Genomic DNA, 55,169 nt, shown 5'->3' with positions numbered 1-55,169 from the left:
TGGAGGTCGTCGAGCCGATGGGCTCCGACACGCTGGTGTGGCTGAAGCTCGGCCGGCAGAACTTCACCGTGCGCGTCACCTCCGAACGCACGCCGAAGAACGGGGATGCGGTCGGCATCGGCTTCGATCCGCTGCGCGCCTCGCTCTTCGACGCTCAAACCGGCAACCGAATTTAACTCCCCAGGACCAACAGAACGGACAGGACAGATGAACTGGTCATTCCAACTCTACAGCGCCCGCAATTTCCAGCCATGGAACCGCGTGGTGAAAATGCTCGGCGAGCTCGGCTACAGCCAAGTCGAGGGCTTCGGCGGCGTCTATGACGACCCGAAAGCGTTCCGCGCCGAGCTCGACAGGAACGGGCTTGCGATGCCGACCGGGCATTTCTCGATCGACGCGCTGGAAAACGATTTCGACGGCGTGCGCAAAACCGCCGACGCGCTCGGCATCACGCTCCTGATCTGCCCCTATCTGATGCCCGATCAGCGCCCGTCCGATGCCGCCGGCTGGCGCGGCTTCGGCGAGCGTCTCGCCAAGGTCGGCGAGGTGGCAAAGAAGGCCGGCTACGGCTTTGCCTGGCACAACCATGATTTCGAGTTCAAGCCGCTTGCCGACGGCTCGCTGCCTCAGGACCATATCCTGTCCGCCGCGCCCGACATCGGCTGGGAGATGGACGTCGCCTGGGTGATCCGCGGCGGCGCCGATCCGCTGCCCTGGATTGAAAAGCACGGCAAGCGCATCGTCGCCGTGCACGTCAAGGACATGGCAAAGCCGGGCGAGGGGCTGGACGAGGACGGCTGGTCCGACGTCGGCCACGGCACGATCGACTGGGCGGGCCTGTTCAAGACATTGCGCGCCAAGAGCGCGGCGCAGTATTTCATCATGGAGCAGGACAACCCCAACGACATCGAGCGCTATGCCCGCCGCTCCATCGCGGCAGCCAAGAGCTGGCAGGAGTGATCGAAATGGCAGAAAAACTTGGCGTCGGCGTCGTCGGCTGCGGCAACATCTCGAAGGCGTATTTCTCGCTGTCGCCGCTGTTTCGCGGCATCAAGATGCGCGCCTGCGCGGATATCAACATGGATGCGGCGAAAGCGCGGGCAAAGGAGTTCAAGCTGCGTGCCGAGACGGTCAACGACCTGCTCAAGGACGACGAGATCGACATCATCGTCAACCTCACGGTTCCGGCGGTACACTACGAAGTCTCCAAAGCGGTGCTCGACGCCGGCAAGCATGTCTATTCGGAAAAGCCGTTCGTGCTGTCGATCGGGGAAGGGCTCGATCTCAAGAAACGGGCCGAGAAGAGGGGCCTGCGCATCGGTTCGGCGCCAGACACGTTCCTCGGCGGCGCGCACCAACTGGTCCGCGATCTGATCGACAGCGGCAAGCTCGGCGCGATCACCAGCGGCACCTGCCATGTGATGGGCCACGGCATGGAGCACTGGCACCCCAACCCGGATTTCTTCTTCCAGCCGGGCGCCGGTCCGGTGCTGGATATCGGGCCGTATTATGTCACCAACCTGGTCCAGCTGATCGGGCCGGTGAAACAGGTGGCGGCCTTCGCGACGACGCCGGCCAAGGAGCGTACGATTTCGTCGAAGCCGCGTGCGGGCGAAAAGATCCCGGTGAACACGCCGACCACCATCCATGCGCTGCTTGAATTCGCCAATGGCGCGGTGATCACGCTCAACACCAGCTGGGACGTCTGGAGCCATGGCCACGCGCCGATGGAGCTCTACGGTGAATTGGGCACCGTTTTCGTGCCGGACCCGAATTTCTTCGGCGGCGAGGTGCGCTTCACCGACTCGGCCAAGCCGGTGAAGAAACTGCCGAAATGGAACCATCCGTTCGGCGTGCCGAACGAGATGCATGGCCATGGCATGATGGCGAACTACCGCACCGCCGGCCTGGCCGACATGGCGGTCGCGATTGCCGAGGGACGGCCGCATCGCTGCTCGATGGAGCTGGCGCTGCACGCGGTCGATGTCATGACCGGCATCCTGCGTTCCGGCGAAAGCGGCAAGTACGTCGCCATGCAGACGACCTGCGAGCGGCCCGCCGCGCTCGGCGTCAAGAACGCCAAGGCGCTGCTGGCGAAGAAAAAGTAGGTGGCGACCCTCTCCCCGTCCCGGCGGGGAGAGGGTAATGGTGGGGGACAAGCATCGATTCAATCCGCTATGACGCCGCCCGCGGCGCCGCTTCGACCCCGAGGATTTCCCATGCCCTATGTCGCCGCCGAGAACCGCTACGAGAAGATGATCTATAACCGCTGCGGGCGGTCCGGCCTGAAGCTGCCGGCGATCTCGCTCGGGCTGTGGCACAATTTCGGCAACGACACGCCGCACAAGACCAAGCAGGCGCTCGTGCGCAAGGCCTTCGACCTCGGTATCACGCATTTCGACCTCGCCAACAATTACGGCCCGCCGCCCGGCTCGGCGGAAACCGCGTTCGGCGAGATCCTGCGCACCGATTTCGCTGCTTACCGCGACGAGATGATCATCTCGACCAAGGCCGGCTACGAGATGTGGGCCGGTCCCTACGGCGAATGGGGCAGCCGCAAATATGTGCTGGCCAGCCTCGACCAGAGCCTCAAGCGCATGGGGCTCGACTATGTCGACATCTTCTATTCGCACCGTTTCGATCCCGAGACGCCGCTCGAGGAAACGATGGGCGCGCTCGACCATGCGGTGCGCTCGGGCAAGGCGCTCTATGCCGGCATCTCCTCCTACAATTCGCAGCGCACGCGCGAGGCGGCCGACATATTGCGGCAGCTCGGCACGCCATGCCTGATCCACCAGCCGAGCTATTCGATGCTCAACCGCTGGGTCGAGGAGGACGGGCTGCTCGACACGCTCGAGGGGCTCGGCATCGGCTCGATTGTGTTCTCGCCGCTGGCGCAGGGCATGCTGACCGACAAATATCTCGGCGGCATCCCCGACGGCAGCCGCGCATCCCAAGGCAAATCGCTCAAGCCCGCCTTCATCAACGACCAGTCGATCGCCAACATCCAGGCGCTCAACGCCATTGCCGGCCGCCGCGGCCAGACGCTGGCGCAGATGGCGCTGGCCTGGGTGCTGCGCAAAGGCCGCGTGACCACGGCGCTGATCGGCGCCAGCCGGCCGGAACAGGTCGAGGATTGCGTCGGCGCGCTCAAGGCGCTCGAGTTCTCCGATGCCGAGTTGGCCGAGATCGACACTTACGCGCGCGAGTCCGACATCAACCTTTGGGCGGCTTCCCCCGAACGCAAGGGACCGCCGCGCAAGTAGAGATTAGCCGGCGAACCATCGCCATCGCGTCGTGTCAGAGGGGGCGCGCTTCGTAAACAGTGGCAAAATCACTCGTTCGTCGCTATCTCAGAGGAAATTGAAGTCGTTCGCATGCGAGATCTGCTGCGAGCGTCGATTGGGCGAACAAGATGACGGCAAGAGATGCGCTAACCAAGAACCAGCTCTGCGTGCTCGAAAAGCTCGAGGCGTCCAGCGGGCCGCTCAGCGCCTATACGCTGCTCGACCAGCTGCGCGAGCGCGGTTTCCGGGCGCCGCTGCAGGTCTATCGGGCGCTCGACACGCTGGTGAAGTCCGGTTTCGTGCATCGGCTCGAAAGCCTCAACTCCTTCGTCGCCTGCGCCGAGCCGCACGACCACAGCCATTCGATGACGGCCTTCGCCATCTGCGACAATTGCGGCCAGGTGACCGAAATGTCCGACCACGATGTCGATCACCGGCTTGACGAATGGGTGCGCTCGACGGGATTTGCGGCGAAAAAAGCGGTGATAGAGTTTCGCGGGGTGTGTGCCAAATGCAGGGCTGAAGCGGCGTAAGAACGCCGATATTCAGGTGAGGTCGGCCTGCAAATGGCGGCTCCCCGCGCTTCCGGTGCTCACGTACTTTAAGTACGCTCCGCTCCGGTTCTCGGGACCCACCATTTTCGACTCGACCTGACCTGAATCTCGACGCTCTTACAGCGTGGGGTAGCGCCTAATGCGCCTCGTCCCAGTTGTTCGCCGCTCGGGCGTCGACGTGCAGCGGCACCGACATCGAGACCGCCGGCATCGGCGCGTTCTCCATCACGCGGCGCACCACCGGGATGGTCGCCTCGACCTCCGAGTCCACCGTTTCGAAGATCAGTTCGTCATGCACCTGCAACAGCATGCGGGCGGAGAGTTTCGCCTTGTCCAGCGCCTCTTCCATATGCACCATCGCACGGCGGATGATGTCGGCCGCGGTGCCCTGGAGCCTGGCGTTGATCGAGGCGCGCTCGTTGAAGGCGCGGATCGATGGGTTGGACGACCTTATCTCCGGATAGTGGATGCGGCGGCCGAAGATGGTTTCGACGAAACCGTTTTCCCGCGCATAGGCCTTGGTTTCCTCGATATAGTCGCGAATGCCCGGGAAACGCTCGAAATAGCGCTTGATATAGGCGCTCGCCTCGTCGCGCGGGATCGACAGCTGGTTGGCGAGGCCGAAGGCCGAGATGCCGTAGATGATGCCGAAATTGATCGCCTTGGCGCGCCGGCGCACTTCCGAAGGCATGCCCTCGACCGGCACGTTGAACATCTCCGATGCGGTGATGGCATGGATGTCGGCGCCGTCGGCAAAGGCCTGCTTGAGCTGCGGGATCTCCGCGACATGGGCAAGCACGCGCAATTCGATCTGGCTGTAGTCGGCCGAGACCAGCTTGTGGCCTTTCTCCGCAATGAAGGCGGTCCTGATCTTGCGGCCCTCGGCGGTGCGCACCGGGATGTTCTGCAGATTGGGATCGGAGGACGACAGACGCCCCGTCGTCGTCGCGGCGAGCGCATAGGAGGTGTGGACGCGGTTGGTGCCGGGGTTGATGAAGCCCGGCAGCGCGTCGGTATAGGTCGATTTCAGCTTGGTGAGCTGGCGCCAGTCGACGATCTTGCGCGGCAGCTCGTGGCCTTCGGTGGCAAGGTCTTCCAGAAGCTGCGCCGAGGTCGACCACTGGCCGGTCTTGGTCTTGGAACCGCCCGGCAGGCCCATCTTGCCGAACAGGATATCGCCGAGCTGCTTCGGCGAGCCGATGTTGATGCGTTCGCCGACGATTCCGTAGATTTCCTCCTCGACGCGGGCGGCGCCCTGCGCCAATTCGCCCGACAGTCGCGACAGGATTTGGCGGTCGACCGAGATGCCGCGCTGTTCCATCCGGGCAAGCACCGGCACCAGCGGCCGCTCCAGTCGCTCGTAGACGGAAACGAGGCCCTTGGCGGCCAACCTCGGCTTCAGCACCAGCCAGAGCTGCAACGCAATGTCGGCCTGCTCGGCGGCGTATCTCGTCGCGCGCTCGATATCGATCTGGTCGAAGCCGATGGCGCTCTTGCCCGAGCCGGCGAGTTCCTTCTTCGAGGCCGGCGCGTGACCGAGCCACTTCTCCGACAGCGAGACGAGGTCGTGACCGCCGGAGGTGCCTGCGTCAAGCACGTAGGAGATCAACATCGTGTCGTCGAACGGCCCGACCTCGATGCCGTGCCGGCCCATCACGACGATGTCGTATTTCGTGTCCTGGACGATCTTGAGAACCGACCGGTCCTCGAGCAACGGCTTGAGCAGCGCCAGCGCCTCGCGGACCGGGATCTGGTTCTCCAGCATGCCGCCGCCGAGCAGGTCGCCATTGCCGCTCTTGTGGGCGAGCGGCACATAGACAGCCCGGCTCGGCGCAATCGCCATGGAAATGCCGATCAGGTCGGCCTGCATCGGATCGGACGAGCTGGTCTCGGCGTCGAGCGCAAGGACGCCGGCGTCGCGGGCTTCGGCTATCCAGGCCTTGAGCGCCGCCGCATCGCGGATGGCGGTATAGGCCGAGGGGTCGATCTTGCGGGCCGCCGCCTGTTCGAGCCGCAGCGCCGAGAGCAGCGAAGGGGTGTCGCCCTGCGGCGGCGCGTCCTCGCCCCTTGTGGCAGGTTTCGCGGTACCCTTCGATTCAGGTGCCGGCTGTCTCGATGGCGCGCCGGCGCCGACATCGGGGCCATGCGCGGTATCGGCGCGCTCGACGGTGACGGCGGAAGCCTGGACATCGCCGATCTCGGTGGCGGTCGCCTCGGCGACGCGCCGCGTCAGCGTGGTGAATTCCATCGTCTTCAGGAAGCCGATCAGCTTCGGCCCGTCCGGCTCATGCAGGACCAAATCGTCCAGTCCCTCCTTCAGGGGCACGTCGTTCCTCAGTGTCACCAGCTCGCGCGAGATGCGCGCCTTGTCGGTATTGGCGATGATGGTTTCGCGGCGCTTGTCCTGCTTGATCTCGGAAGCGCGCGCCAGCAGCCCGTCGAGGTCGCCGAACTGTTCCAGCAGCTGCGCCGCGGTCTTCGGGCCGATGCCGGGCACGCCCGGCACGTTGTCGACCGAGTCGCCGGTCAGCGCCTGCAGGTCGATCATCTTCTCCGGCGGCACGCCCCATTTCTCGATCACCTCGGGAATGCCGATTTGGCGGTCTTTCATCGGGTCGTACATGCCGACCGTCGGACCGACCAGTTGCATCAGGTCCTTGTCGGAGGAGATGATGGTGGTGTCGGCGCCGACCTCGCAGGCCAGCCGGCAATAGGTCGCGATGATGTCGTCGGCCTCGAACCCCTCCATCTCGATGCAGGGCAGGTTGAAGGCCACGGTCGCCTGGCGGATCAGCCCGAATTGCGGGATCAGGTCCTCCGGCGGCGCCGAGCGGTTCGCCTTGTATTCGGGATAGAGATCGCTGCGGAAGGTTTTCGAGGAATAGTCGAAGATGACGGCGAAATGCGTCGGCACGATGCCTACACTGGTGTTGCGGGCATCCTGCATCAGCTTCCACACCATGTTGCAGAAGCCGAGCACGGCGCTGGTCGGCAGGCCGTCGGATTTGCGGTTCAGCGGCGGCAGCGCGTGATAGGCGCGGAAAATGTAGCCGGAGCCGTCGACGAGGAAGAGGTGATCGCCTTTTTTCATGCCGGCAGGGATAGCGCGGCCAGCCTTCGCGGTCCATGCCAAAGGCTGTGCAACCTGCCAGTTCGGGCAACACCCCTGACAGATACTGTCCTGGCGGGAATCCACTGCTCACGGGCATGTTACAAAAGTGTAATTTTCGTGCCCTTGAATCGCCACGTTCACAGACCCAAATACGTCTCATCGGCAGTTTTCGCCGAAGTCCGGAGTAAGGCCCGTCCCCCGCCTATCCCGGGCAACTTGCGGCAGCCTATCCCCCCTCTCCGGGCTGCCGCATCGTTTCGAGTAAAGACCGCCGTGGTTCCCCCTCCACCACGGCGGTTCTTTTTTGCCTCCAGGCAAGCCTTTCCCGCTTGGTCCAACGATCGCGGCTTTTCGTTTTCCGCATCGCCCTTTAGGGTCTGCCGCAAAAATCGAAAGGCCCCCAAAATGTCCAAACTCTCCCCCGTCCTCGACCGTCTCGACCAGAACCTCGACCAGAGCCTGGAGCGGCTGTTCGGCCTGCTCGGCATCAAGTCAATCTCCACCGATCCCGCCTTTGCCGCCGACTGCCGCAAGGGGGCCGAATGGCTGGTGGCCGAACTCAAGCTGATCGGCTTCGACGCAAGCGTGCGCGACACGCCCGGACATCCGATGGTGGTGGCGCATCACGAGGGGCCGGCAGGCGCGCCGCATGTGCTGTTCTACGGCCACTACGACGTCCAGCCGGTCGATCCGATCGAATTGTGGGAAACCGATCCGTTCGCGCCGTCGATCAAGGAGATCGAGCCTGGACGCAAAGTGATCACCGGACGCGGCTCGGCCGACGACAAGGGGCAACTGATGACCTTTGTCGAGGCCTGCCGCGCCTGGAAGCAGGTGCACGGCAATCTGCCGTGCCGCGTCACCATCCTGTTCGAGGGCGAGGAAGAATCCGGCTCGCCGTCGCTGAAGCCGTTCCTGGAAGCCAACGCCGCCGAGTTGAAGGCGGATTTCGCGCTGGTCTGCGACACCAGCATGTGGAATCGCGAGACGCCGTCGATCTGCGTGTCGCTGCGCGGCATGGTCGGCGAGGAGATCACCGTCAAGGCGGCCAACCGCGACCTGCATTCGGGCCTCTATGGCGGGCCGGCCGCCAATCCGATCCGCATCCTGGCCAAGGTGCTGGCCGACGTCCACGACAAGGACGGCCATGTCACCATTCCGGGCTTCTATGACGGCGTCGAGGAGACGCCTTCGCAGGTGCTGAAATCCTGGGAAGGGCTCGGCGAAACGGCCGAGACCTTCCTTGGACCGGTCGGACTTTCCATTCCGGCCGGCGAAAAAGGGCGCTCGGTGCTCGAGCTCACCTGGGCGCGGCCGACCGCGGAATTCAACGGCATCATCGGCGGCTATACCGGCAGGGGCTTCAAGACGGTGATCGCGGCGGAAGCGTCGGCGAAAGTATCGTTCCGGCTCGTTCACAAGCAGGATCCGAAGAAGATCCGCGCCGCCTTCCAGGCCTTCGTGCGCGAGCGCATCCCCGGCGACTGCTCGGTAGAATTCCACCCGCATGGCGGCTCGCCGGCGATCCAGCTTTCCTATGACTCGCCGTTCCTGACCAAAGCCAAGGACGCGCTGTCGGACGAGTGGGAGAGGCAGGCCGTGACCACCGGCGGCGGCGGCTCGATCCCGGTGGTGGGCGATTTCCAGACCTATCTCGGCATGGAATCGCTGCTGGTCGGCTTCGGCCTCGACGACGACCGCATCCACTCGCCGAACGAGAAATACGAGCTGACCTCCTTCCACAAGGGGCAGCGGTCCTGGGCGCGAATCCTCGACGCGCTGACGCGTTGAAATTCAACTTTCTGTTGATTTTTCTCCGGATCGCGGCGAGGACGAATGACCAGCGCAACGCGCCGCCTGCTGGCGCATCCCAGGCGATGCGCGGTATTGCGGCCGCGATCCGGAGAAGAGAATGACTGATATCCGTTTCCACAAAAACGATCTGCCTGACCTGTCGCGCTACAATGTCGGGGCGGTGGCCATCGACACGGAAACTCTGGGGCTCAACCCGCATCGCGACCGGCTCTGCGTGGTGCAGATTTCGCCCGGCGACGGCAGCGCCGACGTCATCCAGATCGCTCCAGGCCAGAAAGAGGCGCCGAACCTCGCCAGCCTGTTGAGAAACAACACAATCACCAAGCTGTTTCACTACGGCCGCTTCGACATCGCCGTGCTCTACCACACCTTCGGTGTGATGGCCGAGCCGGTGTTCTGCACCAAGATCGCCTCGCGGCTCACCCGCACCTATACCGATCGTCACGGGCTGAAGGATCTCTGCAACGAACTGCTCGGCATCGGCCTTTCCAAGGCGCAGCAATCCTCCGACTGGGCGGCCGAAACGCTCTCGCCCGAACAGCTCGAATATGCCGCCTCGGACGTGCTCTACCTGCACAGGCTGCATGAGGTGCTGGGCGCGCGCCTGGCGCGCGAAAACCGCACCAAGGAGGCGGACGCCTGCTTCCGTTTCCTGCCGACCCGCGCCAAGCTCGACCTTATGGGCTGGGCGGAGGAAGACATCTTCGCGCATAGCTGACGGAACCCGGCGCGTCGAAAGGACGTTGGGGCCGGTTCGTGGAGGGAGTGAGATGGCAGAGCGCAAACCGATAGAAAGCGCGCCGAAGGACGGCTCGAAGGTCACCATCCTGTGGAAAGACAGCGACGGCGTCGTCAATGAATCCATCGGCCAGTATCGCGACGGCGGCTGGTGGGTCTACACCGACAGCGACACGCAAAAGAAGGTCGATCCGACGAGCTGGCGCCCAGCATCAAATGACGACGACTAGTAGGCTGCGTGCAGGCTTTAAGGCGGGCCTCGACCGAAACAAGGGGACGCAATGAGGCAGAACACGCTCTATCTTATCATCGGGGCGCTGGTCGCGGTGGTCATCGCGCTCGGCATCTATGTCTATCGCGAGCAGACCAGGCCGAAAGGCGTCGAGCTCAAGATCGACGACAAGGGCATTTCGATCCAGCAGAATTGACCATGGTGGCCAGCCGGGAGACCGGCGCCGTGAGGGGCTAGGCCGGCTTTGCGAGACGACATTGCGCCGGGGGGATTTCGGCCGGAGATACAGGGGCTGCGCGGGCTCGCCGTAGCCTTTGTGGTGGTCTTCCATATCTGGCCGGCAGCGCTTCCCGGCGGTTATGTCGGGGTCGACATCTTCTTCGTCATCTCCGGCTTCCTGATCACCGGCCTGCTTACGCGCATGGCTCTGAGCGATAGCGGCATCTCGCTTGTCGGCTTCTATACGCGCCGGGTCAGGCGGTTGCTGCCGGCGGCGATCGTCGCGCTCTTCGTCACGCTCGCGGGAACGCTGCTGTTCGTGTCGGACGCCTGGTGGGAAGAAACCGCCAGGCAGGTTATTGCAAGCGCGCTCTACGTGCAGAACTGGCGGCTTGCCGAGCAGGCCGTGGACTATCTCGGCGCCGAGAACGCCCCGAGCCCGGTGCAGCATTTCTGGTCGCTGTCGATCGAGGAGCAGTTCTACATCGTCTGGCCTGTGCTGATGATCGCTGCGCTTTGGTGGGCCAGGCGTCGCGGGCACTCGCCCGTGCAAACACTTACGTTCGTGCTCGGCGCGGTCCTGGTGGGCTCGCTCGCGGCTTCCGTCGCTCTCACCCGATCCGATCCGGCATGGGCCTATTTCGTCACCCACACCCGGGTCTGGGAACTGGCCCTTGGCGGGCTGCTGGCGCTGACCCTGGACCGGTTCCAGCCGAAAGCGCGTGTCCGGGCGGGGATGGCTGTCGCCGGCATGCTGGCGATGCTTGCGTCGGCGATGCTGTTTACAAGGGCGACCGATTTTCCAGGCTTCAAGGCGCTGCTGCCGACGCTCGGCGCGGCTCTGATCATCGCGGCCGGCAGCGTACGCATGGGCCGCTTCCGTGGCCTGGATATCGCGGCGCTGCGCTATATCGGCGATCGCTCCTATTCGATCTATCTGTGGCATTGGCCGCTGATCATTTTTTACGCCGCGCAGCGCGGCGCGATCGACCTTGCTGATGGTCTTCTGCTGATCGTCGCCACCCTGGTGATTTCCGAACTCTCCTACCGCTTCATCGAACAGCCCTATCGCCATTCGCGCTCGTCCCTGGCATGGCGGCCGCTGATCGACGGCACGGTGGCGGTGGGGTTGTGCGTGGCCGTGGCGGGCGGACTCGTCCATGCGATCGACCGGCAGCCCATCGATACCAGCCTGATCGGAACGCCGAATTATCCGGGGCCTGCGGCCTTGCTCGCGAACGCCGTCGTCCCCGAGGGCGTCAAGCCGCTGCCTCCCTTGAGCAAGATCGGCAGCGATGTGCCCGTCATCTACAGGATGAAATGTCATCAGGAGCAGAAGGGCATCGATGCGACCGGTTGCCCGCTCGGCGACCCGGCTGGGACGAGGACCATTGTCGTGATGGGCGATTCCCACGCGGCGCAATGGGTGCCGGCGGTCGACAAAATCGCCAAAGACAGAAAATGGAAGCTCGTCAGCTTCACCAAGGCGGCCTGCCCGGTAACCCGGGTCACCATCCTTGACGACGGCAAGCCGTATGAGCAATGCGCGCTGTGGCGGGAGAAAGTTCTCGCCGAAATCGCGAAGCTGAAGCCCGATCTCGTGATCACCAGCCAGAGCAACTACACCGGCGTCGCGCGGGACGCGATGATCGAGGGATTGCGCAGCGTCTGGAGCGAGCTCAAAAGTGAGGGCGTGCGCGTCGTCGCGATCCGCAACACACCTTTCAGCCTGTTCGATCCGCGCAATTGCCTGGGGACCGATCCCGGCAAATGCGTCAATCCGCGCAGCGAGGTCGAACGGGAAAACATCTACGCGCTCGCCGCCCGGTCCGTGCCGGGGGTGAGCGTGGTCGACATGAACGATGCGCTATGCGGCAAGGAGAGCTGCCCGGCGGTGGTCGGGAACATTGTCGTGCTGCGCGACAATCATCATCTGACGGCAACCTACGCGTTGGCGCTGGCGCCCTATCTGGCCAAGGCAGCGGGACTTTGAGCAACCATCCACTCGTAATCATGCGGCGCCCCGCAATGGACCGACTGCGAAAGATAGCGCGAGACCGTTGGATTCAGAAAATCGTAAGGGTTTTCAAAAGGCTGCATAAACCCTGCTTTAACCCGCCTTTAAACCGCCGCATCTAGTCTTCAACCCGAACGCCATCGGCACCGGGGCAGCAAGCAAGAGCGCATGGCGAACCGCAGAGACAGTCGCATCGAACCGAGCTTCGAGGGATCGCCGCGCGCGAAATCCTCCGAAGGCTTTTCGGTAAGCGAGGAGGATCGTGTCGTGCCGGGCAGTCGTAAATCCGCTTCGAAGGGCAGGTCCGCCAAGGCGAAATCGCGCAGCCGTGGCCGCGACCGCAATCGGCGCGGGCTGCTCGGCATCGCCACGCGGCTTGTCTACTGGTGCTTCGTGCTCTGCATATGGGGCGGTATCACGACGGCCGGCATCGTCGTCTATTACGGCGCCAAGATGCCGGCGGCGACGACGTGGTCGGTCCCGGACCGTGCGCCGAACATCAAGATCGTCTCGGTCGATGGCGCGCTGATCGCCAATCGCGGTGCGTCTGGCGGTGAGGCGGTCGGCCTGCACGAAATGTCGCCCTATATCCCCGAGGCCGTGGTCGCCATCGAGGACCGGCGCTTCTATTCGCATTTCGGCATCGACCCGATCGGCCTGTCGCGCGCCATGGTCGCCAATCTCATCGGCGGCCATTTCTCGCAGGGCGGCTCGACGCTGACGCAGCAGCTGGCCAAGAACCTGTTCCTGACACCCGACCGCACGCTGGAGCGCAAGGTCCAGGAAGTGCTGCTCGCGCTGTGGCTCGAGCACAAGCACAGCAAGGACCAGATCCTCGAAATGTACCTCAACCGGGTCTATTTCGGCTCGGGCGCCTATGGCGTCGAGGCGGCCTCGCGGCGCTATTTCGGCAAGAGCGCGCGCGACGTGACGCTTTCGGAAGCCGCGTTGCTGGCGGGCCTGCTGAAGGCGCCGTCCAAGCTGTCGCCGGCGCGCGACCCAAAGGCGGCCGAGGAGCGGGCGCAGCTCGTGCTCGCGGCCATGCGCGAGACCGGCAAGATCAGCGACAAGGAATACAAGACGGCGCTGAGCGCGCCGGCGACGCGAGCGCCGTCCTACTGGACCGGCTCGGAAAACTATGTCGCCGATACGGTGATGGACGAACTCCCGGACCTCATCGGCGACGTGCGCGGCGACATCGTCATCAACACCACGGTCGACCTCAACCTGCAGAAGCTTGCCGAACAGTCGATCCGCCGGCTGATCGACGAGAGCGGCAAGAAGCTCAACGTCACGCAAGGCGCGCTGGTGTCGATCGACGATTCCGGCGCGGTGCGCGCCATGGTCGGCGGCTATGATTATTCGACCAGCCAGTTCGACCGCGCCTCGGAAGCGCGCCGGCAGCCGGGCTCGGCCTTCAAGCCCTTCGTCTATATGGCGGCGCTGGAAGCCGGCCGCACGCCTGACAGCATCCGCAACGACGCGCCGATCAAGATCGGCAAATGGACGCCGGACAATTACGGCGGCAAATATTACGGCAAGGTGACGCTGGCGACAGCTTTGGCCAAGTCGCTCAACTCGGTGGCGGCCCAGCTCACCATGGAAGTCGGTCCCGACGCCGTGGTGGAAGCCGCGCATCGCATGGGCATCCAATCGGACCTGCAGGCCAACACCTCGATCGCGCTCGGTACCTCGGAGGTGACGCCGCTGGAACTGACCTCGGCCTATGTGCCTTTCGCCAATGGCGGCTACAAGCCGGACATCCACTTCATCCAACGCATCACCACCGCCAACGGCAAGGTGCTCTACGAGAACAGCGGCGGCAGCGCGCCGCGCGTCATCAAGGCCGATATCGTCGGCATGATGAACTCGATGATGACGGGCACCGTCGAGGTCGGCACCGCCAAGAAAGCGGCGTTCAACTGGCCTTCGGCCGGCAAAACCGGCACCAGCCAGAATTCGCGCGATGCCTGGTTCGTCGGCTACACCGCCAATCTCACCACCGGCGTGTGGTTCGGCAATGACGACGGCAGCCCGATGAAGAAGGTCACCGGCGGCGCCCTGCCGGCGCAGGCCTGGCACGAATTCATGGTGGCCGCGCATGAAGGCGTGCCGGTCAGGCCGCTGCCCGGCACCTGGAAGTCGACGCCGTCCGATACGATCGTGCCGGACGAGATCCCGTCGGCTGACGCCTCGCAGCCGCCAGCGCCGCCCGCGGCCGTCGGCCAGTCCCAGCCGGTCGCTCCGGCGCCAGCGCCGGTACGTCAGGCGCGCCCGGCCCAGACCGTCGATGCGAACGGCTTCGACATGCCAAGCGACAGCGGATCGACCGCCTCGATCAAGCATCCGGTGCCGCCCGGCAATGTCGGCGGACCGACCAAGAAGCGGCAGACTTCGATCCTCGATATCCTGGGCGGCGGCTGAAGCGGCAACTCGCCCTCTCGTAATGGCAAGCGCCTTCGGCTACATGTCCGGCCGGAGATCAAGCCATGGCCGAGACCGACAGCAGAAAAACCATCGTGCTCACCGGCGCCAGCCGCGGCATCGGCCATGCGACCGTGAAGCGCTTTTCGCGCGAGGGCTGGCGCGTCATCACCTGCTCGCGCCAGGCTTTCGCCGAGGATTGCCCGTGGCCGGCCGGCCCCGAGGACCACATCAAGGTCGACCTCGCCGACCAGGAGGATGTCGGCATCGCCGTCTCGGAAATCCGCCACCGGCTGGAGGCGCATGGCGGACAGTTGCACGCGCTGGTCAACAATGCCGGCATCTCGCCGAAGCTGAAAGACGGCAGGCGCATGGATTCGATAGAGACGCCGATGCATGTCTGGCGCGACGTGTTCCAGGTCAATTTCTTCGCGCCGATCATGCTGGCAAGGGGGCTGTTCAAGGAACTCGCCGCCGCCAAGGGCTCGATCGTCAACGTCACCTCGATCGCAGGCACCCGCGTGCATCCTTTCGCCGGCACGGCCTATGCCACATCGAAAGCGGCGCTCGGCTCGCTGACGCGCGAGATGGCGCATGATTTCGGTCCGCACGGCATCCGCGTCAATGCGATCGCGCCGGGCGAGATCGACACCGCGATCCTTTCGCCCGGCACCGACAAGATCGTCGAGACGATTCCGCTGAGAAGGCTTGGCGCCACCTCGGAAGTCGCCGACATCATCTTCTTCCTGTGCTCGGGCCAGGCGTCCTACGTCACCGGCTCGGAAATCCACATCAATGGCGGCCAGCACGTGTGATTGGCTGACTTCAGGCCATGGTGAGAACGGCCTTGCCGCTGATACCGCGCTGCCGCAGCGCGTCCAGGGCCTGGCCGATGTCCGTCCATGGCACGGTCATCGCCACGCGGGTCTCCAGCCGGCCGGCCGCGACGAGATCGAGCAGCGTGGCGATGTCAGCGCCGATGGCTGAACCGGACGTATAGTAGGCGAAAGTCTGGAGCCTTGCGCCCTCGTGGCCTGGAACGAACTGGCGGAATCCGATCGGCGTGAGCTCGCCGCTGCTCGAGCCGAACATGACGATGGTCCCGCCGGGCGCGATATGCTCGATCGCGTCGGCGAGGCTTTTGCCGCCGACCGACTCGGTGATCAATGAAAATAGTCCCCCGGACAGTTCGATCGACTCGACGACCCGCCCGGCGCCCAGATCGCGAAGATCATCATGGTGCCGGGCCGAAGCGACCGCCGTCACCGAAGCGCCTTGCTCGCGGGCGATCTGGATCTGGAAGCGGCCGACCGCGCCGCTCGCGCCGGTGATCAGGACCCGCTGGCCGGCGAGATCGCCGCCATGGCGCAAAGTTCTCAGCGCCGTCGTGCCCGCCACCGGGAGCGTGGCTGCGTCGGCGAAGCTGACCGCGTCCGGCAGGACGGCAAGACGATCGGTCGGAGCGGCGACGCGCTCGGCCCAGCCGGCCTCGTCGACCAAGGCGGCAACGCGCGTGCCCGCGGCCGGGCCTGAACCATCGGCCGCCGCGCGCTCGACAATGCCGACGATGTCCTGGCCAGGTATCCAGCCGTCGGGACGTATGCCGAGCAGGCGCAGCTCACCACGATTCAATGATGTTGCATGAACAGCCACCAATGCTTCATTCATATTGCAGCTTGGCTCATCAATTTCGACGAGCTTCAGCCTGTTCGGACTGTCTGAAGAGATAGCGAGAGCAAGCATGGACCACCTTGAATGACGCTCGAGAGCCGCGATCGATTGCGACGGAAACGGCTCGAAACCTATCGACTTTCGCGGCTGTGGAATTTAGAGATAAAGCCAAATGATCGCTAAAAGCCGTCAGATATGAGACAGCCGCTCCGCTGGCCCTGGCTGGATTTCGACGTCGACGACGTGGCCGCGCCGGCGATCGCCATTGGCGTCGATGTCACGGGGACCAAGGCCGAGGTGCCGGCGCATTGGCATCGCAAAGGGCAGCTCGTCTTCGCGCTCGGCGGCGGCGTCACCTGCCGCGTTCCGAGCGGGCTTTGGATGGTGCCACCGCATTGCGGGGTGTGGGTGCCGAGCCGCATGGAACACAGCAACATCGCGACGGCGAATGCTCGGATTTTCTTCGTTTATATCGAACCGGGCGTCGCCGCGTTGCCGGACCGGTGCTGCACGCTTTCGATCTCGCCGCTGCTGCGTGAATTGATCATCGAGCTATCGGAGTGCGCGCCGGACGATGCGCGCGGCAACTTCCTGGGAAGCGTGCTGCTCGCGGAACTGCCCTGTATGCCTGTGCAGCAGTTGCACCTGCCGATCTCGGCCGAGCCCCGGTTGCGACGGATCGCCGAAGCGTTGGCGGACGACCCCGCCGATCGCAGCACCTTGGCCGATTGGGCAGACCGCGTTGCGGTCAGCGAAAGCAGCCTGGCGCGTCTCGTGGTGAAGGAGACCGGCTTAAGTTTCGGACGCTGGCGCCAGCAGCTGCACCTGATCGTGGCGCTCAGGGAACTGTCCGCCGGCGCCAGCGTGCAGCAGGTGTCGGGCGATCTCGGCTACGAATCCGTCACCGCCTTCATCACCATGTTCAAGAAGGCGCTGGGCAAGCCGCCGGCCAAATATCTCAGCGATATCGCGCAAAACGGCGGCTCCGCGTTCGTGGCGTGATGCCAATCAAGCGGGCTGCGGGTTGATCTCCATGGCAGGCCCGGCCCGATCGACGGTCTTGCCGGTCACCACCTCGACGATGCCGCGGGCGATCTCGCGTTCGCCCATGATGACGGTGTCGGCGCCGAGGCCTTTCAGATGCTCGACCTCGGCGTCGGAATGCGCGCGGGCAATGACGTTGATCGCCGGATTGGCCGCGCGGGCCCTGAGCACAACCTGCCCCGCCTCGAAGGCGTTGGGGATGGCGAGGATAAGCCGCCTGGCGCCTTCCGGGTTGGCGGCCGAGAAGACGTCCGCATTGGCGGCGTTGCCGGCAACGGTTTCGACGCCGTCGTCCCGCAGCTTCGCCAGCGTCTTGTCGGCATCCTCGATGACCAGGAAGGGCAGGGCGGCTTCCTTCAGAGCCGCGCCCACCAGGCTGCCGACGCGGCCATAGCCAATCAGGATGGAATGGCCGGCAAGCGCCGTTTTCGGTGGCGGGGCGTCTTCCTTACCCGGGGCCGACACCGAAGCGACCTGGCCGGGCTCGGTCGCCGGGCCGATTGGTCGCTGCTCCACTGTCGGCACAGCATCCTTGCCGGCACGCTTTTCCAGCCAGGGTTTCATCCAGTCCACGATCAGGAACATCAGCGGATTGAGCAGGATCGACAAGATGGCGCCGGCCAGGATCAGGTCGCGGCCCTGCTCTGGCAACAGTTTCAGGCCGACGCCAAGCTCGGCCAGGATGAAGGAAAATTCGCCGATCTGGGCAAGGCTCGCCGAAATCATCAGCGCGGTGGCGATCGGGTAGCGGAAGACAATGACGATGACGAAAGCAGCGATCGACTTGCCGATGACGATGATGGCCAAGGTGGCGAGGATGGGCAGGCCGTTGCTGATCAGGCTGAACGGGTCGAACAGCATGCCAACCGAGACGAAGAACAGCACCGAGAAGGCGTCGCGCAGCGGCAGCGATTCTTCCGCCGCGCGGTGGCTGAGCTCGGATTCGCTCATGATCATGCCGGCGAAGAAGGCGCCGAGCGCCAGCGAGACGCCGAACAGCTTCGCCGCGCCGAAGGCGACGCCGAGCGCGATGGCCAGCACCGCGAGCCGGAACAATTCCCGGGAGCCGGTATGGGCGACGTAATGCAGGATCCATGGAATGACCCTGCGGCCGACCACCAGCATGACGACGACGAAGGCGGCGACCTTGGCGAGCGTGATGCCGACCACGCCCCATATGCCGTAGCTGGCGGGCAGCGAGAGCAGGCTCGCATGGTCGTCGACCTGGGGCTGGCCGCCAAGCACGCCGGCGAGCGCCGGCAAAAGCACCAGCGCCAGCACCATGGCGAGATCCTCGACGATCAGCCAGCCGACGGCGATGCGGCCGCGCTCGGTCTCGATCAGCCGCCGCTCCTGAAGTGCGCGCAAAAGCACCACGGTCGAGGCGACCGAAAGCGCGAGGCCGAAGACCAGGCCGGCCCCCAGCGACCAGCCGAGCAGCCAGGCAAGCCCAACGCCAAGCAGCGTCGCAAAGCCGATCTGCACGATGGCGCCCGGCACGGCGATGGCGCGGACGGACAGAAGGTCCTTCAGCGAAAAATGCAGGCCGACGCCGAACATCAAAAGAATGACGCCGATTTCCGCGAGCTCATTGGCAAGGCTGGCATCGGCCACGAAGCCGGGCGTGTTCGGGCCGACAAGGACGCCGGCGACAAGATAGCCGACAAGCGGCGGGATGCGGAACCGGTTGGCTAAAGCCCCGAAGACAAAAGCAAGCCCCAGACCGGCGACGATGGTGGCGATAAGGGGTGTGTCATGCGGCATTGTCTATGGAGCGCCTTTCAAAAACTGACGATGTCGGATGAGCGCCGTCCAAAGGGTCGACGCCTCCTGGCAATATGGCGGGGAGAGCGGCGATGATGCAACCATCGCCGCGCAGAATTGCAACGGCGCGCGCCGGAAAATCGGCGCCGCGCTGCCAAAGAGACGGCTCTTAGATCAATCAGGCTTCGAAGTTGCGTTCGTTCCGCTGCATCATGCCGCCTGAAGCAGGTTCTCGATGTCGGAAATGGTGTGGTTGGTGAGCGTCTTCGGGATTTCCGCCTGTACCTTCTCACCGACCTCCTTGTGCAGTTTCTGGCGCATCTCGCCAAGCACCTGCGGCGGTGCGATCAGCACGACCGCGTCGAACTCGCCACGATGCGCGAGCTTGTAGAGCCGGTCGGCAATCTCGACGGCGAAGCGCTCCTTGCCGAGACGGTGCCAGTCGGTTTCCTCGACGGCGCTGCGGGGACCCTCGTTGCTCTGGCGGCCTGGCTTGTCGCTGCCTTGCTCGCGCGTGGCGGGGTTCTCCTGCTCCATCTCCTGCACCACTTCCAAATTCGGGAACTTGCTGTCGCCCTGGTTGCGCAGGAAGAGCGCCTTCTCGCCATCGGCCACGACGACCCATAATCCGTGCTTCAGCTTGATGCTCATCGCGTTCCTCCTTGCTTGCATGATTGCCGATCGATGGAGCTTCGGATCGACAAATGGATTGCTAAGCAAACGAGCCGCGAAGCATGATTGTTCCGATCTGGCGGCGGCGCTTCGATCACTCTCAGCCGACGAGGCTGGCGCCGAAACAGCTAAGGCAGGCTTTAATCTACTAACTTAGTAGAATTTAGAAAAAACTGTTTTGCAGCTTTCCCCGTCCGGCGCTAAAAATTACGACGGATCAAGGCAGTTTTTTATGCCGCTCGGGCGGCTTCACTCTCAAAGTAGAATTTTTTTCTCTTGCCTTTCGCGGTTGCGAAAAAGCGATTGCCTGCCGTTCGGCGGCGCGCGAGTGCTTGCCTTCTGATTTTTGGCGTGGCCGCGTAAAACTGCCAAACTGTTCCACTATTGCTCATCGCCATGTCGCCAGCCAACGCCAAGCTCAATGCCTTTCCCGTCTTCATGCGGGTCGACGGCGAAGCCGTAGCCATTGTCGGCAATGGCGAGGAGGCGCTTGCCAAGGCTCGGCTACTTTCGCAATCGAGCGCGGTGCTGCGCATCGTTGCCGACAATGCCAGCGACGGCCTGCTGGATTTCATCGCGTCGGCCGGCGCCGTTCATATCAACACGGCCTATGAGGCCGTGCATCTCCAAGGTGCCGTCCTGGTGTTCGCGGCCAGCGGCGATGAAGCGCTCGACCGCCGCATAGCCGAGGACGCACGCCGGCTGGGCATCCCGGTCAACGCCGTGGACCGTCCCGATCTCTGCGATTTCTTCACCCCGGCCTTAGTCAACCGGGCGCCGGTGGCGATTGCCATCGGCACCGAAGGCGCCGGACCGGTCCTGGCGCAGATGCTGCGCGGGCGCATCGACCGCATGCTGTCGCCGTCGCTCGGCCGGCTGGCGGCGCTTGCCGCTTCTTTCCGCACTGCCGCCGAGACGCTGCCAAAGGGCCATCGCCGCCGCCGCTTCTGGAGCGATTTCTTCGCCGGCGCGCCGGCCAAGGCCATCGAAGCCGGCGAATTCGCTCAGGCGCATGGCGCGGCGCTCGAGCTTTTGGCCCAGGATGCTCCGGTTGAAGGACATATCGCGCTGGTCGGCGCCGGTCCGGGCGCGGAGGACCTTTTGACTTTGCGCGCGCATCGCCTGCTGATGGAAGCCGATGCCATCGTCTACGACGCGTTGGTGCCGGAGGCGATCGTGGCCATGGGCCGCCGCGACGCCGAGCGCCTGCCGGTCGGCAAGCGCAAGGGCTGCCATTCCAAGAGCCAGACTGAAATCAATGCGCTGCTCATCGAGCTTGGCCGCGCCGGCAAGCGCGCGGTGCGGCTGAAGTCCGGCGATCCGCTGGTGTTCGGACGCGCCGGCGAGGAAATGGCAGCACTTCGCGAGGCCGGGATCGCCTATGAGGTGGTTCCGGGCGTCACCGCCGCTTTTGCCGCCGCCGCCGATTTCGAGCTGCCGCTGACGCTGCGCGGTGTTTCGTCGTCGATGGTCTTCACCACCGGGCACGATCTCAAGGGCAACTCGCTGCCCGACTGGGCCAAGCTCGCCATCTCGGGTGCGACCGTCGCCGTCTATATGGGCCGTTCGGTCGCGGCCGAGGTCGCCGGCCGGCTGATCGAAGCGGGGCTGTCGCCCGACACGGCGGTTGCTGTCGTCGAAAACGCCAGCCTCGGCGAGCGCCGCCGTTTCCACGGCACCCTTGCCGACCTGCCGTCGCTGGAGGAGCGCGCCGATCTCACCGGACCGGTGATGACGATCATCGGCGATGCGGTTGCCGGCGCCAATTTTGAACAATCCGAGCCGCTCGCGGCACACAAGCATGAGGGCGCGGCTTCAGCCGTCGCCCAAGGAGTTGAGCAATGAAGGTTCTCACCGCGAACAGGCTCTCCGACGGCATCGCCGTCTGGTACGCCGATGGCGGCTGGGCGGAGACGGTAGGTCATGCCGATATCGCGCATGACAAGGCGGCGGAGGACCGGCTGGAAGCGATCGGCGCCGCTGCCGCCGCCAACAATGAAGTCCTGGACGTCAACGTGATCGACGTCACGGTTGTCGATGGCTTGGTGGAGCCGGTGCGGTTGCGCGAGAAGATCCGCGCCGCCGGCCCGACCATCCATCCCGATCTCGGCAAGCAAGCGGCGCGGGCGGCTTAAATCCAAGGTAGGCAGCGGGCGGACGCGCCCTGAAAGACGAAGCATGTACCGTTACGACGAGTTCGACCACGATTTCGTTCAGGCCCGTGTCGCCGAGTTCAGCGACCAGGTGAAGCGCCGGCTTGCCGGCGAAATCAGCGAGGACCAGTTCCGGCCGCTCCGGCTGATGAACGGCGTCTATTTGCAGTTGCATGCCTATATGCTGCGCATTGCGGTGCCCTACGGCACGCTCAACAGCCGGCAATTGCGCATGCTCGGCCACATCGCGCGCAAGTACGACAAGGGCTACGGCCATTTCACCACGCGCCAGAACCTGCAGTTCCACTGGCCGGCGCTCGCCGACGTTCCGGCGATCCTGGCCGATCTCGCCAGCGTCGAGATGCATTGCATCCAGACCAGCGGCAATTGCATCCGCAACGTCACCGCCGACCATTTCGCGGGGGCGGCCGCGGACGAGGTCGCCGATCCGCGTCCCTACGCGGAAATCCTGCGGCAATGGTCCTCGGTCCATCCGGAATTTTCGTACCTGCCGCGCAAGTTCAAGATCGCGGTGACGGGCGCCGAGCGCGACCGGGCTGCCATCCAGGCGCATGACATCGGCCTGCACCTGAAGAAGAACGCGGCCGGCGAACTGGGTTTTGCCGTTTATGTCGGCGGCGGCCTGGGCCGCACGCCGATGATCGCCAAGAAGATCCGAGACTTTCTGCCGGAGGCCGAGTTGCTGTCCTACTGCACGGCGATCCTGCGCGTGTACAACCTCTACGGCCGCCGCGACAACAAGTACAAGGCGCGCATCAAGATCCTGGTGCACGAGACCGGCGTCGAGGAGATCATGCGGCAGATCGAGGCCGAATGGCAGGAGCTCAAGGACACCGATTTGAAGTTGCCGGAGGCCGACATCCAGGCGATCAACGCCTATTTCGCGCCGCCGGCGCTGTTGGCCCGGCCGGAAGGCGATGCCCTCGTCAAGCAAGCGCGGCTCGATTCCAAGAGCTTTTCGGAATGGCTCGACCAGAATGTCGTGACGCATCGCCATCCCGACTACGCGGCGGTGACGATTTCGCTCAAGGGCATCGGCGAGGTGCCCGGCGATGTCACCGACAGTCAGATGGAAGCAGTCGCCGACATCGCAGAGAAGCATGCGTTCGACGAATTGCGCGTCAGCCACGAGCAGAACCTGATCCTGCCGCATGTGGCGCGCGCCGATCTGAAGGCGGTCTATGACGCGCTGGTCGAGATCGGCCTGGCGACCGCCAATTCGAACCTGATCAGCGACATCATCTCCTGCCCGGGCCTCGACTATTGCGCGCTGGCCACGGCGCGTTCCATTCCCGTGGCTCAGGAAATCTCGCGCCGCTTCGCCTCGCTCGAGCGGCAGCGCGAGATCGGCGAATTGAAGCTGAAGATCTCCGGTTGCATCAACGCCTGCGGTCACCACCATGTCGGCCATATCGGTATCCTCGGCGTCGAGAAGAAAGGCTCCGAGCTCTACCAGGTGACGCTCGGCGGCTCGGCCGACGAGAACACCTCGGTCGGCGAGATCATCGGCCGCGGCTTCTCCTCGGAAGAGATCACCGATGCCATCGAGCAGATCGTCGATACCTATCTTGGCCTTCGGCTCAATCCCGAAGAACGTTTTATCGACGCCTACCGCCGTGTCGGTCCCGCGCCGTTCAAGGAGGCGCTCTATGCTGGCGAAACCAAGGCCGCTTGACAGGGTAGTCGGCGTCGAGGCCGGCGTTGCCGCGGAAGCGGCGGGGCTGGACGCGCTGCTCGGCCATCTGAAGCCGATCGAGATCATCGAGCGCTCGGCGCGCGAAGCCTTCCGCGGCGAAGTCGCCGCGGTGTCGTCCTTCGGCGCGGACTCCGCCGTGCTTCTGCACATGATCTCGGAGATCGACCGAACCTTGCCGGTGATCTTCCTCGATACCGGCAAGCATTTCGAGGAGACGCTCGGCTATCGCGACGCGCTGGTCGCCGATTTCGGCCTGACCGATATCAGGGTGATCAAGCCGGAGGAGGCCGCGCTCGAACAGGTCGATCCGACCGGCAGGCTGCATGAGACCAACACCGACGCCTGCTGCAATGTGCGCAAGGTCGAGCCGCTGGCGCGCGGCGTCGAGCCGTTCCGCGCCTGGTTCACCGGGCGCAAGCGCTTCCAGGCTTCGACACGCGCGGCACTGCCCGTCTTCGAGGCGGTCGGCTCGCGCATCCGCATCAATCCGCTGGCGCATTGGACGACCGCCGACCAGGCCGACTACATGCGCGCGCATGCGCTGCGCGAAAATCCACTGGTCGCCTATGGCTATCTTTCGATCGGCTGCTTTCCCTGCACGCAGCCGGTGCAGCCGGGCGAGGATGCGCGCAGCGGCCGCTGGGCAGGCCACGCCAAGACCGAGTGCGGCATTCACCTCTCCGGTTTGGAAAAGTCGCTGACCGACGCCTCACTTTAGGCTATGCCGATATTCAGGTGAGGCCGGCCTGCAAACGGCGGTTTCCTGCGCTTCCGGTGCTCACGTACTTCAAGTACGCTCCGCTCCGGGTCTCGGAAGCCACCATTCTCGGCTCGGCCTGACCTGACTCTCGACATACCTTGGATTTTTGAACTTAGGAATTTTGATGACTGGATCGACGACAGCGGGAACCCGCCTCTGGACCCCGGATGGTTTTCGCGAGGATGAGTGGACGCATGCCGAAAGCGCCGAGGCGCTGGCCGGCAATGGCCGCTTCATCCTGCCGCTGCAGGTCTTCCTGGGGCTGGACGAAGAGGTCCGCAAGTCGGCGCGCGAACGCCTTGGCGTGCTGCTGCAGCCTGGCGATGAGCTCGACAAGATAACCGGCCTGCTGGACCAGCTGTCGCTGGTGGCGCTCGCCTTCCCCGCCTTCAATGACGGCCGCTCTTTTTCCAAGGGCGAATTGCTGCGCGCCCGGCATGACTTCAAGGGCGCGGTGCGCGCCACTGGGCAAGTTCTGGTCGACCAGTTGCCGCACATGCTGCGGCTCGGCTTCGACGAGTTCGAGGTCTCCAATCCGGTGCTCTTGAAGCGCCTGGAGGAAGGCCGCACCGGTGGCCTGCCGGTCTATTACCAGCCGGCCGTGGAAGTGGAGCCCAGGGATCCGAAATATTCGTGGCGGCGCAAGCGTCCCAGCTGACGCCGCGGCATCTTTGCAAGCCACGCCGGCGGGCATTCTCTCAGGTGAACGGACGGAAACATCCGCCGGCAGGAGAGGATGCGCTACGACCATGTCATCGCCGGCGGCGGCTGCGCCGGCTCGACGCTTGCCGCCAGGTTTTCCGAAGACCCGTCGAAGACGGTCTGCCTACTCGCCGCTCTTCTGCTCAAGGGCGTGCGGATGACGCGCGCCATATTGGAGGCGCCGGCGCTGGCGCGCCAGGGAGATCTACAGCGCCAGCGCTTCGAGCGATGCCGAATTGATGGCGCATATCAGGGCGCGCACCGACACGATCTACCACCCCGCGGGCACCTGCAAGATGGGCGTCGACGACATGGCCGTGGTCGACCCGCAGCTCAAGGTGCGCGGCTGGAGGGGTTGCGCGTGGTCGACGCCTCGGTGGTGCCGACCCTGATCGGCGGCAACACCAATGCGCCGACGATCATGATCGCCGAGAAGGCCGCGGACATGATCCGGGCGACCACCTGAACGCTTGGTTTCTTGGTCGGACCAGCCTCTTCGATTTTCCCGGCATGGCGTCGTTCGGGTATGCCGGCAGGTGCAATCAAATTCATCTGGTCAGACCACTTGTGCGATTTTGACTTCCCCTCCCGTTATCTTGCCCCTAGGATAGGGTCATTATTTCGTGCTACGAAATAAATAGTCAGCTAAGGGAGGAAACGGCATGGCAGGCAAGAAGATATTGATGCTCGTTGGCGAGTTCAGCGAGGAATACGAGATTTTCGTCTTCGAACAGGCCATGCACGCGGTCGGCCACACCGTCCATGTCGTGTGCCCGGACAAGAAGGCCGGCGACGTGCTCAAGACCTCATTGCACGACTTCGAGGGCCACCAGACCTATACCGAAAAACTCGGCCACGACTACATCCTCAACAAGACCTTCGCCGAGGTGAACCCGGCCGACTACGACGCGGTCTACGCGGCGGGCGGGCGCGGGCCGGAATATATCCGCATCGACAAGCGCGTGCAGGCGCTGGTCAGGCATTTCCATGAGACCGGCAAGCCGATCTTCACCATCTGCCATGGCGCGCAGATCCTGATCGCGGTCGATGGCGTGGTGCGCGGCAAGGAAGTGGCGGCGCTGCATTATTGCGAGCCGGAAGTGACGCTTGCCGGCGGCATCTATATCGATGTCGCGCCGACCGGCGCGCATGTCGACGGCAATCTGGTCTCAGCCAAGGGCTGGCCGGGCCTTGCCGCCTTCATGCGGGAATGCCTGAAAGTGCTCGGCACCGAGATCCGCCATGGCGAAGCGCTGATGCGTGACGACCGGAAGGCGGCCTGAATCGTCAGTCGCGGCGCGCGGCTACCGACGCCGCCCGCCGCCTGCATTCTCAGCCTCTGCGCCGCTGAGGCGGTCAAGCAGGTCGCTCAGTTGCCGGGGCACTTCCTTTTCCAGGCGAAATGCGGGCAAGGTGCGCAGAAAGCGCTTGGTCGCTTCGCTGCCCGCCTGCCGCCTGATATCGTTGGCCAATTCGGCGCGCCTGTTGCCTTTGTTGCCGTTCATAGCCCCAAAATCCTGTGTTGGCTTCGAAACTCCTCCAGCCCGCTTATGGTTCCCGCAACGGCATTTGAGGGCAAGCAAAGCCGCGTGGTACGGTAAAATTTGAATTAATTTGGAATGACAGCCCGACATTGGACGCCAGCGCTTACCCCTTGATTTTTCGCTTCCAAACCTCGATATCGGGCGCAAATCCAGACCAATCCGAATGACGGGAAACGCGATGAGCGACCAGGCAAAAGACGAACGCACGCCCGAAGATATGGAAGCCACCCAGGCTTCCGGCGAGCGTGCGGAAGGTGGCGTCGACGGCGACTACGAAGCGCTGGTGCGGCTGCTGAAGGAAAACGAGGAACTGAAGGATCGCGCGCTGCGCACGGCGGCCGAAATGGAGAATTTGCGGCGGCGCACCGCGCGCGACGTGCAGGACGCGCGCGCCTACGCCGTCGCCAATTTCGCGCGCGACATGCTGTCGGTGTCCGACAATCTGCGCCGCGCGCTGGATGCGATCCCCGCCGAGGCGAAGGCTGGCGGCGACGCCGGTTTCAAGGCGCTGATCGAGGGCGTCGACCTCACCGAGCGCGCCATGCTTTCGGCGCTGGAACGCCATGGCGTGAAGAAACTCGCGCCCGAAGGCGAGAAGTTCGATCCGAACTTCCACCAGGCGATATTCGAGGTGCCCAATCCGGAGGTTCCGGCCGGTACCGTCGTCCAGGTGGTGCAGCCGGGCTATTCGATCGGCGAGCGCGTGCTGCGGCCGGCGATGGTCGGTGTCGCCAAGGGCGGCCCGAAGACGGCCGCCGAGGCCAAGGTCGAGCCGGGTCCGGTGAACGAGCAGGCCGAGAAGGATGCTTGATAGTGAGTAGCGAATAGGGAGTGGTGAGCAGGGGCTGATATTTATCCGCGGCTTCGTGCTATTTCCCTACTCACTATTCGCTACTCACTACTCGCTCAGCCATGAACCCCATCGCGTTGCTCGACTATGCCGGCGTCGCCGTCTTCGCGGCGACGGGCGCGCTTGCCGCGTCGCGCAAAGAGCTCGACATCATCGGCTTCCTGTTCCTGGCCAGCGTCACCGGCATCGGCGGCGGGACGCTGCGCGACGTCATCCTCAACCTGCCGGTGTTCTGGGTCGCCAACAGCGGCTATGTGCTGATCTGCGCCGTGGTCGCGGTGCTGGTCTTCTTCAGCGCCCACCGGTTCGAATCCCGCTACAAATTGCTGCTGTGGCTCGATGCCATCGGACTTGCCGCTTTTTCGGTGATGGGCGCGGCCAAGGGGCTGGCGATCACCGGCTCGCCCGTCGTGTCGGTCATCACGGGCGTGCTGACGGCGACCTTCGGCGGCATCTTGCGCGACCTGCTAGCCGGCGAGCCCTCGGTTCTGCTCAGGCCCGAGATCTATGTCACGGCCGCCCTTGCCGGCGCCACCATCTTCACCCTTGGCGATCTTGCCGGCCTGCCTGCGCTGGTGTCCAGCGTGCTCGGCTTCGCAGGCGCATTCATGGTGCGCGGCGGCGCGCTTAAATTCGGCTGGTCGTTTCCGGCCTATAAGAGCCGGCCGGGGCGAAGGCCGGAGGACATTCCGTGAGGGAGTAGGGGTTAGTGAGTAGTCAATAATGACAAAGCTCGAGTGATGGTGCCCACCACTACTCACTAGAATCACGCCGCGAAGCGCTGGCCTTCGCCGCCATAGTAGTTGACGTAGCGGGCGCCGATCTCCTTGACCGGCATGACGACGAAGACGTCGACGGTCGAGAATTCGTGGTCGATGACGCAGCCGTCGCCGATGCGGGCGCCGACGCGCAGATAGCCCTTGACCAGCGGCGGCATGGCGGCGATCGCCGCCTTGGTGTTCACCGCCTCGATCGGCATCAGGTCCATGGAGCAGTAGCGTCCCGGAACCGCGCGGACATCCCACGCGGAATCGGTGCGGCAATGATGGGCGAGATAGGTCAGCGCCTCGGCATGCGCCGCCGGCACGATGCCATGGAAGGAGGCGCAGCCCGTCATCACGCCGATGCCGTAATGGTTGATATAGGCCCAGATGCCTTGCCAGAGCGCCTCGATGGTGCGCTTTGAGCGGTATTCCGGCAGAACGCAGGAACGGCCGAGCTCGAGGAAGCGCTGGCCGGGATGCCGCGCGATCAGCTTGGTGAGCTCAAATTCGCCTTCGGAATAGAAGCCGCCGGCGGCCGTGGCGATCTCCTGCCGCAGCAAGCGGTAGGTGCCGACGATGCGGCGATGCTCAGGACCGGGAAGGGAGGTATCGGACACAAGAAGGTGATCGCAGAGCGGGTCGAAACGGTCGGCGTCGCGCCGGTCCTGCGCCTGGAACAGGTCTTTCCTGGCGCCAAGCTCGTCGTAGAATACCCGATAGCGCACTTCCTGGGCGGCGGCGATTTCGGCCTCGTTGCGGGCGAGCCGCACTTCGAGATTGCCGATGCGGCCCAGCGGAGCACCGCTTGCGACGGCGTCGGCGGTACGGGCGGCGAGCAGGGCGCCGCCGGCATTCGGCCGAGTGTCACATTCAGGCACGACTGTATGCACGAGTGATTCTCCTTCGAGCCATCCCTCTTGGCACGGGGATACGGTGTAGGTGCAACAGGATTGTGACAGTACCGTGATACGACGTGGCGGGCAATACTTTGTCGGCTGGGCAATACCCTCAACCGGCTATCTTGTGATCGCGAAAGCCAGGCAAGCCAAGGCGTTCAAGGGTTAAAAATTTCCTCAGGCGGCAACCTGGCCCTCGACTGCCTGGACAAGCGCGTCCGGGTCGAGCGGCTTGGTCACGAAACCGCTGGCGCCATGGGCGAGCACGGCATGCCGGGTCTTTTCCTGGCTGTCGGCCGAAAGCACCATGATCGGGATCGGCGGCATTGCCAGCGACTCTTCATGACGGCGGATGGCGGCGATCGCGTCCAGCCCGTCCATGACAGGCATATGCAGGTCCATCAGCACCACATCGAAGCGGAACTTGAGGCCGGCATCGGTAATGGCATCGACCGCGGCCTTGCCGTTGCCGACGACCTTGACGCGATGCCCGGCCTTCAACAGCGTGGCACGGGCGAGCATGGCGTTGATGTCATTGTCTTCCGCGATCAGCACCGACAGGCCCTGGTCGCGCTTGCGCACCGAGGGCGCCCCGCGCGGCTCCGGCCGCGGCTGGGCGAGCGTGGAGCCATGGCTGGTCAACAGCACCCGCAGCAGGGTCTCGCCGCGCACCGGCCTGGCGAGGAAGGTGGCGTAGCCGCTGGCGCGGAATTCGCCGAGCATGCCGCGATCCGTCGGCGCGATCAGGGTGACGGCCTCGCAGTCGGCGAAGCCCGAGTCGCGCAACCGCTTGAGCAACCTGCCGTCGCTGTTTTCGAGCGCGGCGTCGATCAGGAGCACGTTGCAGCCGGCGGCGAAGGGGGCGGCCTGGCTTGGTGTCGTCGCGATCTCGACGATGCCGCCATGGGCCCTGATCGTGCGGGCGATGGCATCGGCCTCGATGGCGTTTTTCGACACGATCACCGCCCGCCGGTCGGCAAGGATGTTGTGGCGATGCGGCGGCGGCTCGGTCGCGGCGACTGCCGGAAGCTCGAGGACGAATTCGGACCCTTCGCCGAGCCGGCTCGAAACCGAGATCGCGCCGCCCATCGCCGTCGCCAGCCGCTTCGAGATGGCAAGACCGAGACCCGCGCCGCCATGCACCCTGGTCGAGGTGCCGTCGGACTGCTCGAATTCCTCGAAGATGCGCTCCATGTCCTCTTCGCGCAGGCCCGGGCCGCTGTCGGCGACGGTGAAGCAGATGCGGTCCGTGGTTTCGGTGCGGGCGCGCGCCACGGTGAGCAGCACGCCGCCCGCGTCGGTGAACTTCACCGCATTGCCGATGAGGTTGAGCAGCACCTGGCGCACGCGGCCGGGATCGGCGGTGATCATCTGCGGCACGTCGGGCTCGACATGGCAGCCGAGGCCGATGTTCTTGGCGAAGGCCTTCGCGGCCAGAAGCTCGATGATGTTGTCGGCGATCTCGCGCAGGGAGGTCGGCTGCGGCTCGGGCTCGAAGCGGCCCGCCTCGATCTTGGAATAGTCGAGCAGGTCCTCGATGAGCGCGAGCAGCGCGCTGGCCGAAGTGGAAACGGCGCCGACATAGGTGCGCTGCTCGGGCGAGAGGTCGGTATCGGCAAGCAGCTTCGCCATGCCCATGATGCCGTTCATCGGCGTGCGAATCTCATGGCTGACGGTGGCCAGGAAGCGCGATTTGGCCAGGCTGGCATATTCGGCCCGTTCGCGCGCGGTGATCAGTGAGGATTCGGCGCGCTTGCGGGCTGTGATGTCGCGGGCGATCGCGCGGTGCGAGACCGCGCCCGTGTCCTTGTCGCGCACCGACAATTCGATCCAGGAGAACCAGCGCGGCCCGTTCGGGGTGCGGATCGCGACATCGGTGGAACTCAGGCATTCATGATCGGAGAAGGCGGCGTCGGGAACGATGCCGACATCGATGCCAAGCTCGGACAAGGTCTTGCCGGCAAGATCGCGCGCCTCGACCTCGACAAGCGAGGCGAAGACGCTGTTGGCGTAAACGATATGGCCGTCGCGATCACGGTGGACGACGAGGTCGCCAAGCGCGTCGATCAGGCCGCGGAAGCGTTCCTCGCTCTCCTGCATCTCCCACATGCGATCGGCGAGCGTCTCGATCTCGGCGCGGCTGCGGGCGGCGGTCTCGTCGAGAAGCGCTGCGGTGCGCCGCTCGTCGCGACGGCTGCGCAGATGCATGGCAAGGCCGGCAAGCGCGGCGGCGGCAAGGCCGATTGTGATGATGAGCGGCGCGCCGGTAAGATGCGCCAGTCCCGCCATGACGGCGATGGCGACGATCGTCAGGAACGGCAAGCCTTCGTGGCTCGCCGCGGGCAATTCAGGAGCCAGCGGCGGCGCGACGAGCACCCGCCGCTTCGGCGCATTGGGTATGAGCCTGTCAGCGCCCGCGGCTTTGCTGTCCTGTCTGATGTCGGAGTCCGCGACCATGCGCAGATCATGCCAGATAGAAATTATGGAAGACTGGGACGGATCGTTCGAATTTTAGCGATTGCGCGGATTCTAACCACCGCATGCGCGGGCGAAACCGCCATTTCCAGCTACATATCGACGACGACGCGGCCCCTTATCTTGCCTTCGACGATGTCGCGCGCGGCGGCGACAATGCCGTCGAAACCGATCGTGCGCGACAATGTCGACAGCTTCTTCAAGTCGAGATCGGTGCCGATGCGGCGCCATGCCTCCAGGCGGACCGCCTTCGGCGCCATCACCGAATCGATGCCCAGCAGCGAGACGCCACGCAGGATGAAGGGCGCGACGCTTCCCGGCAGGTCCATGCCGCCGGCCAGACCGCAAGCGGCGATCGCGCCGCCGTAGGAGGTCATCGACAGCGCATTGGCCAAGGTATGGCTGCCGACCGAGTCGACGCCGCCTGCCCAGCGCTCCTTGGCGAGCGGCTTCGCCGGCTGGCTGAGCTCCTCGCGCGAGATCACCTCGGCCGCGCCGAGGTCGATCAGATAGGGGCTCTCGGCGTTGCGGCCGGTCGAGGCGATGACATGGTAGCCGAGGCTCGACAGGATCGAGATGGCGACCGAGCCGACGCCGCCGGCGGCGCCCGTCACCACCACCGGGCCGCGGTCCGGCACGATGCCGTGCCGCTCCAGCGCCATGACGGAGAGCATTGCCGTGTAGCCCGCCGTGCCGACGGCCATCGCATCATGCGCGCTCATGCCCTCGGGCAACGGCACCAGCCAGTCGCCCTTGACGCGCGCGCGGCCGGCATAGGCGCCGTAATGCGTCTCGCCGACGCCCCAGCCGTTGAGGATCACCTTGTCACCCTTGCGCCAGTCGGCATGCGAGGAGGAGATCACGGTGCCGGCGAAATCGATGCCTGGAACCAGCGGCCAGCGGCGCACGACCGGCGCCTTGCCGGTGATGGCGAGCCCGTCCTTGTAGTTCACGGTCGTCGCCTCGACGGCGACGGTGACATCGCCTTCCATCAGGTCGGCCTCGGTGAGGTCGACGACATCGACGGACTGCTTCTTCTCCGCATCGCGCGAAACGAGGATGGCTTTGAAGGTATCCGACATTTTTCTCTCCTCGGTTCTGGCTGTTGAGAAGTCTGCGGTTTCAACCGCGTGAGGTCAATTGCCCGGATCCTGCGGCTTGGCCTCGCGGCCCCAGCCGATCAGCTCGTCGAAGACGACAAGCGCGGCGCCGACCGAGATGAAGGCATCGGCGAGATTGAACACCGCGAAGGACCAGACGGGTGTGTGGAACAGGATGTAGTCGATGACGTGGCCGTAGACGGCGCGGTCGATGAGATTGCCGAGCGCGCCGCCGATGATGAGCGCAAAGCCGATGCGGGCGACGACATGACCGGCAGGCGTGCGCGCGGCGAGGTAGAGCACGAAGGCGACGACCAGCACGGCGATGACCACCAGGCCGGTATCGCCGAAGGACTGGAACATCGAGAAGGCGATGCCGGTGTTGTAGGTGCGGAACAGCGCCAGGAACGGCAGGAGATCGACCTTGTCCTGAAAGGCGAGACCGTTCTCGACCAGTTGCTTGATCCACTGGTCGAGCGCAATGGCGATGACGACCAGCACGACGTAAGGGGACCAGGATTTCACTTAGCAGTCCTCATCGGCTGTCGTTAGCAGGCTCGAGCTTCAACGCGCCGCGCCGGATCTCGAACAACATCACGCCGGTGGCGACCGCCAGATTGAGCGAATCGGCCCGGCCTGCCTGGGGGATTCTGAGCAGCCGGTCGCAGCTTTCGGCGAGGCTGTCCGGCAGGCCCTGCTGCTCGTTGCCCATCAGCAGCAAGACCGGCCCCCTGGAGAAATCGACGGAGCGATAGTCGACCGCGCCCTTGAGGTGCGTTCCGGCGACCAGGCCGGAAAAATCGCGCCGCCAGGCAAGGAAGGCCTGCTCGGTCGCCCTGGCGACCGGCACGGCGAAGATCGAGCCCATGGTGGCGCGCACCGTCTCCAGCGAGAACGGGTCGGTGGTGTCGCCGACCAGGATGACGCCCTTGGCGCCGACGGCGTCGACGGTGCGGATCACGGTGCCGAGATTGCCCGGGTCGCGCACCCGGTCGAGCGCCACCCAGACGTCGCCGTCCCTGGCGCGGATGTCCTTCAGCGGCACGGTCTGCTGCGCAAAGACACCGACCACCATTTGCGGGTTTTCACGGCGGGTGATGGCCGCGAGCACCTTTTCCGAGACTTCGAGCACCGTGCCGCCGGCGGCAACGGTCCGCGCGGCGGTCTTTTCGACGGCCGCGTTGCCGCGTCCGGCCTTGGCGAAGACCAAGGTCCTGATCGACCAGCCGAGGTCCAGCGCGTCGATGACCAGCTTCAGGCCCTCGGCCATGAAGGCGTTCTGCTGGTCGCGGAATTTCTTGAGCGCCAGCGCCTTGATGTCCTTGACCAGGGGATTGGCAAGGCTGGTGACTTCCTTGACCTGCCCGACAGGGCGCGCGCCGTCATGTGCCGTCATTCAAGCCACCCAGCGCGAGAACAGCGAGGTCGACAGCACGCGGCCGGCCGATTTCTCGCGAATGATCAGTTCGCCGGATTCGATCGTGCCGCCCATGCCGGCGAAGGTATCGCGCATCAGCGCATGGATGGCGAAGAAGGAGGCGCGGATCGAATAGGCGGTGAGAACGACGGCGAGCGGCTTCGGCGTCAGGATCGAGCGGCAGAGGTCGGTGAGGCCCGGCAGGTCCTCGAACAATTGCCAGACCTCGCCCTTGGGACCGCGGCCATAGGCCGGCGGGTCGAACAGCACGATGTCGTAGCGGCTGCCGCGGCGCTCCTCGCGCTCCGCGAACTTCACCGCGTCCTCGACGATCCAGCGGATCGGCTTGTCGGCAAGGCCGGCCATTTCCTGGTTCTCGCGCGCCCAGCCGATCGCCTTCTTCGAGGCATCGACATGGGTGACCTCGGCGCCGGCGCGGGCCGCCACCAGCGAGGCAAGACCGGTATAGCCGAACAGGTTCAGCACCTTGACCGGACGCTTCGCCGCCGCGATCAGCCCCGCCATATGGTCCCAATGCGAAGCCTGTTCCGGAAAGACGCCGACGTGACGAAACGAGGTGAAACGGCCGAGATAGTCGATGCCGTCATGCTTCATCGGCCAGGTTTCGCCAAGCGGCGCCTTCGGAAAGCGCCAGCGGCCGATGCCTTCCTCATCGGTGTCGCCGGTGAAGATGGCGTCGGCGCGCTGCCATTCCTTCGCCGGAAGGGCCCGCTGCCAGATCGCCTGGCCTTCGGGACGCACGATGCGGTAGGGGCCGTATTGCTCGAGCTTCTCGCCGGCGCCGCTGTCCAGCAGCGCGTAATCGGCATTGGGCGCGACTTCGAGGATCAATGGCAGGCGCTCGGCGGGCAGCACGCCCTCGCGGCGCGCGAGCACGCGCGGCGCCGGTTTGGCGTCCTGCCGGTCCGCCGGTCTCGTTTCACGTCGCTCGGCGGGTGCGGCCTGCTGCCGTCCGGCCGGGGACGCATCACGCGGGCGGGGCTGTTCCGCCCTTGCGGGATGCGGGCGGCCATCGCGGCGTTTGTCGCGAAAAGATTTCAAGAAAGATCATCTCCGGCGGTTCGGCCCGCTTCTGCCACAGCTCAGCCCACCGGCGCAACAAAGCGCGGCTCATTCAATGGTGTTCAATGGTGGGGTCATCAGCCTTGCCGGACACCGAGCAGGCCGAAACAAAGCGAAATGAAGCCAAGCGCCTTCGCCACGGTCACCGCCATGTGGCCGGTCTCCCAACGGAGCCGGACGGCCTCGAAGTTCTCTGGAATTGGCCCTGGCGTCCAGGTCGCGAGGATAGCATTTGCCGGTTTGACGAGGCCGAACCAAAGCGCCAGCGAGACCGCATAAAGCAATGCGGCGACGAGCACGAATCGGAAGGCAAGCGGGTCTCGACGCAGCATCCAGGCAAGCAGCGCCGGACAGAGGATCGCCACGACGTCCAACGGCGCTCCGATCGCGGCAAAGAGCTGGAACTGCGCGTTGAAGACCGTCGCCTCACGCCAGAGCGCCGGCGACCATCTGGTCAACCTGGGCAGCGATTCCAGCACATGGGCAAAGGAGGGCCCAAGGCTGAGCGCCGCGACGAAAGCGGTCAGCACCGACCAGAACAGCAGGAATCCGCGCATCTCCATTGCGGAGACAACGGGAGCGGGACGCAGGCGTTCCGTGGCATCGGTGTGCTTGCCGTGATGTGCGGGCCAGCCCTATTGTCCAGCACACCGGTTAGGCAATCATGTCCCGTTCAGCCCGCCTGCTCGACCTCGTCCAGATCCTGCGCCGCCACCGCCGGCCGGTGAGTGGCCGCATGCTTGCGGACGAGATGGGCGTCTCGATCCGCACGCTCTATCGCGATATCGCGACGCTGCAGGGGCAGGGCGCGCCGATCGAAGGCGAGGCCGGGCTTGGCTATGTGCTGAAGCCCGGCTTCATGCTGCCGCCTTTGATGTTCAGCGATGAGGAGATCGAGGCGATCGTGCTCGGGTCGCGCTGGGTGGCGAAGCAGCCGGATAGAAGGTTGGCCGCCGCCGCGGCCGATGCGCTGGCAAAGATCGCGGCAGTGCTGCCGGATGATTTGCGCGAGGACCTCGACGCAACAACGCTGCTTGTCGGACCGCGATCGGAAAGCGTCGACACGATCGACCTCGGTGTCGTGCGGCAGGCGATCCGCGAGGAGCGCAAGCTCGGTTTCCTTTATCGCGATGCCGGCGGTTCGACGTCGAAGCGCGTGGTCTGGCCATTCGCGCTCGGCTTCTTCGACAAGGTGCGGGTGATGGCGGCGTGGTGCGAGACGCGCCAGGATTTCCGGCATTTCCGCGCCGACCGGATATCCGACCTGACAGCGACCGACATCCGCTATCCGCGCCGCCGCCAGGCGATGCTGAAAGAATGGCGGGCGACGCTCGATGCGCCGGGCCAGAATGGAGCGAAAGACGATTCCGGCTGATCGATGCTGCCAGAATCTGACAGCAGGCCAACGTATGGTTCGAAAGGTTCAGACACTTTGGAGATCAGACATGACCACGCCGAATTTCGTCATCCTCTATGTCGACAGCCCGGAAAGGAGCGGTGCGTTCTACGCCTCGTTGCTTGGACGCGAGCCGGTCGAATCCTCGCCGACCTTCGCGATGTTCGTGCTCGACAAGGGTTTCAAGCTCGGCCTCTGGTCACGCCACACGGTGGAGCCGGCTGCGACGGCCACAGGCGGTGGTGGCGAGCTTGTGCTTGCCGTCGAGAACGCGGCGGCGGTCGATGCCACTTACGCGGATTGGACTGGCAGAGGCCTCAACGTGCTGCAGGCCCCAACCGATCTCGATTTCGGCCGTACTTTCGTCGCGCTCGATCCGGACAATCATCGTCTGCGCGTCTACTGGCCGTTCGAGGGAGCGCAAGGATGAGCGCCTTCTGGGTTGCCGTCGCATCGGCCGAGCACGTGCGGATCGGCCGCAAAGATGGCTTCATGCAGGTCAATCACGGCAAGGCGGCCCCGTTGCGCCGTATCAAGCCGGGCGACGGCATCGTCTACTACTCGCCGAGCACCGTGCTCGGCGAGAAGGACGGGCTGCATTCTTTCACGGCGATAGGCACGGTGCGGCAAGGGGAAGTCTATGAGGGCGTCATGGGCGGCGGGTTCACGCCTGCGCGGCGCGACGTCGACTGGCGCGAGGCCAAGGAAGCGCCGATCAAGCCGTTGCTCGGCAGGCTCGATTTTACGGCGGGCAAGCCGAACTGGGGCTACCAGTTGCGCTTCGGCCTGTTCGAGATCAGCGAACGCGATTTCCGGCTGATCGGCGAAGCGATGGGGGCCAACCTGACCTAGGTCGTTGCTTGATGCATGCCGTTGTCGCAAAACCGAGGTCACTTTTGCGCGACATGCATTAGCGGCTACTTGAGCGCCTTGTAGACGGCGATGCCGGCGGCGAGATCCTCAAGCGCCGCGCCAACCGACTTGAACAGCGTGATCTCGCTGTCGTCTTGCCGGCCCTGTTTCTCGCCGCGCGCGAGTTCGTGCAGATCGGCGACGATCGCTTCCGGCTTCAGCACGCCCGAGGCCAGCGGCTGGACGATGTCGCCGGCCTCCTTGGTGGCGCCGGCGCGGGTGTCGACATAGACGCGGGCGCGGGAAATGGCGTCGTCATCGGCCTCGCGCATATCGGGCGTGAAGCCGCCGACGAGATCGACATGGGCGCCCGGTTTCAGCAGCGCGCCCTTGACCAGCGGCGTGTTCGAGATCGTCGCCGAGGCGACGATGTCGGCCTCGGCAAGCTCGGCGTCGAGATCGCCGGCGGCACTCGCCGGAAGGCCTTCGGCGCGCAAGGCGGCTGCCACCTTTTCGGCATTGGCCGGCGTGCGGTTCCAGATGCGGATGGATGTGATCGGCCGGACCGCCGAATGCGCCTTGGCAAGGAAGGGCGACAGCGCGCCGGCGCCGATCACCAGAAGCCGCGAGGCGTCCTTGCGGGCGAGATAGGAGGCCGCGAGCGCCGAGGCGCAGGTCGTGCGCCACTGGGTCAGCCGCTGGCCGTCGATCAACGCCTGCGGCTCTCCGGTGACGCCGTCCAGCAAAAGGTAGAGGCCCATCACCGCCGGCTTGCCTTTTGTGTTGTTGTCCGGCGACACGGTGACGATCTTGACGCCGATATGGCCTCCCGCCGAGGTGCCGGCGGCGTTGAAGTCGGTCCAGGCTGGCATCAAAAGCAGGGTCGAGGCGGCGCCATCCGGGCGCGCCACGTCATGATGATGGCGAACCGGCTGCACGGCGCCTTCGCGGAAGGCGCTGCGCAATGTCTCGACAAGGCCCGGAAAGGTCAGCGCGCGGTCGACCTCGGCGGCCGAAATGGTCAGCATCGGAAGCTCCGTGAGGCGTTAGTTAGTTCGCTTTGGGCAGCGCCGGTCCGTTGGGCGCCACGGGCGCGCGGCTCACCGCCTGGCGCAGGTTCTCCGCCTCGAGGCCGCGCTGGCGCGCGAGCTTGCGGTAGCGACCCTGCTTCACCCAGGTGGCCAGGCTGCCAACGACCATGCCGATGGCCAAAGCCAGGAACAGGAGGATGAAAAGCGGCAGGCTCAGCGTCAGCGCCGGGTTGCCGGGATGGAATGGGTCGACCGTGAAGGCGACGGCGCCGCGGTTGGCGACGGCGAGCGCGATCAGGATGATTGCCAGCGGCACGAAGACCACGACGAGGATGAAGCGATTGAACATCAGATCTCCATGGTGAAGCGGCTTTGCGCCAAGATCCCGTTTCAACCCGCCGGCGCGGCGCCTATTTGCCGCCGTTCAGCCTTTCGCGCAACTCCTTGCCGGTCTTGAAGAACGGCACCCACTTTTCCTCGACTTCGACGGATTCGCCGGTGCGCGGGTTACGGCCGGTGCGGGCGGGACGGTTTTTCACCGAAAAGGCGCCGAAACCGCGCAATTCGACCCGGTTGCCCTCGGCAAGCGCATCGGTGATCTCGTCAAAGATCGCGCCGACGATGTTTTCGACATCGCGCAGAAAAAGGTGCGGGTTGCGTGCAGCAATGATCTGCACAAGCTCGGATTTGATCATACAACGTTCCCCGTAAAACCACAGCGATCGATTATCAGGATGATTTTATTGCTTTTTTGGCTGGTACCAACGGCCCTCAAGGGTGCCAGACCGAAACGAGACCGTCAAGAAACAAGCGGTCGGCACCGAGCTCGTGAATGACATCGCCGCCGGCATCGGGCAGGCCGAGGGCCTTGGCCGCCATTTTTGCCATCGACTGGGAAAACAGGAAACCGCCGCGCCTGTCCTTGTCCTTCCACTCGACGACCTTGAGCTTGCCGTCCACGCCCTTTGTCGCCAGCCAGTCGATCGCCTCCTGCTCGCCGCCGACGGCGTCGACCAGATGGTTGGCCAAAGCCTGGCGGCCGGTGAAGATCGAGCCGTCGGCCAGCGCCAGCGCCTGATCATGCGTCATCTTGCGGCGGTCGGCGACGATGCCGACGAACCAGTCGTAACTGTCGAGGATCAGCTTGCGCACCATGGCGCGCTCGTCGTCATTGGTCGGCTTGAAGGGCGAGGGCGAAGCCTTGAGCGGCGACGATTTCACTTCCTCAAGCTTGATGCCGAGCTTATCCATGAGGCCGCTGACGTCCGGATACTGGATCAGCACCCCGATAGAGCCGACGATGGAGGTCTTGCGGGCGACGATGTGGTCGGCGGCGCTGGCGATCATATAGCCGGCGGATGCCGCCAGCGTGCCGACTTCGGCCACCACCGGCTTGTCGCCGGCAAGCTTGCGCACCTGCTCGAAGATCGACTCTCCGCCGACCGTGGTGCCCCCGGGCGAATCGATCGAGAGGATGACGCCCTTCACCTCCGGCGACGTGCGGATAGCTTCCAGCCTTTTGAGCAGTTCCTCGTCTTCGGTGATGGTGCCTTCAATCTTGACCTTGGCGATATGAGGCACTGCCCGGCCGGTAAAATTGTCGTCATAGACCCAGGCCGAGAAGGCGATAATTGCTGCCGCCAGAACCAGAAACGCGGCGACGCGCCAGAACGTCAGCTTGCGGCGCAAGCGGCGGCGGTCGATCAGGTCGTCGGCTCTCATTGCCATCGTCAGCCTCGTGGATGGGTGGAAGCACGCTTTTAAAGCAAGCCTCGGCGCACGGCTACCGTTTCCTGGAGCGGTCACCGCTTCACGGAATGGTGATACGCACTATTCCTTGTCCTGATGCAATTCCCGTCGGAAAACCGCTCGGACTTGTCCTGGAATTGGCTTGAAAGACCTGGTTTCGGGCTTCGGCGTTGACGTCGGCCTCACGAAAAATTAACGCAAGCAGTCCGTATCTGCTATGAAGTACAAGCCGTCTCGCCGGATTCCTCTCGATTTTGCGGGCGGCAGTTGTCACATTTTTGCAGTTTTCCTCCGCTTGTGCTTGCTTGTAGGTGCCGGCATACCACCTATAGGCGGTGTTTGGGCGGGCAAAGGTCCATTAGAAAAGTCATGTTGGCGCGATCTGACGAAACGAGCGATGCCGGTGAGACATCGGCTCCCGCGAGCCAAGACGGCACGCGTGGCGATGCCTTCAACCGCGCGCAGCGGCACTCGCGCCGCGTCCGTGTGCTGAAATTCGCCGTGCCGCTGCTCGCGGTCGCGATCGCCGTCGCCTTTCCGGTCTACTCCTACCTCAAGGCGCCCCTGTCCGTCTCGGTGCAGGCCGATGGTACGGCGTTCTCCGACGGCAAGCTGGTGATGGCCAATCCGAAGCTCAACGGCTTCACCAAGCAGAAGCTGCCCTATTCGCTGACGGCGACCAGGGCGACGCAGGATGTCGGGCAGCAAGCCGTCATCGACCTCGACGGCATCAATGCCAAACTGCCCGTCGCTACCGACAACATCGTGTCGGTCGACGCCGCGCACGGTATCTACAATCGCGACGCCAATACGATGGACCTGACCAGCGAGGTCAGCGTGACGACGACGGACGGCCTGGTGGCGAAGTTCAAATCGATCTTCCTAGACATGGGCAAAGGCTCTATGAAGACGAGCAATCCGGTCGACGTCAGCCGCGGCGGGTCGCGCATCACCGCGGACTCGATGTCGGTCGAGGACAATGGCAGGCTCGTGGTCTTCGAGAACCGGGTTCGCGTCAACATAGATCCAACTGCGCTGAAGGCAGCGGGGGTAAACGGTGGAGAACAGAATGCGTCGCAGTAAATCCGCATGGCTTCCGGGCGCTGCTTCCGCATTGCTGCTTTTGGCAACCGTGCATTCGTTCGCGCAATCGAGCGCGACCAGCCAGATCCCGGGGTTGAAACTGTCAGGCGACCAGCCGATCCAGATCGAAAGCGATAAGCTTGAGGTCCGCCAGGCCGACAGCATGGCCATATTCAGCGGCAACGTCACCGTCAATCAGGGGCCGACCCTGCTCAAAGCCGGCAAGATGACGGTCTACTACGTCAAGGACCCAAAAGCTGACAAAAGCGCGGCGGCCGGCGCATCGGCGATGACGGGCGCGGCCAATATCGACCACCTCGAGGTCGAGAACAAAGTCTACATCAAGTCGAACGACCAGATCGCCACCGGCGACACCGGCAAATTCGACATGAAGACGCAGGTGCTGGTGCTTTCGGGCAAGGAAGTGGTGCTGTCGCAGGGCGACAATGTGCTCAAGGGCTGCAAGCTCACCGTGCAGATGAAGAGCGGCCTCGGCAACGTCGAGGGCTGTCCGCGCGTCATCATGATGTTCAAGCCGCAGAAACAGGACGCGCAGCAGCAGGGAGCGTCGAGCAACTAATGGCCGGCGTGACTTCGCTGCTGGCCCGTCTTCCGGGACGGGCGGCCGCACAACCCGCTGCGCCGGCGACGGTCGGCACCGACAAGGCGAAGTTCAAGGGCACCCTGATCGCCAAGGGGCTGACCAAGAGCTACAAGGGCCGCAAGGTGGTGAGCGGGGTGACGCTCGGCGTGCGCGCCGGCGAGGCGGTCGGCCTGCTCGGCCCCAACGGCGCAGGCAAGACCACCTGTTTCTACATGGTCACCGGCCTTGTTCCCGTCGACGAAGGTTCGATCGAAATCGACGGCTTCGATGTCACCTCGATGCCGATGTACCGGCGGGCCCGCCTCGGCATCGGCTACCTGCCGCAGGAAGCGTCGATCTTTCGCGGCCTGAATGTCGAGCAGAACATTCGCGCCGTGCTGGAGGTGGTGGAAAAGAGCCGCAAGGAACGCGAGCGCACGCTCGACGAACTCCTCGAGGAGTTTCACATCAGCCATCTGCGCAAGGCGCCGTCCATGTCGCTGTCGGGCGGCGAACGGCGTCGCCTTGAAATCGCGCGGGCGCTGGCGACGCGGCCGGCCTATATGCTGCTCGACGAGCCCTTCGCCGGCATCGACCCGATCGCCGTCGCCGACATCCAGCAGCTCGTTCGCCATCTCACGGCGCGCGGCATCGGCGTCTTGATCACCGACCACAATGTGCGCGAGACGCTCGGCCTGATCGACCGCGCCTACATCATCCATGCCGGCCAGGTGCTGACGCATGGCCGCGCCGACGAGATCGTCGCCAACGCCGATGTGCGGCGTCTCTATCTCGGCGAGGGTTTCACGCTCTGACCCGCGGGTTCCGACGCGGTTTCGATGGCCGCGTCGCGGCTTTCGGTCATTTTAGCGCTCGATAACGCTCCGGTAAGCCGCAACTGCTAGCGTTTTCCTTGACAAGCAAAAGCCGGGCCAGTTTCTATGCCTGGCCGGGAAAATCTGCTTCGGCACAGTCCGATGCGTAGACGAGGCGTTTGAATCACACCATGGCGCTGGCAGCCAAACTGCAGCTCAGACAGTCCCAGTCGCTGGTGATGACGCCGCAGCTGATGCAGTCGATCCGGCTGCTGCAGCTCACCCATGTCGAGCTCGAGCGCTTCATCGACGAGGAGATCGAGCGCAACCCGCTGCTGGAACGGGCCGAACCGCAGGACGATGTCGCCGGCGATCTATCCCAGAAAAGCGAGGCGTCGCCGGAAAAGGATACCGAAGGCGATTGGTTCGAGGGCGAGACGGAGTGGAGCGCGGAAGCGATCTCGCAAAAGCTCGATTCTTCCTTGGAGAACCTGTTTCCCGACGATCCAGGCACCAGCGAGAGACTGGGGCCGGATCTCACGGCGCAATGGAAGTCGGCCGCTGGGGGCGGCGCGGGCGCAGCATCGTCCGAGGGGTTCGACGTCGGCGACATGGCCGCGGCGGCCATTACGCTGCGCGAGCATGTCGGCGAGCAGATCGCGCTTGCTTCGCTCAGCCCCGGCCAGCGGCTGATCGCGGGTGAGCTGGCCGACGGGCTCGACGAAGCCGGTTATTTGCGCACCGAACTCGATGAGATCGCGGTCCGGCTCGGCGCGGATGAGGCGGCGATGGCGCGTGTGCTTGGCGTCTGTCAGACCTTCGAGCCGGTGGGACTTTTCGCGCGCGACCTTGCCGAGTGCCTGTCGCTGCAGCTTGCTGCGCGCGACCGGCTCGATCCGGCGATGAAGGCGCTGGTCGCCAACCTCGAGCTTCTGGCGCGGCGGGATTTCCAGACGCTGAAACGCATCTGCGGCGTCGACGAGGAGGATCTGCTCGACATGCTGGCCGAGATCCGCGCGCTCGATCCGCGCCCCGGCCTGGCGTTTTCGGGCGGCGCGAGCGATGCGATCGTCGCCGATGTCGAGGTCCGCGCCGCCAACGACGGCAGTTGGGCGGTGGAGCTCAACGCCGACACGCTGCCGCGCGTGCTGGTGGACAATGTCTACTTCGCCCGCATTTCGAGCCACGCCAAGGACCAGGCGGAAAAGGACTTTCTCGCCGAATGCCTGCAGAACGCCAACTGGCTGACGCGCAGTCTCGACCAACGGGCCAAGACCATCCTCAAGGTGGCGTCCGAGATCGTGCGGCAGCAGGATGCCTTCCTCATCCATGGCGTGCGCCACCTCAAGCCGCTCAACCTGCGCACGGTGGCCGACGCCATCGGCATGCATGAATCGACCGTCAGCCGCGTCACCGCCAACAAATATATGCTGACGCCGCGCGGCGTCTTCGAGCTGCGCTATTTCTTCACCGCGTCGATCGCCTCGGCCGAAGGCGGCGAAGCGCATTCGTCCGAGGCCGTGCGCGACCGCATCAAGCAGATGATCGACGAGGAAAAGCCCGCCGACGTGCTTTCCGACGACGCCATCGTCGACATGCTCAAGGAAAGCGGCGTCGATATCGCGCGCCGTACCGTCGCGAAATACCGCGAAGGCATGAACATCCCATCGTCGGTGCAGCGGCGGCGGGAGAAGCGAGCGCTGGCGAACGCCGGCCGCTAGGCCGCCCCCGGAATCTCGACAGTTCTCCACAATTCCCAAGCTTGATTGACAAGCCGCAATGAAGTGGCTAGAAGCCCGCCCGCATGAGCAGGGCGGTAATGCCAGCTTGCGAATGGGTCCGTCAGACAAGGCCGCGGACGGCCAAGAAGGCGACTTGTGATCAACCGGAAAGTTCGGGTCTAAAATCGGCGCGCATGCCGCTGCAAAGCTTGTGCGCGCGCACCACGGGTATAAACTCGGGAACAGTTTGAAGCCTGAGCAAGGAAGGTCAGTTTTCAGATGAATCTACGCATTTCGGGAAAACACATGGACATCGGCGATGCGTTCCGTACGCGCATCAACGACCGGGTCGGCGAGGCGATCGAGAAATATTTCGATCGGGGTTTTTCAGGACATGTCACGGTCATCAAATCGGGGTCGCGTTTCTCCGCCGACTGCATGGTCCGGCTCGATTCCGGCGCTTCGCTGCAGGCGACCGGCGACGCCCAGGATCCGACGCTGGCCTTCGAGGCGGCCGCCGACCGCCTGGAAACACGGCTGCGGCGCTACAAGCGCCGGCTGAAGTCGCGCAATACGGGCAACGGCAATGGCGAAGAGCCGACCGACATCGCCTACACCGTGATGGCTCCTCTCACCGACGATGAGGAAGATATTCCGGAGGACTTCGCTCCGGTCATCGTCGCCGAATCAAGCATGACGCTGCGGACCATGTCGGTGGCTTCGGCGGTCATCGAACTCGACAACAGCGACAGCCCGGTCTTCTTGTTCCGCAACGCCGGAACCGACCATCTCAACATCGTCTACCGCCGACCGGACGGCAATATCGGCTGGATCGATCCGTCGACGACCAAAGTCGCGCAGGGATAAAAAGCCAGCCGCGCGAGGGGGCGACGACTGGCGCGGCAGGCGAGCAAGGGATTTTTCAAGCATGGATCTCAGTGATCTCATCAGCGTCCCGGCGATCATGCCGGCGTTGAAAGCGAATTCCAAAAAGCAGCTTCTGCAATTGCTGTCGGAGAGGGCCTCGGCGATTTCGGGGATTCCGGAACGGGAGGTGTTCGACACCATCCTGCAGCGCGAACGGCTGGGCTCGACCGGCGTCGGCAACGGCATCGCCATTCCGCACGGCAAGCTCGCCGGCGTGAAGCGGATCGCCGGCGTCTTCGCCCGACTGGAAACGCCGGTCGATTTCGAGGCGCTCGACGACCAGCCGGTCGACCTGGTGTTCCTGCTGCTTGCGCCGGAAGGCGCCGGCGCCGACCATCTCAAGGCGCTGTCGCGCATCGCGCGCGTGCTGCGCGATGCCGACACGGTGGCCAAGATCAGGGGGACGCGCGACGCGGTGGCGATCCACGCCTTGCTGTCGGACACACAGGCCTCGCACGCGGCCTGAAATCTTAGGATTGAAACCTTCGGAGGGTCGCCGTGGGCGGCCCTTTTCATTTCGAAGGCCAGGAGTCTCGAAGGCCAGGGAGTCGCGTTAGTGGATCGCGACTGTGGTCAGGTCGTTCTCCAGCGCACCCGCCAGCGCCCGGTCACGGGCATCGGAAAGCAGGATTGGCTGGCCGTTGGCGGCAAACAGCGCCCACAGCTCCATACCGGGCGCGATTTCGTCGAGGCCGGGGAAGCGGCCGCGCAGGTCGTCGCTCGACACTTTCCTGAGATAGGCGACCGAACCTTCGCCGAGATGGGCGAGTTCGCCGCTGGTCATGGTGGTCGTTTCGTCAGTTCTGGTCATTTCAAGCCTCCTTGGCGCGAGGACGCCAGGATTGGCCGCCTCGCACAGAGCCATCGGCAAAGATCAGTCTTTCACCGATATGTTTATTTTCCGTACCAGCCGCTCGGCCTCCGGCCGGTCGAGATCGACCGACAACAGGCCGTTCTTCAGCTCCGCCGCGATCACCCGCATGCCGTCGGCCAGCACGAAACAGCGCTGGAACTGGCGCGCGGCGATGCCGCGGTGGAGAAATTCGCGCTCGGTGTCGTCAGTCTGACGTCCGCGCACGATTAGCTGGTTCTCCTCCGTGGTGACATCGAGGTCGCTCTCGGCGAAACCGGCAACGGCCAGCGTGATGCGCAGCCTTTCGGCCTTGCCGTCGGCGGCGTCGAGGCGCTCGATATTGTACGGGGGATAGCTGTCGCCGGACTTCGCCAGACGCTCAAGCGTCTTTTCCATGGCATCGAAGCCCAGAAGAAGCGGGCTGGAGAAGGGCGTCATTCGACTCATTGTTACACTGTCCTCTGAAGAGCGACACAAACTGGAAAAACCCGGATGGCATTTTTCCCGATGGTCTTGATATGGTCCGCCGCGCGATCAAGTTCAAGCCACTGAAATCAGGATGACGTTTCGTTGAACCCGCCATCCTGGTTCAGCACTTCGTTGGAGCATGATCTTGTCCGAAAACCGGTCCCACTTTTCGGGATCATGCTCTAAATCCCGCCCAAAAAGACTCCCCAAAGGAATTGAAATGCCCCAGTCCAGAAAGATCATCATCGACACCGATCCCGGCCAGGACGATGCCGTCGCCATATTGCTGGCGCTCGGCAGTTCGGAGCTGGAGATCGTCGGCATCACTGCAGTTGCCGGCAACGTGCCGCTGAAACTGACCCAGAACAACGCCCGCAAGATCTGCGAACTGGCCGGCCGGCCCGACATCAAGGTCCATGCCGGCGCCATCCGGCCGCTGGCGCGCGAACTCGTCACCGCCGAGGAAGTGCACGGCAAGACCGGCCTGAACGGCCCGCAACTACCCGAGCCGACCATGCCGTTGCAGGAACAATACGCCGTCGATTTCATCGTCGAGACGCTGATGCGCGAGGAAAGCGGCACGATCACGCTCTGCCCGCTCGGACCGCTCACCAACATCGCGCTGTCGCTGATCCGCGAGCCGAGGATCGCGCCCCGCATCAAGGAAATCGTCTTGATGGGCGGCGGCTTCTTCGAGGGCGGCAATGTCACGCCGGCCGCCGAATTCAACATCTATGTCGACCCGCAGGCCGCCGATCTGGTGTTCAAGTCGGGCATTCCGATCGTGATGATGCCGCTCGACGTCACCCACAAGGCGCTGACCACGTCCAAGCGCACGCAGGCTTTCCGCCAGCTCGGCACCAAGGTCGGCACCGCGACCGCCGAGATGCTGGAGTTTTTCGAGCGCTACGACGAGGAAAAATACGGCACCGATGGCGGGCCGCTGCACGATCCGTGCGTGATCGCCTATCTGATCAAGCCGGAGCTGTTCAAGGGCCGCCATTGCAATGTCAGCGTCGAGACCGCGTCGGAGCTCACCATGGGCATGACGGTGATCGACTGGTGGGGTGTCACCAAGCGGAAAAAGAACGCCATGGTGATGCGTGACATCGACCATGACGGCTTCTTCGCGCTGCTGGTCGAGAGGCTGGGGCGGCTCAACTGACCGTCGAGGATTACAAGGCGTGCGCCGTCACCCGTCGAACAATCGGTAGGTGTCGACGCCCCGCTTGTGGTGCTGCCGCTCGATGGGGATGATCGAGCCGATAGAGTGAGGAGTCCCCACATCGCCATCGACCAAGACCAGCGCATTGTCGTCTTGAAGACGGACGTCGTAGATATAGTAGATCCCGCGACCAACTGCGGCTTTGGGATTAATAGGTGCCAAGCTGACATGCTCAACTACGCCCGTCACACGTTGCGTTGCAACGACAGGATCGTTCTGCAGCCTTAAGACGGAAGCCCCAACCGTCAGTGCCAAGGCGCAGAAGAAAGCGACGCCGAGGACGGCGTCGCTGTACTCGTATCGCCAAATAAGCAAGCGATTCCGGAAGGAAACGTTTGACTTGTTCATGACCAAGAGTTGTGGGGGCGCTCACAGCTCTTCAATATGCTTGCAAAAATAATTGGGGGGACGGCGGGTCCGTCGCTTACTTCGCCTTCGAGAACGCCAGCCATAGCCCGCCGCCGACCAGGAAGCTGCCGCTGATCCTGGACATCAGCCTGACGCGGCTGGCCGACAGCAGCCGGCCGGCGCGCCCGGCGGCAAGCGCGTAGGTCGAATCCGACATGGCGGCGAAGATCATCGCGGTCAGGCCCATCACGACGATCTGTAGCGTGTAATTGCCCTGCGGCGCGATGAACTGCGGGAAGAAGGCGCCGAAGAAGACCAAGGTCTTCGGATTGCTGATCGCCACCAGAAAACCCTGCAGGAAGAAGTCGCCGCGCGGTTTTCTCGCCGTTCCGTCAGGATTGAGCGTGCCCTTGGAGCGGAACATCTGCACGCCCATCCAGATCAGATAGGCGGCGCCGATCAGCCGCACCCACTCGAACCAGTGGCCCATGCCGGCGATCAGTGTGTTGAGGCCGATGCCGACGATGGCGATCATGATCGCGAGCCCGGCCTGGGTGCCGGCGACGTTGGCCAGGCCCGCGCGCGAGCCGTGGCGGATGCTGTTGGCGATGATCAGCGTCACCGTCGGACCGGGCACCAGGATGATGACGATGCAGGCAACGACATAGGTTGCGTAAAGTTCCAGCGACATGGTCTTTCCTCGGACCGACAGAGGTGGTGCGGCGGTGGCTGCTGGATCAATGCACGGCTTCACTGTTGGCGCAAGCGGTGCCGACTTGCCCGATTCAGAGGCTGCTCAGCAGGCGCCCGCCGTCCACGGCAATATCGCCTCATAGGCGGCGCCGGCCTTGAGCACAGCGAGGTCGCCGCGTGGGCGACCGATCAACTGCATGCCCATGGGTCGGCCCTTTTCGTCGAACCCCGCCGGGACGCTAAGCGCCGGGCAGCCGCCCAGGGTGGCGAAGGCGGAGACCTGCATCCAGCGGTGATAGCTGTCCATGGGTCGTCCCGCGACCTCGCGCGGCCAGTGGGTCGTGACGTCGAACGGGAAGACCTGCGCGGTTGGCAGCGCGATCAGGTCGAAACGCTCGAACAGCGAAAGCAGCGTTCGGTGCCACGAGGTGCGCCGGACGCTGGCGGCATGGACCTGCGGCGCGGTCAGGCCCATCGCCTGCTCCACTTCCCAGACAGCCTCGGGCTTCAGAAGTTTGCGTTTTGCCGGGTCGTCGTAGTGCGCCTTCAGCCCGCAGCCGCTGCTCGCCTGGCGCAAGATGACAAAGGCCTGCCAGAGCCCCTCGAAATCGACATCCGGAACTAGGGCCTCGCTGCGGAAGGATGCAGCGGCGAAGCGGGCAAGCGCGGCCTCGCAAAGGTCGAGCACGCCCGGTTCCGTCGGCAGATGGCCGCCGAGGTCGCCCAGCCAGGCGATGCGGCCGCCGGACGCTTTCGCGCCGAAGCCGTCGAGGAACGAACCCTCCTTGGCATATGACAGCGGCGCGTGCGGGTGATAGCCGGCCTGTTCGTCGAGCAAAAGCGCGATGTCGCGAATGTTGCGGCCCATCGGGCCTTCGACGCCCATCTGCGAATGGAAGACATCGAAGTCCGGGCCTGCAGGCACAAGGCCCTGCGAGGGACGGAAGCCGTAGACATTGTTGTAGGCTGCCGGATTGCGCAGCGAGCCGCCGAAGTCGCTGCCATCGGCGACCGGGACCATGTCGAGCGCCAGCGCCACGGCCGCGCCGCCGCTCGAGCCGCCGGCGGTCAGCGCCGGGTCGAAGGCGTTGAGCGTCGGCCCGAAGACCGGATTGTAGGTGTTGGAGCCCAGCCCGAATTCCGGGACATTGGTCTTGCCGATGATGATGGCGCCGGCCTTGCGGACGCGCTCGACGAAGAAATCGTCCACGTCGGGGATGAAATCGGCGAAGATCGGCGAGCCGAAGGTGGTTCTGAGCTCCTTGGTCAGGGCGAGGTCCTTGATGGCGATCGGCAGGCCGAAGAGCGCTCCGGCCTCGCCGCCGCGGGCCAGATGAGCATCGGCCCTGTCGGCCTCGGCCAGGATATCGGCGCGCTCGCGCAGCGAAACGACGGCGTTGACCAGCGGGTTCACCGCCTCGATGCGGTCGAGGAAAGCGCCGGCCACCTCGCGCGCCGACAAATGGCGCTGCCTGATCTTCCCTGCAAGCTCGACAGCGGGGAGGCGGCAGATATCGCCGGCCGGCGGCACTGCGTGCTTGGTGACGGGACGCATGGCCATTACCGCGCCGCCGCCAAGGCGGCGTCGACATCCTTTGCCGGTGGAATTGCCGGCTGCGCGCCGGGTTTCAGGCAGGCGAGCGAGCCAGCCGCGGCGGCGCGGGTGAGCGCCTCCTGAAGCGGCAGGCCGGACGACAGGCCGGCGCCGAAATAACCGCAGAAGGTGTCGCCCGCGCCGACCGTGTCGACCGGCGTGATCTTCAGCGCCGGAACGGTGAGGAAATCGTCCGGCGTGGCGGCCAGCACTCCGTCGCCACCGAGCGTGACGACGATGGCGCGGCCTGTCTTCTTGGCATAGTCGCGCATGCGGGCAGGGCGATCGCGCCCCGAAAGCGCCAGCGCCTCGCCATAGAGATCGAACTCGGTTTCGTTGGCGACGGCATAATCGGCCTTGCCGACGAAGCCGGCGGCCTCGGCACGGAAAGGGGCGGTGTTGAGCACGCTGACAGCGCCCGCCGCGCGCGCCGCGTCGAGTGTGGCGTCGACCGCCTGCAGCGGGATCTCATGCTGCAAGAGCACGACGTCGCCCTTTTTGAGGAAGGCCTTGGCGATATCGCCCGGCACCACCGAATCATTGGCGCCCGGCACGACGGCGATGACGTTCTCTCCATCAGCGCCGACCAGGATCAACGCCGTGCCGGTGGAGGCGAAGCTCTGGCCGACACCGGACAGATCGACATTGCCGGCCTTGAGAAGGGCGAGCGCCTCGGCGGCAAAGCTATCCTTGCCGACCGCGCCTACCATGCGCACTTGCGCGCCGGCGCGCGCCGCGGCCAGGGCCTGGTTGGCGCCCTTGCCGCCGGGCGCGGTGGCGAAGCCGGAACCGCGCACCGTCTCGCCGGGCGCCGGCAAGCGGTCGACATTGGCGATGAGGTCGAGGTTGATAGAGCCGACAACGATAATCAAGAAAGTGCCTCCCGCTGGTTGCGCGGGAGGCTAACGCATGCCCCTGAAAATCGGAACCGATTTTAGAAAGGATCATGCGCAAAATCAAAGTGCTAGGAAGATCTCCACAGGGCCTTGGCCGTCGACTTCACGACGCTACTTGCCCCGCTTCCCAGCCGAGGATGGCGCGTTTGCGCGTCAGCCCCCAGTGATAGCCGGTGAGCGCGCCGGACTTGCCCAACGCCCGGTGACAAGGCACCACGAAGGACATCGGGTTGGCGCCCACGGCCGCGCCGACGGCCCGGCTGGCGCTGGGTGCGCCGATGCTTGCCGCGATCGAGGAATAGGTGCAGGCCCTGCCCATCGGGATGCGCAGCAAGGCTTCCCAGACGCGAAGCTGGAAATCGGTGCCGATCATCACCACGCGCAGCGGCTGGTCGGCGCGCCATTGCGTCGGGTCGAAGACCCGCGCGGCGTAAGCCTGGGTGGCCGACATGTCCTCGACGTAAGTCGCGTTCGGCCAGCGGCCGGACATGTCGGCGAAGGCCGCCCGCTCGCCGCCGGCGTCACAGAAGGCGAGGCCCGCGAGACCCCGGTCGGTGACCATGATCAGCGCGATGCCGAAAGGCGAGATGTGGTAGCCGTAGCGGATGGTGAGACCCGCGCCCCGGGTCTTGTAGTCGCCGGGCGACATCGCCTCATGGGTGACGAAGAGGTCGTGCAGCCGGCCGGGACCGGACATGCCGAGCTCGAACGAGGTCTCCAGCAGCGGCAGGCCGGCATCAAGCAGCCTGCGCGCATGGTCGAGCGTCACCGCCTGCAGGAAGGCTTTGGGCGACAGGCCGGCCCAGCGGGTGAAGAGTTTCTGCAGGCCGGTGGGCGTCTCGCCGACCTCTTCGGCCAGGACCTCGAGCGAGGGCTGGTCGCGATAGTCGAGGCTGATCTTCTCGATGGCGCGGCGCACGACCTCGTAGTCGCTGCCTTCCGGCGTGATGTCGTTCTGGAGGATCGCGGTCGGTTTCATGCGGGTATTCATGGTCATCTGAGCGTTCATGGCAATATCTCCTTGTCCCGAATATCGGTCTTCCAGAACTTTGCCTCCACCCGAAACTTGCCTTCCCGCCATCCACGCCCAGATAGAGTGAGCTTCGGGCCGAAAAGGACGATCATGGCCGGCGAAAAGGTTGATCTGACCGGGGCAAGGGAAACCTTGCTGATGACGCTCTACGGCAAGGCGCTGGAGAGCCGGCTGCCCAATTCATTGCTTCAGGATCGCTTCGCCGACGAGGCGGTGCGTAAGATCGACTATGATTTCGCAAGGCTCAAGGTCGACGGCAATCTCGGGCTGGGATTTGCGATCAGGGCGAAGACGCTGGACGTCTGTGTCGCGGATTTCCTCGCAAGATATCCGGACGCGATCGTGCTGCATCTGGGATGCGGGCTCGATACGCGGATATTTCGCGTCGACCCGCCGCAAGGCGTCGACTGGTTCGACGTCGACTATCCGGACGTCGTCGAGCTCAGGCGCAGGCTCTATCCGTTCAGGGACTGTTACCATCTGATCGCTTCCTCGGTGACCGAACCGGGCTGGCTGGCCGCGGTGCCCCGCAATCGCCTGGCGATCGTGGCGGCCGAGGGGCTGACACCCTATCTTCCAGCCGAGGAGGGACCGCGGCTGTTTGCGCGGCTTGTCTCGCATCTTGCCGGCGGCGAGCTGATGTTCGACGCCTATAGCCGGTTCGGCCTGAAACTGATGCGCCTCAATCCGGCCATCAAGGCAACCGGCGCAGAAGTCCATTGGGCCATAGAGGATCCGCGCGAATTGGAGCGGGCGGTGCCCAAACTTCGCTTCATCGGCGAGATCCCATCCTACAAGCCGGAGCAAGGGGCGCGCCTGGGCTGGTCGGCGCGTCTGTTCGTCGGTCTCTGGAAGCTCATCCCAGCGATGCGCAAGGTCGGCAGGCTGTTGCGCTACCGGTTCTGAAAGGCTTGTTTGCTCCGAGCATGATCTTGTCCGAAAACCGGCGTCCACTTTTCGCTGACGCGGATCTTCGGTTCGGGATCATGCTCAGCGTGTCTTGGCGGTCGCCAGCGCGCGCGAGAAGGCGGTGGCAAAACTCTCGCGATCGTCGGGATTGAGGAAGCCGCCGATCGCCACGCTCTTGCCCTGCGCTTCGACGGCCATCTTGGTGATGCCGATCTCGCTGTGGCGGGCGATCGAAAACCGCGTCCAGAACGGATTGAAATGATGCGCCTCCGAACGACCGGACGGCGCTGTCTTGCGAATGTCGAGACTGGTGCGCGAGACCGAGATTTCCTCGCGGGCGCGCGCGGCCCGGTAATTGGCGCGGAAGGCGATGTAGACGGCGATCACGTCGAGGCCGAAGAAGCCGAACACCGGCCAGGCGCCGTGCGCCAGGAAGAAGGCGCCGGTGACCGCCCAGCCGAACAGAAGCGCTCCCATCAGGATCAGGAAGCCGGTGCGGCCGAGAGAGCGGTGCGGCGTCAGCAAGGCCTGGAAAAATGGCTCGTCGGCCTGGAACGAGGCGTTTGTGTCGCTCATGAGGGAATATTATAGGAAGGAAATGGCGCCTCCCAAATCGAAAAAATCCGTAGCTGTCAAAAAGTCTCAACCCTCCACTGCCGGTGGCAGCCGGGCGCCTGGTCGGCGGCCGCGAAAGGCCGCCTCGCGGTCGCTCTATAGCCCCGCCGAGGTGCATGAGATCTTCCGGCGCTTCTCCGTGCAGCGGCCTGAGCCGAAAGGCGAGCTCGACTATGTCAACGCCTTCACCCTGCTGGTCGCGGTGGTGCTGTCCGCGCAAGCGACGGACGCCGGCGTCAACAAGGCGACGAAGGCGCTGTTCGCGGCGGCCGATACGCCGGCCAAGATGCTGGCGCTGGGCGAGGCCAAGGTCGGCGATTATATCCGCACCATCGGTCTGTGGCGCAACAAGGCGAAGAACGTGATCGCGCTGTCGAAGGCGCTGATCGACGACCATGCGGGTCAGGTGCCGCAGGATCGCGACGAACTGGTGAAGCTGCCGGGCGTCGGGCGCAAGACCGCCAATGTCGTGCTCAACGTCGCCTTCGGCCAGCATACGATGGCGGTCGACACGCATATCTTCCGCATCGGCAACCGGATCGGGCTGGCGCCGGGCAAGACGCCGGAACAGGTCGAAGAAGGGCTGCTCAAGGTCATACCGGCTGAATTCATGCGCCATGCGCATCACTGGTTGATCCTGCACGGCCGCTATGTCTGTAAGGCGCGCAAGCCCGATTGCCCGGCCTGCGTCATCGCCGATATCTGCAAGTCTAAGGAAAAGACCACCGACGTGCCGGCCCCGCTGGTGCCGATCGCGCCACCGGACGAGACGTTTCCGGCCGAGGCCTAGTAGCCGTAGCCGCGCGCCATCGCCGCGGCGAAGACGGGGATCAGCAGGAAGATGAAGCCCTCAGCGCGGACATAGTTCTTCACCGAAGCCAGTTCCGCCGCCGGCACCGCGAAAGACGGATTGCCGCTCGCCTGCCTGTTCCAGGAGATGAAGCGCATGGTCGGCGCGATTGACAGCAGGCCGACGATGGCGAAGGCCACCATCTTTGCCCAGAACACCCAATTGTAGATGTAGAATTCCCAGCCTTTCAGGCCGAAGAACACACGGCAGACGCCGACGATGACGATGAGCGCGGCGACGATGCCGTAGTGGCGGTCGATGCCGGCAAGGCGCTTCAGCGTCGCCGCCGCCAGATCGCCGCGCACCAGCACGAACTCCGCGCCGATGATGCCGGCCAGCGAGAACACCAGAAGGTGATGCGCGATCGCCAGCAACAGGTCTGTAGTGTCCATGGTTCTTCCTTCGGTAGACTTGCGTTTCTGGGTCGGCTTCGCGCGCAAACTAGGCCGTAGTGACGATTTAAGGAATTGGGATTCCCACAGGCCGGCAAATCAGATTCAACACTGATTTTTGGGGAT

General features: G+C 64.4%; 59 protein-coding genes and 1 pseudogene (1 of these 60 running past the window's edge). 35 read left to right on the top strand and 25 right to left on the bottom strand.

The genetic code is table 11. The features are described 5' to 3' along the window. The 5 genes from ugpC to FJ417_RS19055 all read left to right on the top strand — a co-directional run. Positions 1-176 carry the end of a sn-glycerol-3-phosphate ABC transporter ATP-binding protein UgpC gene (gene ugpC, locus FJ417_RS19075; RefSeq protein WP_140784582.1) on the top strand. Its footprint begins 925 nt before the window's first position, so only the last 176 of its 1,101 coding nucleotides appear in the window; its start codon lies beyond the left edge, outside the window; the stop codon is at positions 174-176. Between the two features lie 31 nt (positions 177-207). Then, positions 208-960: a sugar phosphate isomerase/epimerase gene (locus tag FJ417_RS19070; protein ID WP_140784543.1), complete on the top strand. Its 753-nt coding sequence runs from the start codon at positions 208-210 to the stop codon at positions 958-960. 5 nt (positions 961-965) lie between these two features. Further along, complete coding sequence (locus tag FJ417_RS19065; RefSeq protein WP_140784542.1) at positions 966-2,108, top strand: Gfo/Idh/MocA family oxidoreductase; 1,143 nt, start codon at positions 966-968, stop codon at positions 2,106-2,108. A 111-nt stretch (positions 2,109-2,219) separates the two neighbouring features. Then, a complete protein-coding gene (gene mgrA, locus FJ417_RS19060; RefSeq protein ID WP_140784541.1) occupies positions 2,220-3,266 on the top strand; it encodes an L-glyceraldehyde 3-phosphate reductase in 1,047 nt (348 codons plus the stop codon). Between the two features lie 149 nt (positions 3,267-3,415). Further along, positions 3,416-3,820 (top strand): Fur family transcriptional regulator, encoded by a 405-nt coding sequence (locus FJ417_RS19055; protein WP_041003614.1) that lies wholly within the window; start codon positions 3,416-3,418, stop codon positions 3,818-3,820. A 157-nt stretch (positions 3,821-3,977) separates the two neighbouring features. On the opposite strand, the gene polA is transcribed toward FJ417_RS19055, so the two are convergent. Continuing rightward, positions 3,978-6,932 (bottom strand): DNA polymerase I, encoded by a 2,955-nt coding sequence (gene polA / locus FJ417_RS19050; RefSeq protein WP_181183260.1) that lies wholly within the window; start codon positions 6,930-6,932, stop codon positions 3,978-3,980. A 426-nt stretch (positions 6,933-7,358) separates the two neighbouring features. Between polA and FJ417_RS19045 the strand changes: the two genes are divergently transcribed. The 7 genes from FJ417_RS19045 (at position 7,359) to FJ417_RS19015 (ending at position 15,213) form a co-directional block, all read left to right on the top strand. Beyond that, a complete protein-coding gene (locus tag FJ417_RS19045; protein ID WP_140784539.1) occupies positions 7,359-8,744 on the top strand; it encodes a M20/M25/M40 family metallo-hydrolase in 1,386 nt (461 codons plus the stop codon). Positions 8,745-8,865: 121 nt separating this feature from the next. Next, positions 8,866-9,486, top strand: a complete 621-nt coding sequence (locus FJ417_RS19040) for a ribonuclease D (protein ID WP_140644596.1) — start codon at positions 8,866-8,868, stop codon at positions 9,484-9,486. Positions 9,487-9,538: 52 nt separating this feature from the next. After that, a complete protein-coding gene (locus FJ417_RS19035; RefSeq protein ID WP_140784538.1) occupies positions 9,539-9,736 on the top strand; it encodes a hypothetical protein in 198 nt (65 codons plus the stop codon). Positions 9,737-9,787: 51 nt separating this feature from the next. Then, positions 9,788-9,934 (top strand): hypothetical protein, encoded by a 147-nt coding sequence (locus FJ417_RS19030; RefSeq protein ID WP_140644594.1) that lies wholly within the window; start codon positions 9,788-9,790, stop codon positions 9,932-9,934. Between the two features lie 48 nt (positions 9,935-9,982). Beyond that, entirely contained in the window at positions 9,983-11,950 is a 1,968-nt protein-coding gene (locus FJ417_RS19025) for an acyltransferase family protein (protein ID WP_140784537.1), read from the top strand. A gap of 192 nt (positions 11,951-12,142) precedes the next feature. Next, complete coding sequence (locus FJ417_RS19020) at positions 12,143-14,398, top strand: transglycosylase domain-containing protein (protein WP_140784536.1); 2,256 nt, start codon at positions 12,143-12,145, stop codon at positions 14,396-14,398. A gap of 65 nt (positions 14,399-14,463) precedes the next feature. Further along, positions 14,464-15,213, top strand: coding sequence for an SDR family oxidoreductase (locus tag FJ417_RS19015; RefSeq protein WP_140644591.1), 750 nt, complete (start codon positions 14,464-14,466; stop codon positions 15,211-15,213). Between the two features lie 10 nt (positions 15,214-15,223). Here the strand turns inward: FJ417_RS19015 and FJ417_RS19010 are convergent, their stop codons facing one another. After that, positions 15,224-16,141 (bottom strand): zinc-binding dehydrogenase, encoded by a 918-nt coding sequence (locus tag FJ417_RS19010; protein WP_140784535.1) that lies wholly within the window; start codon positions 16,139-16,141, stop codon positions 15,224-15,226. 123 nt (positions 16,142-16,264) lie between these two features. Between FJ417_RS19010 and FJ417_RS19005 the strand changes: the two genes are divergently transcribed. Beyond that, on the top strand, positions 16,265-17,071 hold the full coding sequence (locus tag FJ417_RS19005; RefSeq protein WP_140784534.1) for a helix-turn-helix transcriptional regulator: 807 nt from the start codon (positions 16,265-16,267) through the stop codon (positions 17,069-17,071). 6 nt (positions 17,072-17,077) lie between these two features. Here the strand turns inward: FJ417_RS19005 and ybaL are convergent, their stop codons facing one another. Further along, the gene (gene ybaL, locus FJ417_RS19000) at positions 17,078-18,877 is read right to left on the bottom strand and encodes a YbaL family putative K(+) efflux transporter (RefSeq protein WP_181183259.1); all 1,800 of its coding nucleotides are present in this window, start codon (positions 18,875-18,877) and stop codon (positions 17,078-17,080) included. 37 nt (positions 18,878-18,914) lie between these two features. Here ybaL and FJ417_RS18995 point away from each other — a divergent pair, with 37 nt between their 5' ends. Beyond that, positions 18,915-19,100, top strand: a complete 186-nt coding sequence (locus FJ417_RS18995; protein WP_140784533.1) for a hypothetical protein — start codon at positions 18,915-18,917, stop codon at positions 19,098-19,100. Here the strand turns inward: FJ417_RS18995 and FJ417_RS18990 are convergent. Further along, the gene (locus FJ417_RS18990; RefSeq protein ID WP_140644587.1) at positions 19,088-19,528 is read right to left on the bottom strand and encodes a host attachment family protein; all 441 of its coding nucleotides are present in this window, start codon (positions 19,526-19,528) and stop codon (positions 19,088-19,090) included. The two genes, FJ417_RS18995 and FJ417_RS18990, sit on opposite strands and share 13 nt — an antisense overlap. 417 nt (positions 19,529-19,945) lie before the next feature. On the opposite strand from FJ417_RS18990, the gene cysG reads away from it, so the two are divergent. From cysG to FJ417_RS18955, 7 genes and pseudogenes are all read left to right on the top strand, one after another. Then, positions 19,946-21,394, top strand: coding sequence for a siroheme synthase CysG (gene cysG, locus FJ417_RS18985; RefSeq protein ID WP_140784532.1), 1,449 nt, complete (start codon positions 19,946-19,948; stop codon positions 21,392-21,394). Next, a complete protein-coding gene (locus FJ417_RS18980; RefSeq protein WP_140784531.1) occupies positions 21,391-21,684 on the top strand; it encodes a DUF2849 domain-containing protein in 294 nt (97 codons plus the stop codon). The genes cysG and FJ417_RS18980 overlap by 4 nt, the downstream gene beginning before the upstream one ends. 43 nt (positions 21,685-21,727) lie before the next feature. Beyond that, on the top strand, positions 21,728-23,398 hold the full coding sequence (locus FJ417_RS18975) for a nitrite/sulfite reductase (protein WP_140784530.1): 1,671 nt from the start codon (positions 21,728-21,730) through the stop codon (positions 23,396-23,398). Next, positions 23,373-24,137 carry a phosphoadenylyl-sulfate reductase gene (locus tag FJ417_RS18970; RefSeq protein WP_140784529.1) on the top strand — a complete coding sequence of 255 codons (765 nt, stop codon included), beginning with the start codon at positions 23,373-23,375 and terminating at the stop codon, positions 24,135-24,137. The genes FJ417_RS18975 and FJ417_RS18970 overlap by 26 nt, the downstream gene beginning before the upstream one ends. A 166-nt stretch (positions 24,138-24,303) precedes the next feature. Further along, on the top strand, positions 24,304-24,837 hold the full coding sequence (locus FJ417_RS18965; RefSeq protein WP_140784528.1) for a DUF934 domain-containing protein: 534 nt from the start codon (positions 24,304-24,306) through the stop codon (positions 24,835-24,837). Positions 24,838-25,011: 174 nt separating this feature from the next. After that, positions 25,012-25,347, top strand: a pseudogene (locus tag FJ417_RS18960) (GMC oxidoreductase); the annotation flags it as partial. A 196-nt stretch (positions 25,348-25,543) separates the two neighbouring features. Further along, a complete protein-coding gene (locus FJ417_RS18955; RefSeq protein WP_140644581.1) occupies positions 25,544-26,164 on the top strand; it encodes a DJ-1/PfpI family protein in 621 nt (206 codons plus the stop codon). Positions 26,165-26,185: 21 nt separating this feature from the next. Here the strand turns inward: FJ417_RS18955 and FJ417_RS18950 are convergent, their stop codons facing one another. Further along, complete coding sequence (locus FJ417_RS18950) at positions 26,186-26,386, bottom strand: hypothetical protein (protein ID WP_140644580.1); 201 nt, start codon at positions 26,384-26,386, stop codon at positions 26,186-26,188. 217 nt (positions 26,387-26,603) lie between these two features. Between FJ417_RS18950 and grpE the strand changes: the two genes are divergently transcribed. Both grpE and FJ417_RS18940 read left to right on the top strand, forming a co-directional pair. Next, the gene (gene grpE, locus FJ417_RS18945) at positions 26,604-27,236 is read left to right on the top strand and encodes a nucleotide exchange factor GrpE (RefSeq protein ID WP_140644579.1); all 633 of its coding nucleotides are present in this window, start codon (positions 26,604-26,606) and stop codon (positions 27,234-27,236) included. 101 nt (positions 27,237-27,337) lie between these two features. Continuing rightward, positions 27,338-27,970 carry a trimeric intracellular cation channel family protein gene (locus FJ417_RS18940; RefSeq protein ID WP_140644578.1) on the top strand — a complete coding sequence of 211 codons (633 nt, stop codon included), beginning with the start codon at positions 27,338-27,340 and terminating at the stop codon, positions 27,968-27,970. Between the two features lie 71 nt (positions 27,971-28,041). Here FJ417_RS18940 and FJ417_RS18935 read toward each other — a convergent pair whose 3' ends face one another. The 7 genes from FJ417_RS18935 to FJ417_RS18905 all read right to left on the bottom strand — a co-directional run bounded on the left by FJ417_RS18935 (position 28,042) and on the right by FJ417_RS18905 (position 35,573). Next, positions 28,042-28,929, bottom strand: coding sequence for a GNAT family N-acetyltransferase (locus FJ417_RS18935; protein ID WP_140644577.1), 888 nt, complete (start codon positions 28,927-28,929; stop codon positions 28,042-28,044). 183 nt (positions 28,930-29,112) lie between these two features. Beyond that, on the bottom strand, positions 29,113-31,392 hold the full coding sequence (locus FJ417_RS18930; RefSeq protein WP_140784527.1) for a PAS domain-containing hybrid sensor histidine kinase/response regulator: 2,280 nt from the start codon (positions 31,390-31,392) through the stop codon (positions 29,113-29,115). Between the two features lie 110 nt (positions 31,393-31,502). Further along, positions 31,503-32,492 carry an MDR family oxidoreductase gene (locus FJ417_RS18925; protein WP_140644575.1) on the bottom strand — a complete coding sequence of 330 codons (990 nt, stop codon included), beginning with the start codon at positions 32,490-32,492 and terminating at the stop codon, positions 31,503-31,505. Between the two features lie 54 nt (positions 32,493-32,546). After that, complete coding sequence (gene lspA, locus FJ417_RS18920) at positions 32,547-33,035, bottom strand: signal peptidase II (RefSeq protein WP_140784526.1); 489 nt, start codon at positions 33,033-33,035, stop codon at positions 32,547-32,549. A gap of 10 nt (positions 33,036-33,045) precedes the next feature. Then, positions 33,046-33,906: an RNA methyltransferase gene (locus FJ417_RS18915; protein ID WP_140784525.1), complete on the bottom strand. Its 861-nt coding sequence runs from the start codon at positions 33,904-33,906 to the stop codon at positions 33,046-33,048. Continuing rightward, a complete protein-coding gene (locus FJ417_RS18910) occupies positions 33,907-34,989 on the bottom strand; it encodes a class I SAM-dependent rRNA methyltransferase (RefSeq protein WP_140784524.1) in 1,083 nt (360 codons plus the stop codon). A 98-nt stretch (positions 34,990-35,087) separates the two neighbouring features. Next, the gene (locus tag FJ417_RS18905) at positions 35,088-35,573 is read right to left on the bottom strand and encodes a DUF1772 domain-containing protein (RefSeq protein WP_140784523.1); all 486 of its coding nucleotides are present in this window, start codon (positions 35,571-35,573) and stop codon (positions 35,088-35,090) included. A 101-nt stretch (positions 35,574-35,674) separates the two neighbouring features. On the opposite strand from FJ417_RS18905, the gene FJ417_RS18900 reads away from it, so the two are divergent. From FJ417_RS18900 to FJ417_RS18890, 3 genes are all read left to right on the top strand, one after another. Further along, complete coding sequence (locus FJ417_RS18900) at positions 35,675-36,385, top strand: YafY family protein (RefSeq protein WP_140784522.1); 711 nt, start codon at positions 35,675-35,677, stop codon at positions 36,383-36,385. A 70-nt stretch (positions 36,386-36,455) separates the two neighbouring features. Further along, on the top strand, positions 36,456-36,836 hold the full coding sequence (locus tag FJ417_RS18895) for a VOC family protein (protein ID WP_140784521.1): 381 nt from the start codon (positions 36,456-36,458) through the stop codon (positions 36,834-36,836). Beyond that, positions 36,833-37,258 (top strand): EVE domain-containing protein, encoded by a 426-nt coding sequence (locus tag FJ417_RS18890; protein ID WP_140784520.1) that lies wholly within the window; start codon positions 36,833-36,835, stop codon positions 37,256-37,258. Before FJ417_RS18895 ends, FJ417_RS18890 begins: the two co-directional genes overlap by 4 nt. A 65-nt stretch (positions 37,259-37,323) precedes the next feature. Here FJ417_RS18890 and FJ417_RS18885 read toward each other — a convergent pair whose 3' ends face one another. The 4 genes from FJ417_RS18885 to sppA form a co-directional block, all read right to left on the bottom strand. Then, the gene (locus FJ417_RS18885; RefSeq protein WP_140784519.1) at positions 37,324-38,286 is read right to left on the bottom strand and encodes an ornithine cyclodeaminase family protein; all 963 of its coding nucleotides are present in this window, start codon (positions 38,284-38,286) and stop codon (positions 37,324-37,326) included. Positions 38,287-38,308: 22 nt separating this feature from the next. Continuing rightward, positions 38,309-38,638, bottom strand: a complete 330-nt coding sequence (locus FJ417_RS18880) for a lipopolysaccharide assembly protein LapA domain-containing protein (protein ID WP_140784518.1) — start codon at positions 38,636-38,638, stop codon at positions 38,309-38,311. A 61-nt stretch (positions 38,639-38,699) separates the two neighbouring features. After that, on the bottom strand, positions 38,700-38,984 hold the full coding sequence (locus FJ417_RS18875; RefSeq protein ID WP_027165368.1) for an integration host factor subunit beta: 285 nt from the start codon (positions 38,982-38,984) through the stop codon (positions 38,700-38,702). Positions 38,985-39,060: 76 nt separating this feature from the next. Then, on the bottom strand, positions 39,061-40,017 hold the full coding sequence (sppA, locus tag FJ417_RS18870) for a signal peptide peptidase SppA (RefSeq protein WP_140784517.1): 957 nt from the start codon (positions 40,015-40,017) through the stop codon (positions 39,061-39,063). A 390-nt stretch (positions 40,018-40,407) separates the two neighbouring features. Between sppA and lptC the strand changes: the two genes are divergently transcribed. From lptC to ptsN, 6 genes are all read left to right on the top strand, one after another. Continuing rightward, entirely contained in the window at positions 40,408-41,121 is a 714-nt protein-coding gene (lptC, locus tag FJ417_RS18865; RefSeq protein ID WP_140784516.1) for an LPS export ABC transporter periplasmic protein LptC, read from the top strand. Next, entirely contained in the window at positions 41,108-41,701 is a 594-nt protein-coding gene (locus tag FJ417_RS18860) for an LptA/OstA family protein (protein ID WP_140658057.1), read from the top strand. The genes lptC and FJ417_RS18860 overlap by 14 nt, the downstream gene beginning before the upstream one ends. Further along, a complete protein-coding gene (lptB, locus tag FJ417_RS18855) occupies positions 41,701-42,519 on the top strand; it encodes an LPS export ABC transporter ATP-binding protein (RefSeq protein ID WP_140644562.1) in 819 nt (272 codons plus the stop codon). The genes FJ417_RS18860 and lptB overlap by 1 nt, the downstream gene beginning before the upstream one ends. Before the next feature lie 191 nt (positions 42,520-42,710). Continuing rightward, positions 42,711-44,240 carry an RNA polymerase factor sigma-54 gene (rpoN, locus tag FJ417_RS18850; protein WP_140784515.1) on the top strand — a complete coding sequence of 510 codons (1,530 nt, stop codon included), beginning with the start codon at positions 42,711-42,713 and terminating at the stop codon, positions 44,238-44,240. A 279-nt stretch (positions 44,241-44,519) separates the two neighbouring features. Further along, the gene (raiA, locus tag FJ417_RS18845) at positions 44,520-45,107 is read left to right on the top strand and encodes a ribosome-associated translation inhibitor RaiA (protein ID WP_140644560.1); all 588 of its coding nucleotides are present in this window, start codon (positions 44,520-44,522) and stop codon (positions 45,105-45,107) included. A 61-nt stretch (positions 45,108-45,168) separates the two neighbouring features. Next, entirely contained in the window at positions 45,169-45,633 is a 465-nt protein-coding gene (gene ptsN / locus FJ417_RS18840) for a PTS IIA-like nitrogen regulatory protein PtsN (protein ID WP_140644559.1), read from the top strand. An 87-nt stretch (positions 45,634-45,720) separates the two neighbouring features. Here ptsN and FJ417_RS18835 read toward each other — a convergent pair whose 3' ends face one another. Together FJ417_RS18835 and FJ417_RS18830 are read right to left on the bottom strand one after the other, a co-directional pair. Then, entirely contained in the window at positions 45,721-45,978 is a 258-nt protein-coding gene (locus tag FJ417_RS18835) for a DUF1150 family protein (protein ID WP_140658061.1), read from the bottom strand. 63 nt (positions 45,979-46,041) lie between these two features. Next, complete coding sequence (locus tag FJ417_RS18830) at positions 46,042-46,467, bottom strand: Hsp20 family protein (RefSeq protein WP_140658063.1); 426 nt, start codon at positions 46,465-46,467, stop codon at positions 46,042-46,044. Positions 46,468-46,708: 241 nt separating this feature from the next. On the opposite strand from FJ417_RS18830, the gene FJ417_RS18825 reads away from it, so the two are divergent. Then, the gene (locus FJ417_RS18825) at positions 46,709-47,653 is read left to right on the top strand and encodes a nucleoside hydrolase (protein WP_140784514.1); all 945 of its coding nucleotides are present in this window, start codon (positions 46,709-46,711) and stop codon (positions 47,651-47,653) included. A gap of 27 nt (positions 47,654-47,680) precedes the next feature. Here FJ417_RS18825 and FJ417_RS18820 read toward each other — a convergent pair whose 3' ends face one another. The 5 genes from FJ417_RS18820 to FJ417_RS18800 form a co-directional block, all read right to left on the bottom strand. Further along, entirely contained in the window at positions 47,681-48,061 is a 381-nt protein-coding gene (locus tag FJ417_RS18820; protein ID WP_140658067.1) for a hypothetical protein, read from the bottom strand. A 76-nt stretch (positions 48,062-48,137) separates the two neighbouring features. Next, entirely contained in the window at positions 48,138-48,752 is a 615-nt protein-coding gene (locus tag FJ417_RS18815) for a LysE family translocator (RefSeq protein ID WP_140784513.1), read from the bottom strand. Between the two features lie 105 nt (positions 48,753-48,857). Then, positions 48,858-50,315: an amidase gene (locus FJ417_RS18810; protein WP_210239898.1), complete on the bottom strand. Its 1,458-nt coding sequence runs from the start codon at positions 50,313-50,315 to the stop codon at positions 48,858-48,860. Further along, entirely contained in the window at positions 50,315-51,220 is a 906-nt protein-coding gene (locus FJ417_RS18805; protein ID WP_140658069.1) for a ribokinase, read from the bottom strand. Before FJ417_RS18805 ends, FJ417_RS18810 begins: the two co-directional genes overlap by 1 nt. A gap of 127 nt (positions 51,221-51,347) precedes the next feature. Next, entirely contained in the window at positions 51,348-52,253 is a 906-nt protein-coding gene (locus FJ417_RS18800) for a methylated-DNA--[protein]-cysteine S-methyltransferase (protein ID WP_181183258.1), read from the bottom strand. A gap of 114 nt (positions 52,254-52,367) precedes the next feature. On the opposite strand from FJ417_RS18800, the gene FJ417_RS18795 reads away from it, so the two are divergent. Next, a complete protein-coding gene (locus FJ417_RS18795; RefSeq protein WP_140784512.1) occupies positions 52,368-53,183 on the top strand; it encodes a class I SAM-dependent methyltransferase in 816 nt (271 codons plus the stop codon). A gap of 84 nt (positions 53,184-53,267) precedes the next feature. On the opposite strand, the gene FJ417_RS18790 is transcribed toward FJ417_RS18795, so the two are convergent. Next, positions 53,268-53,762, bottom strand: coding sequence for a DUF2244 domain-containing protein (locus tag FJ417_RS18790; RefSeq protein WP_140644552.1), 495 nt, complete (start codon positions 53,760-53,762; stop codon positions 53,268-53,270). Between the two features lie 22 nt (positions 53,763-53,784). Here FJ417_RS18790 and nth point away from each other — a divergent pair, with 22 nt between their 5' ends. After that, positions 53,785-54,591, top strand: a complete 807-nt coding sequence (nth, locus tag FJ417_RS18785; protein ID WP_140784511.1) for an endonuclease III — start codon at positions 53,785-53,787, stop codon at positions 54,589-54,591. Here the strand turns inward: nth and FJ417_RS18780 are convergent. Beyond that, a complete protein-coding gene (locus tag FJ417_RS18780; protein ID WP_140784510.1) occupies positions 54,588-55,043 on the bottom strand; it encodes a DUF2214 family protein in 456 nt (151 codons plus the stop codon). The two genes, nth and FJ417_RS18780, sit on opposite strands and share 4 nt — an antisense overlap. Positions 55,044-55,169 lie beyond the last annotated feature (126 nt).

The organism is Mesorhizobium sp. B3-1-7 (genome assembly GCF_006439385.1).
Classification (GTDB): Bacteria; Pseudomonadota; Alphaproteobacteria; order Rhizobiales; family Rhizobiaceae; genus Mesorhizobium.
This window is presented reverse-complemented; position numbering and strand designations above follow the sequence as displayed.

Bases quoted from the DNA above. Each gene is read 5' to 3' on its own strand.
- FJ417_RS18880 (WP_140784518.1), bottom strand. From the start codon at position 38,638: ATGTTCAATCGCTTCATCCTCGTCGTGGTCTTCGTGCCGCTGGCAATC.
- FJ417_RS18915 (WP_140784525.1), bottom strand. From the start codon at position 33,906: ATGACGGCACATGACGGCGCGCGCCCTGTCGGGCAGGTCAAGGAAGTC.
- FJ417_RS18890 (WP_140784520.1), top strand. From the start codon at position 36,833: ATGAGCGCCTTCTGGGTTGCCGTCGCATCGGCCGAGCACGTGCGGATC.
- FJ417_RS18800 (WP_181183258.1), bottom strand. From the start codon at position 52,253: ATGAACGCTCAGATGACCATGAATACCCGCATGAAACCGACCGCGATC.
- FJ417_RS18980 (WP_140784531.1), top strand. From the start codon at position 21,391: ATGAAGGTTCTCACCGCGAACAGGCTCTCCGACGGCATCGCCGTCTGG.
- lptC (WP_140784516.1), top strand. From the start codon at position 40,408: ATGTTGGCGCGATCTGACGAAACGAGCGATGCCGGTGAGACATCGGCT.
- rpoN (WP_140784515.1), top strand. From the start codon at position 42,711: ATGGCGCTGGCAGCCAAACTGCAGCTCAGACAGTCCCAGTCGCTGGTG.
- nth (WP_140784511.1), top strand. From the start codon at position 53,785: ATGGCGCCTCCCAAATCGAAAAAATCCGTAGCTGTCAAAAAGTCTCAA.
- FJ417_RS18955 (WP_140644581.1), top strand. From the start codon at position 25,544: ATGGCAGGCAAGAAGATATTGATGCTCGTTGGCGAGTTCAGCGAGGAA.
- FJ417_RS18940 (WP_140644578.1), top strand. From the start codon at position 27,338: ATGAACCCCATCGCGTTGCTCGACTATGCCGGCGTCGCCGTCTTCGCG.
- FJ417_RS19055 (WP_041003614.1), top strand. From the start codon at position 3,416: ATGACGGCAAGAGATGCGCTAACCAAGAACCAGCTCTGCGTGCTCGAA.
- FJ417_RS18835 (WP_140658061.1), bottom strand. From the start codon at position 45,978: ATGACCAGAACTGACGAAACGACCACCATGACCAGCGGCGAACTCGCC.
- FJ417_RS18780 (WP_140784510.1), bottom strand. From the start codon at position 55,043: ATGGACACTACAGACCTGTTGCTGGCGATCGCGCATCACCTTCTGGTG.
- FJ417_RS18950 (WP_140644580.1), bottom strand. From the start codon at position 26,386: ATGAACGGCAACAAAGGCAACAGGCGCGCCGAATTGGCCAACGATATC.
- lptB (WP_140644562.1), top strand. From the start codon at position 41,701: ATGGCCGGCGTGACTTCGCTGCTGGCCCGTCTTCCGGGACGGGCGGCC.
- FJ417_RS18900 (WP_140784522.1), top strand. From the start codon at position 35,675: ATGTCCCGTTCAGCCCGCCTGCTCGACCTCGTCCAGATCCTGCGCCGC.
- FJ417_RS18885 (WP_140784519.1), bottom strand. From the start codon at position 38,286: ATGCTGACCATTTCGGCCGCCGAGGTCGACCGCGCGCTGACCTTTCCG.
- raiA (WP_140644560.1), top strand. From the start codon at position 44,520: ATGAATCTACGCATTTCGGGAAAACACATGGACATCGGCGATGCGTTC.
- FJ417_RS19010 (WP_140784535.1), bottom strand. From the start codon at position 16,141: ATGCTTGCTCTCGCTATCTCTTCAGACAGTCCGAACAGGCTGAAGCTC.
- FJ417_RS18790 (WP_140644552.1), bottom strand. From the start codon at position 53,762: ATGAGCGACACAAACGCCTCGTTCCAGGCCGACGAGCCATTTTTCCAG.
- FJ417_RS18825 (WP_140784514.1), top strand. From the start codon at position 46,709: ATGCCCCAGTCCAGAAAGATCATCATCGACACCGATCCCGGCCAGGAC.
- FJ417_RS19040 (WP_140644596.1), top strand. From the start codon at position 8,866: ATGACTGATATCCGTTTCCACAAAAACGATCTGCCTGACCTGTCGCGC.
- FJ417_RS18875 (WP_027165368.1), bottom strand. From the start codon at position 38,984: ATGATCAAATCCGAGCTTGTGCAGATCATTGCTGCACGCAACCCGCAC.
- FJ417_RS18895 (WP_140784521.1), top strand. From the start codon at position 36,456: ATGACCACGCCGAATTTCGTCATCCTCTATGTCGACAGCCCGGAAAGG.
- FJ417_RS18830 (WP_140658063.1), bottom strand. From the start codon at position 46,467: ATGAGTCGAATGACGCCCTTCTCCAGCCCGCTTCTTCTGGGCTTCGAT.
- FJ417_RS18970 (WP_140784529.1), top strand. From the start codon at position 23,373: ATGCTGGCGAAACCAAGGCCGCTTGACAGGGTAGTCGGCGTCGAGGCC.
- FJ417_RS19045 (WP_140784539.1), top strand. From the start codon at position 7,359: ATGTCCAAACTCTCCCCCGTCCTCGACCGTCTCGACCAGAACCTCGAC.
- FJ417_RS19005 (WP_140784534.1), top strand. From the start codon at position 16,265: ATGAGACAGCCGCTCCGCTGGCCCTGGCTGGATTTCGACGTCGACGAC.
- ptsN (WP_140644559.1), top strand. From the start codon at position 45,169: ATGGATCTCAGTGATCTCATCAGCGTCCCGGCGATCATGCCGGCGTTG.
- sppA (WP_140784517.1), bottom strand. From the start codon at position 40,017: ATGGCAATGAGAGCCGACGACCTGATCGACCGCCGCCGCTTGCGCCGC.
- FJ417_RS19030 (WP_140644594.1), top strand. From the start codon at position 9,788: ATGAGGCAGAACACGCTCTATCTTATCATCGGGGCGCTGGTCGCGGTG.
- FJ417_RS18925 (WP_140644575.1), bottom strand. From the start codon at position 32,492: ATGTCGGATACCTTCAAAGCCATCCTCGTTTCGCGCGATGCGGAGAAG.
- FJ417_RS18810 (WP_210239898.1), bottom strand. From the start codon at position 50,315: ATGGCCATGCGTCCCGTCACCAAGCACGCAGTGCCGCCGGCCGGCGAT.
- FJ417_RS19015 (WP_140644591.1), top strand. From the start codon at position 14,464: ATGGCCGAGACCGACAGCAGAAAAACCATCGTGCTCACCGGCGCCAGC.
- ybaL (WP_181183259.1), bottom strand. From the start codon at position 18,877: ATGCCGCATGACACACCCCTTATCGCCACCATCGTCGCCGGTCTGGGG.
- grpE (WP_140644579.1), top strand. From the start codon at position 26,604: ATGAGCGACCAGGCAAAAGACGAACGCACGCCCGAAGATATGGAAGCC.
- FJ417_RS19065 (WP_140784542.1), top strand. From the start codon at position 966: ATGGCAGAAAAACTTGGCGTCGGCGTCGTCGGCTGCGGCAACATCTCG.
- FJ417_RS18795 (WP_140784512.1), top strand. From the start codon at position 52,368: ATGGCCGGCGAAAAGGTTGATCTGACCGGGGCAAGGGAAACCTTGCTG.
- FJ417_RS18820 (WP_140658067.1), bottom strand. From the start codon at position 48,061: ATGAACAAGTCAAACGTTTCCTTCCGGAATCGCTTGCTTATTTGGCGA.
- FJ417_RS18930 (WP_140784527.1), bottom strand. From the start codon at position 31,392: ATGGTCGCGGACTCCGACATCAGACAGGACAGCAAAGCCGCGGGCGCT.
- FJ417_RS18815 (WP_140784513.1), bottom strand. From the start codon at position 48,752: ATGTCGCTGGAACTTTACGCAACCTATGTCGTTGCCTGCATCGTCATC.
- FJ417_RS18860 (WP_140658057.1), top strand. From the start codon at position 41,108: ATGCGTCGCAGTAAATCCGCATGGCTTCCGGGCGCTGCTTCCGCATTG.
- FJ417_RS18965 (WP_140784528.1), top strand. From the start codon at position 24,304: ATGACTGGATCGACGACAGCGGGAACCCGCCTCTGGACCCCGGATGGT.
- polA (WP_181183260.1), bottom strand. From the start codon at position 6,932: ATGAAAAAAGGCGATCACCTCTTCCTCGTCGACGGCTCCGGCTACATT.
- FJ417_RS19020 (WP_140784536.1), top strand. From the start codon at position 12,143: ATGGCGAACCGCAGAGACAGTCGCATCGAACCGAGCTTCGAGGGATCG.
- FJ417_RS19035 (WP_140784538.1), top strand. From the start codon at position 9,539: ATGGCAGAGCGCAAACCGATAGAAAGCGCGCCGAAGGACGGCTCGAAG.
- FJ417_RS18990 (WP_140644587.1), bottom strand. From the start codon at position 19,528: ATGAGCATCAAGCTGAAGCACGGATTATGGGTCGTCGTGGCCGATGGC.
- FJ417_RS18995 (WP_140784533.1), top strand. From the start codon at position 18,915: ATGAGCGCCGTCCAAAGGGTCGACGCCTCCTGGCAATATGGCGGGGAG.
- FJ417_RS18975 (WP_140784530.1), top strand. From the start codon at position 21,728: ATGTACCGTTACGACGAGTTCGACCACGATTTCGTTCAGGCCCGTGTC.
- FJ417_RS19070 (WP_140784543.1), top strand. From the start codon at position 208: ATGAACTGGTCATTCCAACTCTACAGCGCCCGCAATTTCCAGCCATGG.
- FJ417_RS18905 (WP_140784523.1), bottom strand. From the start codon at position 35,573: ATGGAGATGCGCGGATTCCTGCTGTTCTGGTCGGTGCTGACCGCTTTC.
- cysG (WP_140784532.1), top strand. From the start codon at position 19,946: ATGTCGCCAGCCAACGCCAAGCTCAATGCCTTTCCCGTCTTCATGCGG.
- mgrA (WP_140784541.1), top strand. From the start codon at position 2,220: ATGCCCTATGTCGCCGCCGAGAACCGCTACGAGAAGATGATCTATAAC.